The organism is Streptomyces sp. CB01635, assembly GCF_002803065.1.
Lineage (GTDB): Bacteria > Actinomycetota > Actinomycetes > Streptomycetales > Streptomycetaceae > Streptomyces.
The window spans coordinates 1-57,445 of record NZ_NNBL01000034.1; the positions used below are offsets into that span (position 1 = coordinate 1).

Genomic DNA, 57,445 nt, shown 5'->3' on the forward strand with positions numbered 1-57,445 from the left:
GCACATCTGAAGAAGCAGTCATACACAAACTAACGACGGATCTCCGGCGCAGGACACTAGCACTTCAGCTGTAGACCGCGATCTTACTGGCGGAGGGCTGCCGGCCAGAGCGTAGGGGCCCGCCCTGCAGCGGGTTCCTCGGGCTGGGAGGTCAATCCAGGTCGGGCCAGTTCACGAGGTTCTCCAGGGTGGCGCGGTCACCCTCGCTTCGCAGGTTGTCCAAGGGGAGGCGACCGTGCAGGGCGAGCAACAGGTTGCTCGCGGATCCGTGGAGGTCGGCGTCTGTTTCATGTGGGCCGTCGATGAGGTGTGACCCCGACTCCGTCACGTCGACCAGCCATGACTCGCCCTCGGCGGCGTGCAGGCCGATCCGGGCCGGCTCGTGCAGCCAAGGGCCGGCGGTGCCATGGCTGATACCGATGAACTCGGCGATGCCGTCGACTGCTACAACCGCCGGGACCGGCTGGGGAGTTCCGGTGGCCAGCTGGGCGTCGAAGGCGTGGACAGCGGCCTCCTGGACCTGATGACGCGCCACGTGTCGGCGTACACCGGATTGTGCATAGGTCAGTACAGCAAAAAGTGCACAGTCTTGAGGAGATGCCGCTCGTCATGTGATGCCGGCACGGTGTCCGGTTCTACGCGGCCGGTGCCGCCAGGCGGAAGCCCACGCCGATCGCTTCAAGATCCGGCTCGTAGGCGCCGTGCCGGCGGGCGCACCGGGCCAGGTCCCGGTCGTGGCGGAACGCGCCGCCTCGGGTGATGTGCCGGTCGAAGGCCCAGTCCTCGGTGCTCGGCACCTCGGCGGGCGCGCCAGGGTAGGGGGCGTAGAGGGTGGAGGTCCACTCGTCGGCGTTACCCGCCATGTCCAGCACCCCGAAAGGGCTGGCGCCCTTGGGGAACGAACCGACTGGTGTCGTGGTGCCGATACGGAGGTCCACCAGATTGGCCAGGCCGGTGCGGTACTCCTCACCCCATGGGAACTCGCGGCCGTCGTCGCCCCGCGCGGCGCGCTCCCACTCGTCCTCCGTGGGCAGCCGCACCTCGTGGCCGCCTAGCTGTTCCCCGAGCCACCGGCAGTAGGCCGTCGCCGTCTCCCAGGCGACCCCGATGACCGGGTGGTCCGCCGGCGCCTGTGGGACCGGTCGGCCGGTGGCCGCCGCGAAGCTTGTCCACTGGCCGACCGTGACCGGTGTACGGGCGATCCGGAACGCCTGGACGTGGATCTCCGCGCGCGGGGCTTCCTTCATGTACCACTCCACCGGCACCCCGGTGTCCGCATAGTGACGGGCCACTGCCGCCACCTCGTGGACCGGCGTACCCCGACGCAGCAACCCGGCCGGGACCTCGACCCAGTTCACCTGCTCCACCCCCATGGCTCCTCCTCGGCTCGCAGCGGACAACCCTCATGATCACCTCGGTGGTCGGGGCGCGCATCGGCCGATGGACTCATCTCGACAGCGACCTTGGAACCAGGGCATCGGGCCACGGACAGGCTGTGTTCCAGCATGGCGAGCGGTGCATGTTCGCGTGTACCAAGCTGACGGTGCGCGAGGCGTTGGAGCTGTACGCCGCCTTCTACCCGCGCCCCACCGACTGGCGCACCCTGGCCGAACGCCTCGGTCTCACCGCGAAGCTCACCACCCGGTTCGCCAAGCTCTCCGGCGGTCAGAAGCAGCGCCTGTTCATCGCCCTTGCGCTGATCGGCTCGGGCTGCGGTGGCGAGGGTGCGGGCTGCCGTTCATCGGGAGCTCCGCCACACATCCGCGCGTGGTGGTCCTCGACGAGCTGACCACGGGCCTCGACCCGCGCGCCCGCCGCGATACCTGGACGCTCATCGAGGAGGTCCGGGCGAGTGGCGTCACGGTCCTCCTCGTCTCGCACTTCATGGAGGAGGCGCAGCGGTTGTGTGACCGGATCGCCGTGATCGACAAGGGCCGGGTGGCCGCCCTGGATAGCCCGTCAGGGCTGATCCGGCGTTCAGCAGGCTCGACCGTCATCAGCTTCACGCCCTCCGCGCCGCTGGACGAGGGTGACCTGAACGCGCTGCCGGTGCTCGTGTCGGCCGAGCACAAGGACGGCCGGATCACGCTGTCCGGCACCGACGAGACCGTGAACGCGGTCATCACGCTCCTCGGCTGGGGCCACATCACCGCCCACCAACTCCGGGCCACGGCCGCGCAGGGCTGTACGGTCCTGTCCCCGGCCGTCGCCTCCCGCCTGGTGTCCACGGTTCGCAGCCCCGGGGCCCCCGGCAACGAGCCGCTCTCCACGCGCGAACGCGAAGTGCTGGCTTTGGTCGCCAAGGGCACGTCGAACCGCGAGATCGCCCGCGTGCTGTTCATCAGCGAGGCGACCGTGAAGACCCATCTCACCCACCCGTACACCAAGTTGGGCGTCAAGGACCGCGCGGCCGCGGTGGCGGTGGCGTACGACCGGGGGATTCTCGGCTGATCAGGCGGCGGGGTACGGCAGCAGCCCGCTCGCGGTCTTCTCCCAGGCCGCCTTCAGCTCGGCGAGCAACTCCGGCTTGTCGGGCGCCAGATCGGCCTGCTCGCGCAGATCGGCGCCGAGGTCGTAGAGGTGGTCCTTGCCCGCGGAGTCCTGGTAGTACTTCCAGTCACCGCGCCTGAGCGCCCGATTGGCCCGCACCCGCCAGAACAGGTCCCGCTCGGGCAGCTTCTCGCCCTTCAGCAGATAGCCCGCGAGGCTTCTGCCGTCCAGCGGATACGCCGGGTCGGGCCGGGCGCCGGCCAGCTCCAGCAGGGTCGCGGTCCAGTCGGGGGAGAAGTTCGGTTCGTGGCTGACCTGGTTGTCGTCGATGCGGTGTGGCCAACGGACGATCGTCGGCACCCGGATGCCGCCCTCCTGGAGCACGAACTTCTCACCGCTCAGCGGCCAGAGGTACGACCAGCGTTCACCACCGTTGTCGCTGGCGAAGTACACCACCGTGTTCTCCTCCTGCCCGGACCGGCGCAGCGCCGCCAGCACCTCGCCGACCGCCGCGTCGAGGCTCTCGACCATCTGCGTGTACTTCGCGACCGAGCCGCCGTCGTTGTGCAGCAGTGCGGCGGTGATCTCGGCCTGGCTCTTGGCGGCCCGGATCTTCGCGGCGATCTCCGCACCGGTCTCGGCGTCCTCCTCGCTCAGCCAGGGCCAGTGCGGGGTGGTGAAGTTGAGGTTCAGCAGCCACGGCTTGTCGTGCTTGCGGCCGACGTACTCCACCGCCCGCTCGGTCAGCACCTCCGTGTAGTAGCGCAGGTCCTTGTACTCGGCGTCCCCCTCGTAGAGGTCGTAGTCGCCGAGCTGGCCGAGCTTGGAGAAGTACTCCAGGACGCCGCCATGGTTGCCGAAGAACTCGTCCCAACCCGACTTCGTGGGGCTGTAGTCGGGCAGCCAGCCGCAGTGCCACTTGCCGATCAGGGCAGTGGAGTATCCCGCCTTCTTCAGCAGGGAGGCCAGGGTGGGATGGTTCGGGTCCAGACCCTGGGTCCTGTTGGCGATGGGCTCGGCGAGCCCGCCCTTCGTACGGCCCGGATAGCGCCCGGTGTACAGGCTGAACCGGGTCGGCGAGCAGGTCGCCGACCCCGAGTACGCGTCCGTGAAGCGCACGCCCTGCCGGGCGAGCTGGTCCAGGTTCGGGGTCTTGATGTGCGGCGCTCCGTACGAGGAGAGGTCGGCCCAGCCCAGGTCGTCCCCCAGGATGACCAGGAGGTTGGGGCGCCGGCCGGAACCGGCGGAGGCGGTACGGGCCTGGAACGGGCGCTCGGTGGGGGCGGCCTGGTCGGGGGCTGCCTCGGCGGCGGTGGCCGTACCGGCGACGGCGGTGACCGCGCCACCACCGACGAGACCGCCGAAGGTGCGACGGGACATTTCGGGCATGCGGGTTCCTCGGAACGGACGGGTGCCACGACGGGACACGAAGAGGGAAGAGAAGAAGGGCGGGCGAGGAGACTGCGGGCTCAGCGACAGATGGCGCTGGATTGCCGGCACAGGTCGACGTGGCGCCGCTCCACGAGCGCGACGAGCACGCGCGGGTGATCAGCGGAGGGCCTCATGCTGAGCGACGGTGCCAGCGGGCAGCCCGACACGTCAAGCCAACGTCCATGCAGTGGACGCACCTGAAAGGGGCGCGGGGAACTGCGCAGTCTTTTAGGGGCGTTTGGGGGCGCAGCCCAGGACGGGATGGGACAGGTAGGGGCGGCGGTGACGAAACAACCCCAGCGACAGCCGGACCCGGATCGAAAAAGTAGCGGCGGCTCATCCGGGCGCGATACACATCGACCGGATCAGAAGCATGTTGAAGTTCAAGGCCACCGACCTCCGCGGCGGCAACGGCGTCACATCCGACGGCTATCGCTGCACTGCCGGGTTCAACACCAAGAACTCCTCGGGAACGATCTACACACTCACCGCTGGCCACTGTCCAATCAGCGACTACTACATGGACTTGGAACAACCAAAGAATTGGCGACGTGGCCTATTCCCACTTCGGCGGTTCCGCCGGTGACCAAGCCACGATCAGGGCGAACGACCCCGGCATCAACCCCCTAGGAACCGTCAGGTACTGGGGCGGCACCTACAAACAGATCGACAGCTCCCGCTTCCCGATAATCGGGGAGCACATCGACCGGATCGGAGTCTCCAGTCAAGATACGACGGTCAGCGTCACCAACCCGCGTATCACGGTCAACATCGAGGGCACCCAGGTGGAGGGCCTGTTCGAGTCGAACGTCTGCGCTCTAGGCGGCGACAGCGGAGGGCCGGCGCTCAACGGTTCAACGGCCCTGGGCCTGCAAGTACTCCACGAGCACCCGGCTGTCGCTATGGCCGCAGTGCTAGGTTCCCGCATGCCGACCTGGGCGAGGAAGTCGCGGCCGTGGTTGTGCTCCACCCTGCAACGCAGGCCACGCCCGACGAACTGAGGGAGTACGTCAAGGACCGGGTGGCGGCCTACAAGTACCCGCGCCGGGTATGGCTCGTGGACCTGCTGCCGATGGGGCCGAGCGGCAAGATTCTCAAGAGGGAGATCACCGTGCCAGTGGGATGATGACCGCATCTGATGAGCCGCAGGACCGCGTCCAGCAGGCCCCGCGGGTCGTGGTCCGGCGGCCGGACGATGTCCGTTCTGGCTGGCCGTGTCCTGTGTGATGATCCGGCCGTTCGTGCGCACCGGCCTCTGTCACACCCAGCACGCTCTCCAGCACTGCCGCTGCGCGGGTCCGACTTCCGCGCGTTCCTGCTGGCTATTGCCTGACCGGCGACAGCCGCGCCTCCGCCGAGCAGGGCGCCTATGACCGCTGCTGTAGGTCCATCCATGCCCTGGATTCTGCGGTGCCGAGATATCAACTCTCATGCCTCTGAACGCACTTGAGCCTGATCGTGACCACGCGTGCAGGGCGGCCGCGTATCCGGCCTCACCTGGCCCGGTCGCCGCGGCTGCCTCGGCGCCGCGAGCTGAGGAGGACGGTGCGGGCGGTCAGCCCGTGGCGGATGCTGTTCGAGGGGACCATCGTCCGTACCGCGCCTAGCAGTTGGCAGATTCGGTCCAGCTCGCGCTGAACATAGCGCGGGGTAACGCCACGCACGTACGACACGTCGTTCATGGGTGATTGTGGCGGACGTCCGCTGAATCACGGCAAGGATTTCCGCTTCGTCAAGTTCGACGTTATCTGGGGTCGCTCCAGGACGTGGACGATCCGGAAGTGTGGACTCGGGGCCGGAAGGTTCCGTCGGTGTGGCGGTCCCCGGTTCGGATGGGGCGGTGCGGGGTGGGTGGTGGGCGGGTTCCTGCGTGCCTGCGGGTCGGGTTCGGACCGTACCTACGCGTATGTGCTGGTGGATCATCTGCGGTGGCTGCGGTTCGCAGGCCTGACGGTGGAGGCGGTGTCGCTTGAGGATCTGCGGCACTACATGGCAGCTCTCGGAGCGGATTATCCGGGGCCGTTTGGTCTGCCGTGGCGGGAGGGTAAACGCCCGTACGGGCAAAGCGCGTTGAAGACTGTGGCGGCCTGTCTGAAGGGCTTCTACCTCCACCTGGGCACAAGGTGAAGCACCACGAGGCCGCGCAGCACGTCGACGAGGCCCAATCCGGACTCTCGTGGCACGGCGACGAGCGGCGTGAACAACAGCAGCCTGCGGATCTGACGATCGACCGCGGCGGTGCCGACGCCACCTTCCCGGCGGCTAGTTCGGATCACCGGGCGGGCCAGAGGAAGGGGTGCCCGCGACGGGCAGAGCGTGGCCGTCTTCTCGTAACGGGTTGCGATGCCGCGCCACTGCTTCAGGCGGTTGACGCACCGCCCGACGGTGCTGCGCTGCTTGTATGCCTCGCGGTCGAAAGCAGCAGCCTGTCCCTGCCGCGCCGCATTCGACGGCGATGGCGGAGCTGGCCGGCCGGGACCGGAATGACGGTGCGTGGCTCCGTTCACTTCAAACCCCAGCGGGTGCCTGCCCATGCGAGGGTTAATCTAATCGGTGCACTGCGGCAGCGGAGACCATCACACGGCGGCGCGAGGCCGCGTGGTCAGGGGCGTGGCTCGCCGAGGTACTGGTCGGCCCAGGCGCTGATGATGTGCGCGGCCCGCTGCGCCTGCCCGCGTGCGGTCAGCAGGTGGTCCGCGCCTTCGAGGGAGATGAAGCTGCGGGGGTGGCGGGCCTCTTGGAAGATTTCCGCGGCGTTGTCGATGCCGACGGTGGAATCGGTGGGGGAGTGCGCGACGAGGAGCGGGAGGTTCAGCTCGCCGATCCGGTCGCGCAGGTGGGCCTTGCGGACGTCTTCGACGAATGCGCGCTTGAGGACGAGGGTGCGCCCGCCGACGAACCACTGGTGAGAGCCATCGCTGAGCACGCGCTCCAGGACCGAGTCATACTGCCGCTCGACGTGGCTCGGGTCGACGGGCGCGGCGATGGTGGCCAGCGCGCGTAGGCCGGGGATCTCGCCAGCGGCGGCGATGGCGGCGGCGCCGCCCCAGGAGTGCCCCACCAGCAGGCCCACAGGGGTACCGCGCTCGGCCATGAAAGCCGCGGCGCGGATCGTGTCCTGTGTTTTGACGGTGAAGGACCCGTCTCCCCAGTCGCCGTCGGAGTCGCCGATGCCGAGGTTGTCGAAGCGCAGCATGCCGATGCCCTCGCGGGCCAGCTGCTTGCTGACGCGGGAGGCGGCCGGCGAGTCCTTGCCGAGGGTGAAGCCGTGCGCGAAGAGTCCCCAGCCGCGGACTTCGCCCTCCGGCAGGTCGATCGTTCCGGCCAGTTCGGGGCCGACGACGCTCGGGAATCTCACTTCTTCATTCATCTGTTGTGCTCACCTAGGCAGGAACTGATCGGGGGACAGAGGCGAGAGTGGCACCGGCCGGTGCCACCGCGAGCCGGTGAGCAGCATGCCACGCGCTGCTCACCACTTTCGACAGGCCAGACGCCAACTGGGCAGGGGAGGACCCGGAGCGTCTGCGACTGGGTCTCTCGGGCTCGGTGGATGCCGCCGGGCGATCGCGCGACAGGGGACACAGACATGCCGGGTTCGGAGGCGTTGCGTCGAACTCGCCTCCCTGGCCCTCACCCGCACCTTCGACATCAGAATCCCTGATAAATCAGGGCACGGGTGCGGCAGAGGCGCTCGCCGGAGGCGCCATTGCAAAGGCCGCGAAGGCGCGGCAACCAGATGGATCAGCAGACTCATGAAGGGCTGCGACAGCTTCCTCCCTGAGCAAGCCGTCCGCTGGCAGATGGCACAGCCAAACCCATCGCGGCGGTCAAGGCCAGCGACAAGGTCCTATCCACAGATCCTCATGTAGTCAAGGTCGGGCGGTGGGGTACGGCAGGCTTCCACCTGCACGAACCCACCGTCCGCGCCCTTCAGGAAGACGTAGCCACTGCCCTTCCAGGCCATCCCGGCCGCTTCGCGTTCCTGGCGCTGCCGGGCGCAGTGCTGTTCGAGGGAGCGCATGCACTCGGTGGGAAGGGCGATCCGCCGATCCGAACTCTGGGTCTTGGCCGGGAAGGCGGTCAGGCCGCCGGAGTTGGTGCGCTGGAGGGTGCGGCGGATGCTCGCGACTCCGATGGCCAGGTCGAGGTCTTCCCAGCGCAGGCCGAGGAGTTCGCCTTTGCGGAGCCCGGTGTGCAGAGCGAGTTCGAACAGTGCATGCAGCCGGTGGCCGTTGGCGCCTGCCAGGAATTCGCGCGCTTCCTCAGCTGTGAGGGATTCACCACGAAGGCCGGGCACTGGCTCGCGCTCGGCATCAATCCCGGCGAGGTCGTCGACTGGAACCACCAGGTCAGGGACGGATTGGTTGATAAGTGCCTGGACCAGGTCCATCGAGTAGGGGGCCTGTGCGTGGCCGCGCACCCGCATGCGCCCTACCCGTCGGGCGACTTCATGTTCCCCTTCCGGGGCTTCGACGTGGTGGAGGTGTGGAACGGACTGTGGACTTCGGACCGGCCCTGGAATGCTGACAACGAGGCGGCTCTGGCGGAGTGGGGGCGGAGCCTCGCGGCGGACATCCGTACGGGCTCGTGGCGGCCGGCGATGGGGAACAGCGACACCCACTTGGAAGGGCAGATCGGCATCCCTCACAGCGTGGTCTTCGCCGAGGAGCTGAGCACCGAGGCGGTCCTGGCCGGAATCCGTGCCGGCCGCAGCTGGATCGCCGAGTCGGCGGACGTGGACGTGTCGTTCACCGCCAATGCCGATGGTCGCGTTGTCGGGGTGGGAGAACGGCTCGCGACTCATGGTGGGCAGGTGGAAGTGCAGGCAGCAGTACGAGGTGTGCCGGTGGGGACCGTCAGCTTCCACACCGATCGAGGGAAGGGGCGTCTCTCCCTGCAGACGGGGCGGGCGTGGTGCAATGGCACACGACGGCGGAGCACTCGGCGTTCGTTCGCATTGAGGTCCGCCATTCCAACGGGCACGTCGCCGCACTCACCAATCCGATCATCCTCAACTGACCGCTCGCTTCATCGTGAGGTGCGCAGGCGACGGAGGCAGATGAGGCTGCAGGCCAGTTCGAGCAGGCCCTGAGGGAGGTCTGCGCGTCTTTCGTAGCGGATCCGGAGCCGTTTGAACCGGTGCAGCCAAGCAAAGGCCCGCTCCACCACCCAACGCACCTTGCCAAGCCCCGAGCCGTGAGCCACGCCGCGTCGGGCGATCATGGGCTTGGTTCACGTCCTTCCATCTTGACTTCGGTTGCCTGTGGTCACGGCCGTGGAGGCACTCGACTCCCTAATGGAAGGGCTCTGATGGCCCATCATCCGATCAGCCGTTCGTGACCCCAACTGCCCGCGGGTTCCTCGGTCTTCGCAAGGGGCTCGGAAGCTCCCGGTGAGCTGAGAGGTGTTTCCCGCGAGGGGCTCGGACCACGAACATCATCGACTGAATCACTGATCAATAGCGTCACACCACCACAATGATGGGGCCGATGAACCCGTCTGATCACAGGGTTCCAGACCCGGTGGTGCTTCAGGTTTCACCGGCCCCATGAGTCACCATTAGGTGGTGCTTGCTTCCGGGCCGGGCCCGGTCGACCGGCGACGGCGCATGCCAGCCGGTGAACGATGTCGGAAAGCCGTGTGCGGGAGAACTGCATGCACGGTTGAAGCGGCGGGGACTGGAAACGGAGCATCAGCCACCGCGCCAGTCCCCGACCCTACTCAGACAGCACACGAGTTGCGCCGTCGCCTGTCAGGCAGCGTGGTCTGCGACGCGGAACCGGTCGGCCTCGGTCTGCACCGGATGATGCCGCGTGATCTGGACTTCGCCGCCTGGCGGCTCGGTATGTATGAAGTGCTGGACGCTGCTTCGCTGTGACGGAGGCGCGGTACTGGCGACCCGAATCGCGGCGTGGCCAGCTATGAGCTGGCCCGCCTTGTGCGGGTGGACTTCTCGTATTTGGCCGGGCAGGGACGCATCGAAAAGGATGTGGTAAATCACGTACCTTTGTCGCCCTTTTGCCCGGCGCCAGCCGCGAGTACGCTGTGCCGGTCCGGGCAGGTGCCTCCCTCTGTTGATCTCGATCCGAACCGCCAGCAACCCTGATGGATCATGACTGCCGTTGAGAACAACCCCTCGCGCCGGACCGTGCAGTGGTGGGAGCGCCTCGGCGCCGCACTCGGTGGTCCATGGGCTCCGCGGGCACGGCCCGGCGGTGGGCACGTCCACTGCGAGCCTGACTGGTCCTGGCATCTTGTCCTTTCCGACCACGATCTGTGGTGCGTTCTGGACGGAATAGGACGTGCCCGGCTCAACGGCCGCGATATCACTCTCACCGCCGGTTGCGCGCTGATGCTGCGGCCGGGGGACGAGATCGACGCCCATCACGACCCCCGCAATCCCCTGACCGTCGCATACCAGCACTACGCCCACGACGATGCCGGCCAGGGCGCGGGCGGTCGACGACTGCGCACCCGACCTGTTGCTCCCGCGCCTGGTGCACCTGGACGACCTGCCTGAGCTCCGACGCCACCTCGACGGCCTCGCGCGTATCAGGCGCCGCCCCGGCCCGGACGCCTCCGCGCGGAGCACTGCTGCACTGGTGGCGTTGCTGCTGGAGATCCACGCCCAGGCCGCCCGAGCCGCCGGCGACCTGCCTGCGCTGATGGACCGGCGCGTACACGACGTCGTGGAGTGGTTGGCCCGCCACCCGACCCGCCGCCTGGACCTGCATGCAGCTGCCGCGTCGGCCGAACTGTCAGCGGATCAGTTCTCCCGCCTCTTCCGCCGCGAGACCGGGCAATCCTTCCGTGCCTACCAGGTCACGGTCCGGATCGATCGCGCCCGCGAACTCCTGGCCGAAAGCGGGATGACGGTGAGCCAGGTGGCGAAGGCCCTGGGTTACGCAGATCACCGCCTGTTCGTCCGCCAGTTCAAGGCCCGCACCGGCACCGCCCCAGGCATCTGGAAACGCTCCGCCTGAACGGACGCCTTCCAGACCGGTCCAGTGCCCGCAATCCACGACTCACGCCCTCCCCGACGGCCTTCGCCCGGGCCTACCGTCGGCCCATGACCTACACCGTTCCCGCCGACCTTTATCGCGCCGACCGCCTCGCTCCGCTGCTGGACTCGATCAACGACATCGGAGCCGCGGAGACCGACGTCTACCGCGGTCTCGGCTTCCTGGCAGTGCGGGGTCTCCTCACCGACCGCGAAGTGCGGGGAGTCCTGGACGGCCTCGCTGTCGTTGCCCGCCCGTCGTCCCCCGCAAGAGTGGAATTCGAGGAGTGGGCGCACCCAGAACAACGGAACCGCGACGAGCTGCTGGACGGCGTCCGCAAGCTCCAGCATTTCTGCGCGCACGAGCCGCGCCTGGCCGAACTCGCCCGCCATCCCGCGATCCTGGCCACCGTCGCTCGGTTCTTGGAGGCCGAGCCCGTCCTTATCCAGGACATGGCCCTTCTCAAACCGCCGGGCGGGGGACGGGAGAAACCCTGGCACCAGGACAAAGCCTTCTTCGACATCCCGCTGGGAACCCCCGTCGTGGGTGTGTGGATCGCCCTCGACGAGGCCACGATCGACAACGGGTGCATGCATGTCCTGCCCTGCACCCACACCGAAGGCCCGGTGGTCCACTTCGCTCGCCGTGACTTCCAGATCTGCGACACCGAAGTCCAGACTCACCGCGACACCGCTGTCCCGCTGCCGCCCGGCGGCGCCCTGTTCTTCGACGGGCTGCTGCACCACGGCACCCCGCCCAATCTGACGGACACTCGCCGCCGCGCCGTGCAGCTGCATTACGTGCCGGCCGGAACTGTGCGGACTCCGCAGAAGGACCGCCTAGAGGCCTTCGGTGCAGACGGCAAGGATGCCACCTGCTGAGTGGAGCAGACCTTCGCCCTCCTCCACCAGTTGAAACGCCTCGCCGTCCGATGGGAACGGCGCCTCGAACTCCACGACGCCTTCCTCTCATTGGCCTGCGGCCTGATCTGCTGGAGACGACTCAAGAAGACCCACTCGTGATCCTGTTACGAGCTCATAACCATCGTCGCAGGTGGGGGATGCCGTACGCCTTGTCCGCGTGAAGGCGTTGGGGGCTGGAATCGGCTGCGCGGGATTCGTGTCCCATGTGGAAATGGGACAGCATCGGCTTCAGAGCGAGGCTGTCGTGGGTGTTGGCCCCGGAGAGTCCGACGCGTAGGGGCAGTCCGTCCGGGTCGGACGGGACGTGCATCTTGGAACCGGGCTTACCCCGGTCCACGGGGCTCGGAGACCTGCAAGTTCGCCCCTTTTTAGCGCGTACGTGTGCCGAGTCGAGCACGGCCCTTGAGAGGTCGACCAGGCCCTGCTCGTCCAGGAGTTGCAGCCCCCAAAGTGGCTAATGGTATTCGAACCAGGTCAGAATGGCCTTCACGCGCCGGTTGTCCTCGTCGGGGGGCATGCCGAGCTTTACAAACACGTTCGCCACATGCTTACTCACGGAAGCCCCCGAAAGAAACAGCTCCGTCGCGATTTCTGCGTTGGAGCGTCCTTCGGCCATGAGGGCGAGCACCTCTTGTTCGCGAGCGGTAAGCCGTGCCAGCGGTCCCTGCGGCGAGTCTGCGCGCGTGACGTGGCGAACAACCTCGGGGTCGATCACGACCCCGCCACCGGAGACCGTCTCAATAGCTCGCAGGAAGTCGGCGACTCTGCCCACCTTCTCCTTGAGTAGGTACCCGACGGCTCCGTCAGCACCCGGACCGTTCAGAAGCTCCCGTACATATGGGCCTGTGACGTAAGCGGAGAGAACCAACATCGGCAAATTCCGGTGACGCGACCGCAAGTCGATAGCAGCGCGGAGCCCGTCATCGGTGTTCTTGGGGGGCATGCGAACATCCGTGATCACCACGTCCGGGGTGACGCCGGCACGCGCGAGCTCATCGACAGCGGCGATCAGTTCGTCGGCGTCTTCACATTCGCGGATCACATCATGAGCGTTGGAGGTCAAAATTTCCCGGATGCCGGCGCGTATCAGTACACTGTCGTCTGCCAGGACAATTCTCATGGCCCCCTCCATGCCGGCTCGTCCTACGCGATTTTATCACCATGTGGGTTGGCTGGGGGCGGATGCTACAACCTCTGTTCCGCCACCCGCTGGGCTGAGAATTTCGAGATTCCCGCCGACACTTCGCATCCGCTCGCGCAGTCCGGCAAGCCCAGAACCCGCGTCGATTCTCGCACCGCCGAGACCATCGTCATGCACGCGCACGCGGACGTCGGTTGCGGCGCATTGCATGTCGATCCGAGCGCTTCCAACGCCTGCGTGCTTCGCGATGTTCGTCAGAGCCTCGGATACTGTGAAGTACACGGCCGTTGCAGTCGGTGACGAGAGCTGGGTGTCATCGCCAGTGCTGGTCAGCTCGACCCGCAAAGGTGATCGCACAGCTAGCTCTCGGACAGCAGCGATGAGACCGAGGTCGCTCAGTTCACGGGGGTGGATGTCGCGCACCGTGTCCCTCAGCCGTTCAAGTGCGCGCTCCGCGTGGGCCTGGGCCTGACGTGCCAGCTGCACGATTCGTTCCTGGTCGGTGGCTGCGGCTGTGGCCGTGGCCGTCGCTTCCAGCATCCCAAGACGCATGACGACGGCGACGAGCTCCTGTTGGGCACCGTCGTGCAGATCGCGTTCGATGCGCTGTCGCTCGAATTCGAAAGCTGCTGTCAGCGAAGCCCGACTGGTACGGAGCTCCTCCAGTTTCGCGAGCAGATCCTGATCACGGCTTCTGGAAAAGGTACGCAGAACAAGGTCGCGAAGAAGAGATATACCGGTCAGTACGCTCGCGGTGACCGCGCCGAGAGTAACGCCTGCGGGCATCGCCAGGAGTGTTTCCTGCACAGATTTCGGGGTGAATGGCCCAACCTGCGCGGCGATACCGAAGAGCCAGAAGACGGGAGAGAATACCAGCGCGACAGCGCCGATGAATCCGAAGAAGGTTACTACCAGTGACAGCACGGACAGGAGCACGGCGGCGACGAAAATCGGGAAGTCAGTGCGCCATATCGACCGTGAGCGCAGCTGGAGTACCACCCACTGCGCCCAGCTGTGAGTAGAGGGTCTCAGGGGCATTGTCTTGACGCCGCACCACCGGGCTCTCGAACGGTCTATCTCTGCCACCACTGGGGCTGAGACCGGCGCGATGAGAATGGAAAGCAGCAGAATCGGGAAAGTCATTGCTGCGAGGGATTCCGTCAGCACCCGCCGGACAACACGAATCTGCGCCATGGCCAGCATTGTCGCATATTTCGGATCGTGCGAAAGGTAGACCCAGGTCTACCTTCAAGTAGTGCAGGTACCCGTGCGGCCCCTCGGTGTGCCCTGTTTAGATTGCGACATGCCTATCTCAGCCACCGCTTCCGTACCGCGTATTCGTCTGCGCGGCCTTCGGATGGACTTCCGCATCCCTGGCCGTCGACGCGAGACGACACGCGTCCTGCACGATATCGACCTGGACGTTCCTGAAGCTCGGCTGACCGCCATTGTCGGCCCCTCCGGGTCGGGCAAGTCGACGCTCCTGCTCTGCACGGCTGGTCTGGAGCGAGCGACCGCAGGTTCCATCGAGATCCTCGGAACGGACGTCTTGTCGCTCACCCCTCGCAAGCAGGCCGCATTTCGCAGCGAGAACATCGGCTTCATCTTCCAGGAGTACAACCTCGTCAGCTCGCTGACGGTCGAGGACAACATCGCCCTGCCTGCGCGACTCGCTGGCCACCGGGTGCCCAAGTCGCGAGTCAGTGACGCCATGTCGAGACTCGGTATCGCCCAGCACGCGCGGCGGCGCCCCGATCGGCTCTCCGGAGGTGAACGTCAGCGCGTCGCGGTGGCCCGGGTCGTCGCGAATCAGCCGCGGGTTGTCTTCGCCGACGAGCCGACTGGTGCGCTCGACCTCAAGTCGGGTCACGTCGTGCTCGATTGGCTGCAGGCACTTCCCGCGCAGGGAACCACGGTTCTCATGGTCACACACGACCCTCATGCGGCCGCACGTGCTGACCAGGTCGTGGTGATGGGGTCTGGGCGGGTACACGCCATCATTCCCGGTGGCGACTCTCACGCGGTGAGCGATGCCGTCCTCTCAGCGCAGTCGGAGGACGAAGCGGCTGAGGAGGCATCGTGATGCGACTTGTGCTGTCAGACGTTCGCATGCAGGCGTCCATGTGGTTGTGGACGCTCCTGTGCGCAGCAGTCGGCGCAGCATGCTCAGCGGGCTCAGTCATCGCCATGTTCACCGCTGTCTCGGCAGCGCAGGCGGCAGGTGATGCGCGGATGGTCTCCGCGTCGATTGCGCTCGGCGGCAACATCGTCTTCTTCACCGTGCTTGCCGCCGTGGGCATCGTCGCCTCCACCGTCGGTCTGACATTGACGACCCAGCGGCGCGAACACGCCCTCTGGGTGATCCTCGGGATCCCGCGCCATCGAGTCAGATTCATTCTGCGAACAGAACTGGTTGTGCTCGGCATGATGGCCGGCGCGCTGGCAGTGCCGCTAGCCCCCCTCGTCGCGAGCGTCGCCCTCACGCAGTGGACGACAACGGGACTCGACCTGCACGGAGCCATGGTCGGATTCCAGTTCTGGCACATCGGCGCGAGCGTGCTGTCCGGAGTGGTTCCGTGCCTGCTCGGCGGCTGGGGAGTCACACGCCGTGCCGCCAAGACATCAGAGATGCGTGCCTTCCGGGATCTCTCCGATCCACCGGCGCGGCCCGGCGTCGCTCGCAGCATTCTCGCCTTCTGCCTCCTGGCCGGTGTGGTCGGGATGTGGATTCCCGGACTGGGAATCGAACTCGAAGGCGGGATCGAACAGCGGACAGCCTTCGCTTTCGCCGGCAATCTCTTTCTCATCTGCCTGTTGCTGCTGATGGGGCCATGGGTGCTCACACCTCTGATGAAATTCTGGACCGCACTCGTGCCATCGCGCGGCGTCGCCTGGCATCTTGCCGTGCAATCGTGCCGGACCCGCGCAGCAAGAAGCGTCACGACAGTCCTGCCCTTCGCTCTCTCCCTGTCGCTTGTCGGACTCTTCACGGTGATGGGGAACGTCATGCCCGGAAGCACCGCCGGACTGAACGACGTCCTGGTCGTGCTGGGCTGGGTCTTCGTCGCGTCCTGGGTCGGCGGCCTCGCTGTGATCGCACTAGTCGGGCGGGAACGCACACGTGATTCCGCCATCGTGACGGTCGCCGGCGCGCGGCCCGGCGTGCTCACACGATCAACGATCTATGAGGGAGTGATCTACGCAGGGACGGCGATCATCTTCGGCGCGATCTCGATCGCGGTGACGAGTGTCAGCATCGCCGTAGGGGCCAAGATCAGCGTCGTCCAGGTTCTGGACGGTCTCCCCTGGGCAACACTCGGTGGGCTCGCCGCCGTGACACTCGTAACCACCTGCCTTGCTCTGGCCCTCCAAGCTGTCCGCGTATCGCGCACGGTCGCAACAAGGGCTCTGCGCTCGTGAATCGGGGCGGTGATCATACGTATCGCTGGAGCACTGCCTCCCCTGCCACCCACCCTTGCTGGGAGTCGACCAGCGCGTACGGGCTCCGACGAGCTTGCCCGCACCGGTAGACGTCGGGAAGGCCCTTCGTGGGGCAAGCGATACCAGGATCCCCACCCGCCGGTATTCGAGTGCTCTTCCGACGTCCCGGAACGAATTAGCCATCGGGGTGATCGCACCCCTCAAACTGACCACTACGACCATGAACGGCATGCATCACCTGCATGTACCGAATCACTAGGGAATAATGCAATGGGAATTAGGCCACACACTCTGCTCGCCCTCGGCGGGGTCGCACTCCTCGCTGTCGCAGCAACGGCATGCACCACGGACGGTGACTCGGCCAACACAACTGTGGAATCAAAATCGTTCGACTTCAGCGGCAACAGTCTGACCGTGAAGTCCAACTCCGCCGACCTCGAATTTGTAGCCGCCGACGTCGAGGGTGTTCAGGTGGAACGGCAGGTCAGCGGCACGAAAGTGGGCGGGGAAAACGACCCCGGATGGCAGCTCGAAGGGAGCACTCTCAAACTTTCGCTGGACTGCACCGGGATCTCCATCAACTGCAAGGCGAAGTACATCGTGAAGGTACCGCGCGACGTCGCGATCACGGCCGAGAACGACAAGGGCCTCATTAAAGCCACAGGCTTCACTGCCGATTTTTCGGCCAAGGCCGGAAACAGCGACGTGCAGTTGTCGGACCTCAGCGGAGCCCACCTGGATCTGGAAGGTAGCGACGGAAACATAAAAGGCGACAGGATCTCCGCAAAATCAGTCACCGCCACCTCAAGGAACGGTGACAACAACCTGAGCCTGGCCTCCGTACCTACCCTCGTCGATATGCAAAGCCAGGACGGCAACATTAAGCTCAACCTGCCGGAGGCGACATACGCAGTCGACACGGCCGCGAAAAAGGGCGACATCACCGTGGATGTCACCAAAGGCGACATGAGCGGCCATGTTGTGAGGGCTCACACGCGCAACGGCGATATTGTCATTGGTAAGGCATCTTAGCTCTGGCGCCATAGGCGGTCTTCATCAGAATCAGGTCGGACTGACTCCCGCGTGGCTCCGGCGGGACGTGTAGCCATCTGTGCAGCAATATCGCTCGATCGTGAGAACTATCCGAATTGGGCGACTTAGTATTTCTGACACCGAAGCTGCCAGAAGCTCCGCTGCAGCATCAAGCGCATCACCAACATCGTGAAGACGGCCCTTGCTCTTCGCCTCAGCCTGAGAGCGAAAAATTCGAGATGGAGTCGTAGAAAGGGTGAGCATTCACCCTTTCATTGACCATGGCGACCTGTAAGTCCACGCCAGTCCATAGCGCCATCCGTCGGCGCAGTCGATCAATCACTGCCCCCACCCTCTGGAGTCCCGCAGCCTTCGCGACGGGAAAGGCGGATTGACTCGCAGGTCCTGGACGCCGGGGGGTTTCCCCACTATATGGTGGCCTGCATACCCGGATGGGTCCGAGTGAGTCTTTTCAGTCAGGCTGAAAGTGTTCGGTCGATTCCCCAGGCCGTGCAGAACGAAAATAGATCAGGAAACAAATAGTGTCTAGTAGATTCTCGCGCATCGTTAGGTTCAGGGCCCGTCGGGTACGGCCGCGTGCAACTCTAATACTTGCTACTTCATTGGCGGCCGCTGTCACAATGTCGGCATGCTCTAACGACTCCACGGACCATTCAGTTCTTCCATCGCAAAATGCTACGCGAGTAAGTGCCGACCTGCAGAAATTCATGAACACGCCACCGTGGTCGTCAGGTAAGTGGGGTGTGCAAGTAGCCGACCTGAAGACCGGAGAAGTCATCCAATCGAAGGGTGCCAATTCTCAGTTCCTGACCGGCTCGACGGCCAAGACCTTTGCGGTAAGTGCCGCGCTCGATGTCCTGGGCGACGACCATCGCTTCCGCACTCCGGTGTTCCATTCAGGTACTGTATCGCCTGACGGGCGGCTTTCAGGAAATCTGATTATGGTGGGCAGCGGCGATCTGGCACTCGGTGGGCGGACCACTGTGTCAGGAACACTCGACGTACCTGACTTCGACCACTATGACGCCAATGCTGTACCTGGGATGGCGACCCTTACCCAAGAGGATCCGCTGGCAGGCATCAACGAACTGGCTCGGCAGGTTGCTGCGAGCGGTGTCCGTCAGATTGACGGCGACGTGGTGATTGACAATCGACTCTGGGACCCGGTGTCGATCGGCGGGGTGCCGGTCACCCCAACCGTCATCAATGACAACCTGATTGACGTGCTTATCACGCCGGGCGCCCCCGGCGAGCAGGCGAAGGTTGACTGGCGCCCGAAGACAGCGGCCTTCAGCGTCGACGCACAGGTGGCAACCACGCCTGCTGGAAGCAAGCCGACGGTGACGACCGAAAGTGTCACCCCTGGGCATATCCGGGTGCGAGGTTCAGTACCCGCGGATGCGAAGGCTCCCTTCGTGACGACGTACCAAGTCCCTGACCCGGCGGTCTTTGCTCGAACCGTCCTTATCGAGGCACTGGCTCGAAATGGCGTCAGCGTGACTGCCCCCCGGATAGGAGCAAACCCCAGCAGTAAGCTCCCGCCGTCGAAGGATGTGATGGCCATGCCTGTATCGGCAACCTATACATCGCCGCCTTTCAAGGAATACGCAAAGCTGATCAACAAGGTCAGTCACAACCTCGGGGCGAATCTTCTGCCACCTCTGATGGCAGTGCAGCGTGGCCAACGGACCTACGCGGACGGGATGAAGATCGAGCGAGAATTTCTTGCTCGCGCCGGTGTCGACCCGAAGTCGTTCACTCTGGTCGACGCCCAGGGCCTCCCCGGCGACAAGGCGACGCCGACTGCGCAGATTTCATTGCTGCGGTACCTTGCCCGGCAGGACGACTTTGACGTCTTCTATGACTCCATGCCGAGTATGGGGGTCGATGGTTCGCTTGCCGATGTCATCGAGCGAACCAATCCTGCCGCAGGGCGCATCCGGGCGAAGACTGGCACCTTGGTCAGCGCTTACAAGGGAAAACTAGCTCTCGGTACGAAGGCGCTCGCAGGATATATTGATGCGAAAGACGGCCACCGCTATGTCTTTGCGATATATGCGAATAACATCCCGGTGCCCAGTAATTCCGTGAGTGATGCCATCGACCTCGCACTCAGGGCCAACAAGCAACTGGGAGCGATGGCTGCCGAAATCTACAAGTCACCCAAGGCGTAATGGATACGTGATGCGGCCGCCCGGATTTCCGGCGCCCATGATGGCCGCACCAAGCCGGCGGCCCAGGCATTGTTTCTCGGATCATGTGCCGAGCCATATCAGGAGTGCTGCGAGTGTGACGGTGCTGAGGTAGATGTAGGCCCGCTTTTCGTAGCGGGTGGCGACGGCTCGGAAGCCCTTCAACCGGTTGATGGCGCGTTCGACGGTGTTGCGCTTCTTGTAGCGCTCGCCGTCGAACCCGGTAGGTCGACCGCCTCGGGAGCCACGGTTTCGACGTTGTTGCTGCTGGTCGAGACATTCGGGGTCGTCGTAGGTACCGGCGGTTTTCCCCGGCGTTGGGACGGGTGCGGGGGCGACCAAAGTGCCGGGACGATGGGTACGGCATCTTGCGCTGCTCTGCGGTCCCGGGCACGTTCAGCCCGGAGGAGGAGCAGCACTCCCGGGCCAGGTTCGTCGGCGTGCATGAACAGGCCGCCACGAGTTCGTCGGCATGGACCAACAGCGGTGCCTGATCCCCCTCCTAGGGTCGCACTTGGAGACCAGCAGGTGCTCCAGTGCGTCCTCGACGAGGAGACGAAAGCATGCAGACACTTTTGCGTGGCGGCCGTGTCATTGATCCGGGAACAGGATTCGACGGCATCGCCGACGTCCTCGTGTCCGACGGCGTGGTCAGGGCTGTCGCCGCGGGGCTCGACGTGCCACCAGGATGCGAGGTCGTCGACGTCTCGGGGTTGGTCGTCGGCCCGGGGTTCGTCGACCTGCACAGCCACGTGCACTCCATCGCGGGGCAGCGGCTGCAGGCCATGGACGGTGTGACGACGGCCCTCGACCTGGAGTCGGGACTCATGCCCATCGGGCGTGCGTATGCCGAGGCCGCTGCGGACGGACGCCCGCTGCACTACGGCTTCTCCGCCTCGTGGGGTGGTGCCCGGGCCCAGGTGCTCGCCGGCATCCAGCCGGACGCACAGATCGGGAGCGGCCTTGCGGTCCTTGGAAACCCGGCATGGCAGCGCTCCTCCACCGATCGCGAACTCGCGGAGTGGCTGGCCCTGATCGAAGGTGAGCTGGCCGCCGGAGCGCTCGGCATTGGGGTCCTTCTCGGGTACGCGCCACACAGTGAGCCTGCTGAGTTCCTTGCTGTCGCCCGGCTTGCCGCGAAGGCGGGTGTGCCGACGTATACCCACGTTCGTGAGCTGGTCGAGGTGGATCCCAGCACTCCGGCCGACGGCTCCGAGGAGATCGTCATTGCCGCGGCGGAGACCGGCGCCGCGATGCACCACTGTCACGTCAATAGCACTTCGGGCCATCACATTGACCGAGTACTCGGCGTGTTGGACGGTTCACGGCGGTCGGGGTCTCGGGTGACGGTCGAGGCCTACCCGTACGGGGCGGGCAGCACGGCGATCGGTGCGGTCTTCCTCGACGTCGAACGGCTGCGGATGAAGGGTCTGTCCCCGTCGAGCGTCGTGATGCTCGAATCGGGGGAACGCATCGCCGACGCGGGGCGCCTGCGGCAGTTGCGCAACAGTGACCCCGGGGCGCCCTGCCTTCTGGAGTTCCTCGACGAGGGCAACCCGCGCGAACTCGCGATGCTGCACCAGGCGTTGGCCTTCCCGGACGCGATCGTGGCCAGTGACGCGATGCCGGTCTACTGGCCCGACGGCAGCAACGACAGCACCGAGTGGCCACTGCCGCCCGGGGGAACGACGCACCCGCGCACCGCGGGAACGTTCACCAAGACGCTGCGCGTGATGGTGCGGGAGAGCGGCGCCTGGGACTGGCCGGAAGCGTTCCGGCGCTGTGCCCACCTGCCGGCGCGAGTCCTCGACGACGTGGCGCCGGGCGCGCGGGCGAAGGGACACCTCGGCGTCGGTGCGGACGCCGACATCGTCGTACTCGACCCCGTGGCGATCACCGATTGCGCCACCTACTTCGACTCCACGCGGCCGTCCGTGGGCGTGCGGCACTTGTTCGTCGGTGGTGTCCCGGTGGTCAGTGCGGGGGAGCTTCAGGTCGACGCGCTTGCCGGACAGCCGCTGCGAGGTGAGCCGCGATGACGGCGACGCGCGCCGAAACGACGGTGGAGGCGCTCCTCGCCGACATCGAGACCCTGGTGCGGTGCGAGTCGCCGTCGTCCGACCACGAAGCCGTCGCCCGCAGCGCAGACGTCGTGGCGGCGCTGGGGCGCAGGCTGCTGGAGGCGGAACCGGATCGCGTGGTGATCGACGGGTGTACGCATCTGAGGTGGCGGTTCGGCGAGGCGCCGCGTGTGCTGCTGCTCGGACACCACGACACGGTGTGGCCCACCGGATCGCTGGAGACGCACCCGTATTCCGTCCTGGACGGAGTGCTGCGCGGGCCGGGTTGCTTCGACATGAAGGCGGGCGTCGTGATGGCACTGCACGCCGCTGCGGCTGCCGGGAACCGGTCGGGTCTTTCGATCCTCGTCACCGGTGACGAGGAGATCGGCTCCCCGTCGTCGCGGCGCCTGATCGAGGAAGAGGCTCGCGGCTGCAAAGCGGTCTTCGTGCTGGAGGCGTCGGCCGACGGCGGAGCGCTCAAGTGCCGCCGCAAGGGCGTCTCCCTGTACCGGATCGACGTGGACGGCCGGGCCGCGCACGCCGGGCTCGAACCGGAAAAGGGAGTGAACGCCGGGGTGGAGGTGGCGCACCAGATCCTCGCCGTCGCCGCACTTGCCGATGCCGAACGGGGTACGACCGTCGTGCCGACGGCATTGTCCGCCGGCACCACCACGAACACCGTTCCCGCCCATGCCGGCGTGGCGGTCGACGTGCGTGTGTGGGACGAGGCGGAACAGCGGCGGGTCGATCAGGCCGTGCGGGACCTCCGGCCCGTACTCGACGGCTCGCGGATCCGGATCTCGGGTGGTATCAACCGCCCTCCGCTGCAGGAGAACACGTCCTCGGGGCTGTTCGACCTCGCCGCAACGCTCGCCGGCGAACTCGGCCTCGGAATTCTCACCGCCGCCGCCGTCGGCGGCGCCTCGGACGGGAACTTCACCGCAGGCCTCGGGGTCCCCACCCTGGACGGCCTCGGCGCAGTGGGCGGCGGTGCGCACGCGGACGACGAACACGTCGTCGTCGCCGAACTGCCGCGGCGCACCGCCCTGCTGACCGCCCTGATCGACGCCGTGTTGGCGAAATGAGCTCCGTGCGCCACGACGAACGCGGCGGACAACCCTGGTGCGGCACCACGGTGGCCCGCCCGGTAAGCCCGGAAAGGACAGTCCCGTGACCGATCTTGCGACACCTGAGTCAGGTCTGGTTTCCCCGGCCGTGAGCGCGGCCGCGCTGGCCGCCGCGACCGCTGCGGCCGCCGCCTCACATGTGGAAATCCGGGCCCTGACCGAGGTGTCGGACCTGACCGAGGTCTGCCGGCTCTTCGCCTCGATCTGGCAGCCGGGCGCCGGTGCCCAACCGGTGACGACCGAGCTGCTGCGGGCGATGGCAGCGGCGGGGAACTACGTCGCAGGGGTGTATGAAGGGGACGAGCTTCTGGGAGCCTGCCTCGGCTTCTTCGGCAGCCCGGCCAAGGCGAGCCTGCACAGCCACATCGCGGGGGTCGCGCCGCGAGGTCTCGGCCGGGGGATCGGGTTCGCCCTCAAACTTCACCAGCGCGCCTGGGCGTTGCGCCAGCACGTCTCGCTGATCACCTGGACGTTCGATCCCCTGGTGCGCCGGAACGCGCACTTCAACCTGGTCAAGCTCGGCGCCGATCCGGCGCGCTACCTGCCCGACTTCTACGGGCCGATGCGCGACGGCATCAACGGCGCGGGTGACACCGACCGGCTGATGGTCCGTTGGAACCTTTCGGGCCCGGCGGCCTCCGCCGCTTCGCTCGGCGAGCCCGCCCGGCTCGACGCCGCTGCGCTGCGAGAGCGCGGTGCGGCAGCTGCCCTGTCGGTCGCACCTGACGGGGGACCGCTGACCGCAGTGGCGGACGGGCCGGTCGTGCTGGTCGGCGTGCCGCCGGACATCGAGGCACTCCGGCGCATGGACCCGGGTCAGGGCCAGGCATGGCGCGTGGCGCTGCGGGAGGTGTTGGGAGGCCTGATGGCGGAGGAAGCCAGGGTCATCGGATTCGATCGTGCCGGCTGGTACGTGGTCTCAAGGGAGAAGTCGTCATGAAGCCCAGTGGTGTAGAACTTCTGCGTGTCCAGATGCCGTTGGTGGCACCGTTCCGGACGTCGTTCGGTACGCAGAACGTACGGGAACTGCTCCTCGTACGCGTCGTGACGCCGAACGGCGAGGGCTGGGGCGAGTGCGTCACCATGGGAGGGCCGCTCTACTCCTCGGAATACGTGGACGGCGCCGAACACGTGCTGCGGAATTTCCTGGTCCCGGCCCTGATGGAGGCGGGTGAGGTCACCGCGAGCCAAGTCGCGCCCCTTTTGGCCAGGTTCAAGGGGCACCGGATGGCTAAGGCGGCGCTCGAAATGGCCGTGCTCGACGCCGAACTGCGTGCACACGACCTGTCCTTCGCCGCCGTGCTCGGGTCCACCCGGGACTCCGTTCCGTGCGGGGTCTCGGTCGGAATTATGGACTCCGTCCCCCAACTCCTCGACGTCGTGGGCGGCTATCTCGACGCAGGCTACGTGCGGATCAAGCTGAAGATCGAACCCGGCTGGGACGTCGAGCCGGTGCGAGCGGTGAGGGAGCGCTTCGGCGACGACGTGCTGCTGCAGGTCGACGCCAACACGGCGTACACGCTGTCCGACGTGTCCCAGCTCGCCCGTCTGGACCCTTTCGAGCTCCTCCTCATCGAGCAGCCCCTGGACGAGGAGGATCTCCTGGGCCACGCCGAGCTGGCCCGTCGGATCCGCACGCCGATCTGCCTTGACGAGTCGATCGTGTCCGCCCGATCCGCTGCCGACGCGATCACGCTCGGCGCCTGTCGCATCGTGAACATCAAGCCCGGCCGGGTCGGCGGATACCTCGAGGCGCGGCGGGTGCACGATGTCTGCGCCGCCCACGGGATACCCGTGTGGTGCGGTGGCATGATCGAGACCGGGCTCGGGCGGGCGGCCAACGTCGCGCTCGCCTCGTTGCCCGGGTTCACCCTGCCCGGAGATACCTCGGCGTCGGACCGGTTCTACCGGACCGACATCACCGAACCGTTCGTCCTGAAGGATGGACATCTGCCGGTGCCCCAGGGGCCAGGCCTCGGTGTCACGCCGATTCCCGACCTGCTGGCGGAGGTCACCACCTCGACGGTGTGGCTCGGTTCGTAGCACCCGACGAATTCGTCGTGAAATCCGGTCGGATCGGACCAACAGGTTCCGGTGCGGCCGGAGTTACCTTTGGGCGGTGCTGACACCGACGTCTGGCAAGCCACACACAAGCCTGGCGCGCGTTCTCGACGATCTCGGGGACGTGTTGCTGGAGTCGATCGCCGGCGGCGGGAGCACGCGCCGGGAACTGAGCGGCGTGGTCATCCACGATCCGCTCGACGAGGCGCAGTTCCCCGCGCAGGCCGTCGTCCTGGGTGTGGGCGTCCACGAACCGGACGACGTGGTCCGCCTCCTGCGCGACCTCGGCCGCAACGGTGCGGCGGTGCTCGTGGTCCGGTCACCGTTCACCGCGACCGGCGAAGTCCGACGGGCCGCCGACGAGTCCGGCGTCGCCCTGCTCGGACTCGCCCCTGGAGCCTCCTGGGCGCAGGTCGCCGCCATGCTCCGCACCCTGCTCGTCGAGGGAGACATCGGCGACGTCTCACCACAGACGCTGGGCGGCATGCCGTCGGGCGACCTGTTCGCGCTGGCCAACGCCGTGGCCGCGCTGCTGGACGCGCCGGTCACCATCGAGGACCGCAGCTCACGGGTGCTCGCCTTCTCCGGCCGCCAGGACGAGGCCGACCAGTCCCGCGTGGAGACGATCCTGGGCCGCCAGGTCCCGGAACGGTTCACCCTCGGCCTGGCGCGCAACGGCGTCTTCGACCGACTTCATCGCGGCCATGCGCCCGTGTACGTCGATCCGCTCCACGACGAGTCGATGACCGTGCCCCGGGTGGCGCTCGCGGTACGGGCCGGCGACGAGATCCTCGGCTCGATCTGGGCGGCCGTGCCCGGGCCCTTGTCCAAGGAGCGGACGCAGGCCCTGATCGACGCCGGCAAGCTGGTGGCACTCCACATGCTGCGTCTGCGCGCGGGCGCCGACGTCGAACGCCGACTGCGGGCCGACCTGGTGAGCACCGCACTCGAAGGCGGCAAGGGAGCACCGGAGGCGATTGCGCGGCTCGGGCTCGTGGGACAGCCCGCGATCGTTCTGGCCCTGGGGCTGTTCGGCGGTTCGGACGCCGATCCGTCGACGGAGGACGGTCTACGCCGGGTCGCGGACCGCCAGCGGGTCGCGGACGCGCTGGCCATGCACCTGAGTGCGGTCCAGGCGCGCTCGGCCGTGGCACTGGTGGGCGACGTGGCCTACGGCATCGTGCCGATGCCGGGGAGCCATGCGGACTGCCAGGAACGGTCGGTCCGCGTCGCGTCGACCTTCCTCGAACGCACCGGGCAGCGCGTGGACGCGGCGATCGGCATCGGCCCGCCCGCTCTCGACGGCTCCGTGCTCAGCCGCTCGCGTGACGGCGCGGACCGGGCGCTGCGGGTGCTGCTCGCCCACGGGGGCGCCCGGCGCGTGGCCACGGCGGAGGAGGTTCACGTCGACGCACTCATGCTGGACCTCGCCGATCTGGCCGCCGCGCGCGGGGACGTGGCGACCGGGCCCGTCGCCCGCCTGCTCGACTACGACGCCCGGCACCAGTCGCAGCTCGTCCGCACGCTCTCGTGCTGGCTGGACGCCTTCGGTGACGTGGCCGCCGCGTCCGCCGCGGCGTACGTGCACCCCAACACTTTCCGGTACCGGCTGCGACGGGTCGCGGAGGTCGGTGAGATCAACCTCGACGACCCCGGCGAGCGGTTCGCGGCGATGCTGCAACTCCGGCTCCACCCGGCCCACCACTGCGCGTAGAAGCCGGACATCGCAACGACACGACGTTCGTCCCCACCGCCCGAACACCACCTGAAGCTTTGTGGAACTGCACGAACCCGCTGCGTCACCTGATGTCCAGGATGGGCCATCAACCCCGACGCAGCGGTACGGAGGCAGCCATGACGGCGGTGGTCACCGAGGACACCTGGACACCGAAGCGGGTCAACCGGACGGCAACGATCACCATGGTGGTCATGCTGTGCGCCTGGTCGATCGACTACATCGACCGCTTCTCCATCAGCATGGCTCTGCCGTCGATCGGAGAGGAGTTCCATCTCGGCAAGACGGCACAGGGCTCGCTCGTCACCGTCTTCGCGCTCGTCTACATGATCTGCCAGATACCGGCGGGCTTTCTGGCCGATCGGTACGGCTCCCGCAGGCCGATGCTGATCACGCTCGTGCTGTGGTCGCTGTTCACCGCGCTGACCGGGATGGCCGGCACCTTCGGTCTTCTCCTGTTGTTCCGTGGCCTGTTCGGTGCCTGTCAGGGCGCCTTCCCGGCGGCGTCGTTCAAAGCCATCGCGGAACGGACGACACCGGAGAGACGGGGGACCGCCACGAGTGTGATGCTGTCCGCCAGTGGGATCGCCGGCCTTGCGCCCCTGCTCGTCGCCCCGCTGCTGACCGGCATCGGCTGGCGGCACACCTTCCTGTGGATGGCGGGTTGCGGCGCGGCCATCGGCATCGGTCTGTGGGCGCTCCTGCCCAAGGCGTTGCCGGACCGGCTCAGCCGGCTCCCGCGAACGACGGTGACGACGCCCGAAGTCTCGCGTGGACAAGTACTCAAATCCCCGGCGGTGTGGAAGTTCGCGGTCCTGTTCTGCGCGATGAACATGCTCAGCTACGGCCTCGTCACCTGGGTGCCCAGCTATCTGCTCGAGGCCAGACACCTGTCGCTGAACGAGACCGGGGTGCTGTCGGCGATCCCGAGTCTGGTGGGCTTCGCGACGACCATCTTCGGCGGCTGGCTGTTCGACCGGTACTTCCATGACAAGGCCAGGTGGTACCTGGTGTCCATCGCGACGGTGACCGCGGTCCTGCTCGTCCTGATGGTGTCGGCGGACAGCGCGGCGACGTTCACTCTCTACGAGACCTTGGCCGTCGGAGTGTTCGGGATGGCGACGATGTGCGTCTTCGGCCTTCCGCTGCGCGTGCTTCCCACGGCGGTGGCCGGCCTGGGCTCCGGGATGACGAACTTCGGCGGCCAGGTCGCCGGCGTGATCGCGCCGCTGGCGATGGGCTGGCTGGCGGACGCGTTCTCCTACACCGCCGCGTTCGGCTTCCTGATCTGCACCACGCTGCTCACCGCGGTGATCGCGTTCTGGGTCCCGCAGCGAGCCGAACAGTTCAGCTTCCCGCCGACCGCCACGAAGTAGCCGGCCGGCGCACCCAACGGACAGATCCAGTCCGGACAGAAACTCCACCCCCGACAGACAGAAGGTATCGCCCCATGGTCACCGAATCGGAACTGGTCGAGACAATCACCGGCCGGGCGGCGGAAGTCGGCGTCCAGGTACGGCTGCACGCGGCCGATCTGGACAGCCCACGACAGGTGGGCATCGACGCCGACGAGCCGGTGGTCACCGCGTCCGTGTTCAAGGTCCCCGTAGCGGTGGAACTTGCCCGGCAGGCGGCCGACGGTGAACTCGACCTCGCCGAGCGGATCACGGTGCCGCCGGGACATCCGACCGCCAGTCCGTACGGCCTCGCGACGTTCCTCCACGACGTCACGATGTCCTGGTACGACCTGGCCGTCCTGATGATCGGCATCAGCGACAACGTCGCCACGGACCTGATCCTCGGGAAGGTGGGAAAGGCCGCGGTGGCCGAGACGCTGCGTCGACTCGGCCTCCCGCAGACGGCCGTCCCCCATGACTGCGGGGACCTGTTGCGCACGATCGGGGAGGACCTCGGGATCGACTACCAGGACGACGAACGGATCCTGGCCGTGATGCCTGCCGAACAACTCGCCAAGCTGCGCGCGTTGACACCCGAAGAGACTTGCCGGACCACCGCCGCGGAGAGTACCCGCCTGCTGGGCCTGATCTGGCGTGACGAAGCGGCGCCCGCGGCGGCATGCGCAGACGTCCGGCGCTGGCTTGAACTGCAGGTGTGGCCGCACCGGCTGCGCTCCGGCTTCGCGGACGACGACGTCACGATCAGCGGCAAGACCGGCACGCTGCCCTCACTGCGCAACGAAATCGGCGTGGTGGAGTACCCGGACGGTGGCCGGTACGCGGTCGGCGTCTTCACCAGGGCCGTCGACGCCCGTTCGAGGGTTCCCGAGCGTGACGCCTTCATCGGGTTCGCGGCCGCCCAGGCGGTGGACTGGCTTAGGCGGTAACCGATACCGGCGGCCCGGTGTTTCGTCGGCCACGATGAAGGTTTCGCCAGTTCTCGTCGTTTCTCACGAATCGGCCATGAGCGCGCAGGTCATACCCTCCCGGAATCACCCGTTCTCCCTCGCCGAGACAAGAGGTGCACATGTCCGAACTCAATGAACTCTGTGGCTGGTTGGAAGGTCGCCTTCCCGAGTTGCTGGCCGAACACAAGGTGCCGGCCGCGTCGATCGCTGTATACGCGCACGGCGAGACGATCGACCGTGCGGCCGGGGTGCTGAACAAGAACACGGGCGTCGAGGCCACTGCGGACTCCGTCTTCCAGATCGGTTCGATCACCAAGGTCTGGACGGCCACGCTGGCGATGCAGCTCGTTGACGAGGGCACGCTCGACATCGACGTGCCGGTCCGGGCGTACCTGCCCGCATTCACCGTCGGTGACGAGACGGCCTCCGCGGAGATCACCGTCCGCCAACTGATGTGCCACACCTCGGGGTTCGAGGGCGACATCTTCCTCGACACCGGACGCGGGGACGACGCGGTGCACAAGCTCGTCACCCTCCTGGCCGATGTGCCCCAACTGTTCGCGCCGGGCGAGATGTTCTCGTACAACAACGCCGCTTTCTGTGTGCTCGGACGCATCGTCGAGGTGCTGCGCGACAAGTCGTACGACGACTGCCTGCGCGACCATCTGTTCACGCCGTTGGGGCTGACCCACGTCGCCCCCAGCCCGTACGAGGCCGTCAGGTTCCGTGCCGCGTTGGGGCACCTCACGCCGGAGCAGGGCGTCGAGCCGCAGCCCGCGCACGTCTGGGCACTGCCCCGGTCGAACGCGCCCGCCGGATCGATGCTGGCGATGCGGCCGCGGGACCTGGTGACGTTCGCGCGGATGCATCTCGACGGGGGCAGGGGGCCCGACGGGACGGCGGTGCTCGCGCCGGAGAGCGCGCTCGCCATGAGGCACCGCGAGGTGGAACTGCCGGATCTCGGTCTGATGGGCGACGCCTGGGGACTGGGCTGGTCGCTCTTCGACTGGCCCGGCGGCGCGGTGGTCGGCCACGACGGAGGCACGCTCGGCCAGTCGGCCTTCCTACGGGTGGCTCCCGAACACGACATCGCGGTGGCGTTGCTGACCAACGGCGGCAACCCGCTCCCGCTGTACGTCGAACTCGTCGGACGCGTGCTGCGCGAGCTGGCCGGAACAGAGATGCCGGCGCTCCCGGTGCCGGACGCCGACGCCCCCCGTGTCGAGACAGCGAGGTTCGTGGGCACGTACGCGTCGTCCGTCGGCGACACCGTCGTCAGCGAGGACGCCGACGGCAGGCTGTGGGCCGAGCGGACCCCGAAGGGAGTGTTCGCCGAACTCGACGGCGGTCCGCCGGAAAGGATCGAACTGGTCGCGTACGACGGCGACAGGCTGATCCCCGTGAAGCCGCAGCGCGGCATGCACATGGTGCACGCGTTCGTCGGGGACGACGGGACCGGGCGGGCGCGGTTCCTGCACACCGGCCGGGCCGATCGGCGGGTGAGCCGGTGAACGCCATCGCCGACGAGATCGCCGCGGTCTTCGCCGAGGCGGGAGCGCAAGGATTCCTGCACGCCCGTGAGATCGGGGTGACCGACGGCCCCGAGGTCGCCGTCGGCGCGGACGCCCCGGTGGTCCTGGCGTCGGTCTTCAAGATCCCGGTCGCGGTCGCCTACGTCCGCGAGGTGGCCGCCGGACGGCTGGACGAGACCGAACGGACCCGGGTCACCGCGCGCTACCGCGTCGGCGGGATCGGCACGGCCGGGTGCGTCGACGACGTGGAGATGAGCTGGCGCGACCTGGCGCTGTTCATGCTGACCATGAGCGACAACGCGGCCACCGACGTCGTGTTCCACCGGGTCGGACAGGACGCCGTGGACCGCGTGCTCACCGACCTCGGGCTGTCCCGAACGCGCATCCGCGGCTGCTGCGAGGACCACTTCGCGTCGTTGCTGTCCGACCTCGGTGCCGGCGAAGGCGACGACGCGGAGGCCGTGCTCGCCGCGGCCACCCCGGAACAGCTGTGGAAGCTGGCGGTGCTGGACCCGGCCAGGACGACGTCGTCCACCCCGCGGGAGATCACCCGGCTGCTCGACGCGATCTGGACCGACCGCGCGGCCGATCCCGGGGCCTGCGAGAAGGTCCGCGCGATCATGGGACGGCAGATCTGGCCGCACAGGATCTCGTCCGGCCTCGACACCGGGGTCCAGGTGGCGGCCAAGACGGGCACGCTTCCCGCGATCCGCAACGAAGCAGGTGTGCTGACCTACCCGGACGGCAGGCAGTACGCCGTCGCGGTGTTCACCCGCGCGGACTCCCTGGAGGACCGCCGGCCCGCTGTCGATACCTCGATCGGCAGGGCCGCCCGGCTCGCTGTGGACCATCTCCGCCACGGAATGACGTCATGAGGCGCCGGGTCATGCTGCTCGGCGCGCTGGCGCTGACGGTGAGCGCGTGCGGGGGAGTCTCGCAGTCCCCACAGGGGCGGACCGCACACCAAAAGCTGGCGGAAGGCAGGACCTTCACGCAGGCGATCGCGTCCGACCCCGGAAGCCTCGACCCGCAGATGACGGTCCTCTCGGTCGCCATCCAGACCGATCGCTACCTCTACGACTCGCTGCTCAACGTCGACGCCGCCGGAAAGCCCGTGACGGGACTGGCGGACAAGTGGCGCGCCACGACGACGAAAGCCACCTTCAGCCTGCGGCGCGGCATCACCTGCGCCGACGGCTCGCCGCTGACCGCCGCGGACGTCGCGGCGAACATCAACTTCGTGGGCGACCCGGCGAACAAGTCCCCGTTCGCGGGGGTGACCATCGCGCCCGGAACGAAGGCGACCGCCGACAACGCGAGCCGCACCGTCACGCTCACCAGCGGAGCGCCGGACGCGTTCCTGCTGCGCAACGCGGGCCGACTGCCGATGGTGTGCGCCGCGGGCCTGCGGGACCGTTCGCTGCTGGCCAAGGGCGGCGCGGGCACCGGCATGTTCACCGTCACCGAGGCCGTACCCAACGACCACTACACGCTCACCCGGCGCAAGGACTACACGTGGGGGCCGGGCGCGTGGAAGACCAACCAGCCGGGGCTGCCCGACAAGGTGGTCGTGCGGGTGGTTCCGAACGCCACCACCTCGGCGAACCTGCTGCTGTCCGGCGGCCTCAACGCCGCCGCCACGGTCGGGCCCGACAAGAAGCGGCTCGCCGCCCAGAAGCTGTTCCACGCCGACTACCTGGCCCCGATGGGAGAGTTGTTCTTCAACGAGGCTCCCGGCCGGGCCGTCCAGGACGAAGGCGTCCGCCGCGCCCTGGTCCAGGCACTCGACCTGACGCAGCTCGGCAAGGTGCTCACCAGCGGCACCGGCACACCGGCCACGGGGATGGTCACGGCCGAACCCCGGGCCTGTACGGGCGACACCGTGAAGGGCAACCTTCCCGCGCACGACCTCGCCGCGGCCAGAACTGCGCTCGACGCGGCGGGATGGCGCACGGGCCCGGGTGGCGTGCGCGTCAAGGACGGCAAGCGGCTCGCCCTCACCATGATCTACGCGACGCAACTCGGGCCGACCATGGCGCCCACCGCCGAGCTGGCGCAGCAGACCTGGAAGAGCATCGGAGTCGACGTCAAGCTGAAGGGCGTCGACAGCTCCGGGCTCAACCAGGCGCTGTTCACCACCGGAGCGTGGGATGTCTCGATGGCGCCGTTCGGCTTCGAACTGCCGAGCCAGGCAGTGCGGTTCGTGTCGGGCAAGGCGCCGCCGCAGGGCACCAACTTCGCGCACGTCGAGAACGCCGGGTACGACTCTCAGGTGCGCCGGGCGGCGGGGCTGGTCGGCGACGACAGCTGCCGCGCTTGGGTCGCGGCCGAGACGTCCCTGATCAAGCGCGTCGACGTCGTCCCCTACGTCCACTCGGTCGTCCCGTTCTTCGGCACTGGAGCGCGGTTCGAGGTCAGCGCTGGTTCCATCACGCCGTCTTCGATACGGATGTACGGCTGATGGCCACCGCTGCAGTGGCGGCCGCCCTGCGTGCCGGAATCCGGGGCGGCCCGTGGCTGCCGTTCGCACGGCGCAGGCTGCGGCGATTCCTCGTCGCGCTGTGGGTGCTGCTGACCACGGCATTCCTGATGATCCACCTGGTCCCGGGCGACCCGGTCCGGGCGGCGCTGGGAATGACCGCACCCACCGAGCTGGTCGAGGCCCGGCGCCAAGCACTCGGCCTGAACGACCCATTGTGGCTGCAGTACGGCCACTACCTCGGCAACCTGTTCACCGGCGACTTCGGTACGTCGATGACGAGCAACCTGCCGGTGGCGCAGGTGATCGGCGACCGTCTGCCCGCGACGCTCGCGCTGGCCGTGCCGGCGTTCGTGGTGGTGGTCGCCCTGGCGATTCCGCTCGGCGTGCTGTTCGCGGTGTTGACCAGGGGCGGCAGACGGCGGGGCGTCGAGCTGGGATTCACCTCGGTGAGCGTGTTCCTGGCCGCCGTCCCTGAGTTCCTCGTCGCCGTCGGTCTCGTCGCGTTCTTCGCCGTGCGCCTTGGCTGGTTCCCGGTCGCCGGGAGCGGCGGCGCGAGCACGTTCGTGCTGCCGGTGACGGCACTGGCGACCGGGGCGACGGCGGTGCTGGCGCGGATCGTACGGGTGGAGATGCTGTCTGTGCTCGGCGACGACTTCGTCCGCACCGCCCGGGCGAAGCGGCTGCCCGCCCGGCTCGTGTACGTCCGGCACGCCCTGCCGAGCGCGCTGACCGCCACGCTGACGTTGGGCGGGCTGATGCTCACCGCGATGGTCGCCGGGACGGTGCTGGTGGAGAACGTCTTCGCCTGGCCCGGGCTCGGCTCGACGATCGTGCAGTCGATTCTGGCGAAGGACTATCCGACGGTGCAGGGCATCGTGCTCGTCTACGGCATCGGGGTGCTGCTGGTGAACCTGGCGGTCGACGTGCTGCTGGCGCTGCTCGACCCGCGCTCGACCATCCGGGAGAGCTGATGACGTCGACATCGCAGTGGAGAAGGCGCGGCTCGGCCTGGTCGGCGGCCGCGCGCACCCCGATGGGGGCGTGCTCACTGGCGCTGTTGGTCGCGTTGGCCGCACTCGCCATCCTGGGACCGGTGCTGTGGGGCGAGCAGGCGGCCGCGGTCGACACGAACGCGATCGGTCAAGGCCCCTCCGGGGCACACCTGTTGGGCACCGACTCGCTCGGCCGCGACATCTTCTACCGCACGCTCGTGGCCACCCGGTTCTCGGTCGAACTCGCGGTGATCGCCACGGCGGTCGGCGTCACGGTCGGTCTCCTGCTGGGTACCTTGCCGTCGGTGCTGCCGCGCCGGGCCGGCAGGCTGATCACCTCCGCCGTGGACATCGCGGTGGCGTTCCCGGGGCTGCTTCTTGCGTTGTTCTTCGCGGTCATCTTCGGCGTGGGCACCCGAGGCGCGGTCCTTGCGATCGCGTTCGCGACGGCGCCGGGCTTCGCCAGGCTGGCGCAGACCCTCGCCGCGTCGGTGGCAGGGCGGGACTACGTATCGGCGGCGCGCATCGCGGGCGTCGGCCGGCTCCGGTTGCTCGTCCGGCACGTCCTGCCCAACATCGGCGAACCGCTGATGGTGAACGCCACCATCAGCGCGGGCGGCGCACTGCTCGCGTTCGCCTCGCTCTCCTTCCTCGGCATCGGCGTCCAGGCACCCCGATACGACTGGGGGCGGCTCCTGGGCGAGGGACTGGACGGGATCTACGTGACTCCGGCGGCCGCGCTCGCTCCCGGTGCGGCAGTGGTGCTCGCCGGTCTCGCGTTCAACCTGGTGGGGGAGACCGTCGCCGCGGTGGTCGGCGTGCGCACCCCGACCGCGCGCATCCCCGCCCGGCCGGCGCCGCCCGCCCGTCCCGCCGCGGCCGAGGAACCCACGGCGAAGCCGGTGCTGTTGGTGGAGAACCTGCACGTGGCGTTCCCGCGTGCGGACGGGTGGACGGTCCCGGTGCGCGGCGTGAGTTTCACCGTGCGCGACGGTGAGGCGATCGGTGTGGTCGGGGAATCCGGATCGGGCAAGAGCCTGACCGGACTGGCGGTTTCGCGGCTGATCGAGACGCCGGGTGTCGTGACCGCGGACCGGCTTGAGTTCGCGGGGACTCCGCTCCTGACGACCCCGGAGCGGGAGTTGCGCGAGTTGCTCGGCACGTCGCTGGCGATGGTCTTCCAGGATCCGACGAGCTCGTTCAACCCGACCCGGCGGATCGGCCGCCAGCTGGCTGAGGCATCGGAGCAGCACCACGGCCTCAACAGGCGCGAAGCCTTCGCCAGAGCCGTGGACCGGTTGCGCGAGGTGCGCATTCCCGCCGCGGAACGACGTGCCCGGCAGTACCCGCACCAGTTCTCCGGCGGGATGCGGCAGCGCGCGATGATCGGCATGGGGCTGATGGGCGAGCCGAAACTGATCATCGCCGACGAGCCGACGACGGCGCTGGACGTCACCGTGCAGCGCCAGGTGCTGCGCCTCCTCGCGCGGACGAGGGAGACCGAGAACGCGGCCATCCTCCTGATCAGCCACGACATCGCGGTCGTCGCGCAGACCTGTGACCGGATGCTCGTCATGTACGCGGGCCGCGTCGTCGAGGACCTCCCCACCGCCGACCTCATGTCTGTACCGAGACATCCCTACACCCGGGCGTTGCTGGCCGCGACGCTGGAACTGGACACCGACCGCGACGAGCCGCTGGCCGTGGTCCCCGGCCGCCCGCCCGAGCCGGACCAGGTGCCCGAGGGGTGCGCGTTCGCCGCCCGCTGCCCGGTGGCGACGGACCGGTGCCGGAGCGAGGACCCGGTCCTGGAGCGGGCCGACCGGGCACACCGGGTCGCCTGCTGGCATCCCAAAGGCGCCGTCGCGCGGGAGTCCGGCCGGGAAGCCGCCTACGGAGGTGCCGAATGAGCGCGCTGGTGTTTGACGAGGTGAGCGTGCGCTACGGCGCCCGGCGCGGAGGCCTGACCGCAGTGGACCAGGTCAGCCTGACCGTGCCCAAGGGACAGGTGGTCGGGCTGGTCGGGGAGTCGGGATCAGGCAAGTCGACGCTGGCACGGGCCGCGGTGGGCCTTGTACCGGTCGCCGCGGGCCGCGTCATGCTCGGCGGCGTGGATGTGAAGAGCCTGCCGCGAAGGCGTCCGCTGCAGATGGTGTTCCAGGACCCGTACTCCTCGCTGGACCCGCGGATGAGCATAGGTGAGTCGATCAGCGAGGCCCTGCCGCGCAGTGCGCACGCCGGGGCGGCAGACCGACGGGCCGAGGTGGCGAGACTGCTCGAACTGGTCAACCTTGACCCGGACCGGGCGGGGATGATGCCGAAGCACCTGTCCGGCGGGCAGCGGCAACGTGTCGCGCTCGCCCGCGCGTTGGCCGGGCAGCCGCAGGTACTGATCGCCGACGAGATCACGTCCGCGCTCGACGTGTCGGTGCAGGGAGCCGTGCTCAACCTGGTCCGCACACTGCAGCGGCGACTGGATCTGTCGATGCTCTTCATCTCGCACAACCTGGCCGTGGTGCGCTATCTCAGCGACGTGATCGCCGTGATGTATCTCGGCCGCATTGTGGAGATGGGCCCCGCCCAGCAAGTCCTCAACGACCCGCAACACCCCTACACGCGCGACCTGCTCGCCGCGGCCCCGTCCGTCCATACCGGCCTGTTCGACGTCTCCGGTGACGGCATCGGCGACACGGAACCGCCCGACCCGCACCACCCACCCACCGGTTGCCGCTACCACCCCCGCTGCCCGATCGGCCCGCTCACGCACACCGAGCGCACCCTCTGCCTCAGCTCCGACCCGGCCGACGACGCGGTGACCCGCCGGCATCGAGCGGCCTGCCACTTCTCCCCGAGCGCCAGCGAACAGCCCGCAATCCCACGAGGAGGCCTCTTGCGATGACCCGACGCCTTGGCATTGATGATCTGTACGAGTTGACAGTCCCCGAGCAGCCGAGTGTTTCGCCGGACGGAAGCCGGATCGTGTACGTGCTGCGCGCCGCCGACCGTGACGGCGACCGGGACGTGCGGGCGCTCTGGCAGGTCGCCGCCGCGGGCGGCGAGGCGCGGCAGCTCACCCGGGGCACGACCGACACAGCACCGACATGGTCGCCCGACGGCACGCGTATCGCGTTCCTGCGTGCCCGGGACTCGGCCCCGCAACTGTGGTTCCTGCCCACCGCCGGGGGCGAGGCCGAGCAGGTGACAGAACTCCCGCTGGGCGCCGGCGCACCGGTCTGGAGCCCGGACGGCAACAAGGTCGCCTTCGCGGCGCCGGTCGACCTCGCCGCGGCGGACGGCGAGGAGGCAACCGCACGCGCACGCCGGGCGCATGCCCCGGTCGTGGCGGACAGGCTGGACTTCAAAGCCGATGGCACGGGCCTGCTGCGGACCGTGCGCAAGCACGTGCACGTCCTCGACGTGGGCACGCGGGAGATCCGGCAGGTCACGTCGGGGGACTGGAACGCGGGCGACCCCACCTGGTCGCCCGATGGCACCCGGCTGGCGTTCCCCGGCGCATCGGAGCCCGACGCTGACCTCACGCTGCGGTCCGCCGCCTACGTCCTCGACCTGACCGAGCGCGCCGCCGAGCCGCAGCTGACGGGCTCCGGCGACGGCATAGCAGCCACGGTCACATGGACTCTTGACGGTCAGGCACTGCTGGTCGTCGGGCGGGGGGACACCGAGATCGGGCACACTAAATTGCTGCTGGTGCCGCTGGACGACGGTGACACGGTCGACCTGACGGCTGCCCTTGACCGGAACGTGATGCCGGGCGGCCCCGGCTATCCCGGCGCGGCGCCGTGCCCGACAGCGGACGGCCGGGTGCTGTTCTGCGTGCGCGAGCGCGGCTGCACCCACCTCTACTCGGTCGGTCTCGACGGCAACGCGCCCCGGCCGGTCGTGGGAGGCGCGGGGAATACCGTCGGCGACCTGGCCGTCGCGGGGGACACCGTGGCGATCCTCCTCGCCACGCCGTCCTCGTTCGGCGAGATCGCGACGGTTGACCCCGCCGACGGGACGGTCGAGGCGCGCACACACCATGGCGAGAGCGTCGCCGACGTGGAGCTGTTCGCCCGTGAGGAGCGGGAGTTCACGATCTCCGACGGCACCGTGGTCCATGGCTGGCTGGTCCGTGACCTGGCCCGTACCGGCCCTTCGCCTCTGCTACTGGACATCCACGGCGGCCCGCACAACGCATGGAACGGCACAGCCGACGCCACCCACATCTACCACCAGGTGCTCGCCGCGCGCGGCTGGGCGGTGCTGCTGCTCAACCCACGCGGGAGCGACGGCTACGGCGAGAAGTTCCTCACCGCGGCGCTCGGCGCGTGGGGACAGGCGGACGCGCCTGACTTCCTCGAACCACTGGATCACCTCGTCGCCGAGGGGGTCGCCGACGCCGACCGGCTGGCCGTGTCCGGCTACAGCTACGGCGGCTTCATGACCTGCTACCTGACGAGCCGCGACAACAGGTTCGCGGCTGCGGTCGCGGGCGGGGTGGTCAGCGATCTGACCAGCATGGCGGGCACCTCGGACGCAGGCCACTACATGAGCGTGCGCGAACTGGGCGGCACCCCGTGGGCCGAGGAACAGCCGTACCCGCAGCAGTCGCCGCTCACCCACGTCGACCAGGTCCAGGTACCGACGCTCATCGTGCAAGGTGCCGATGACGTGCGCTGTCCGGTGGGGCAGGCGGAACAGTGGTTCACCGCGCTGCGCGAGCGGGGCGTTCCGGCCCGGCTGGTGCTGTACCCCGGCAGCTCGCACCTGTTCATCCTCGACGGCAGGCCGTCGCACCGGGCCGACTTCAACCGACGCGTCGTCGACTGGGTGGAGCGGCACGCAAGGCCCAAGGGAAGCGCGGCGCGGGTGCCGATCGACGCCGCGCACTGGCAGCGGCGGCTGAGCGAACTGGCTTGCGCACATCGGGTACCCGGAGCGGCGCTCGGCATCCTGCGCATCGGCGGCGACGGCGCCGACGATCTGGTGCAGGCGAGCCACGGCGTCCTGAGCAAGAACACCCGCGTCGAGGTCACCGACGACTCGCTGTTCCAGATCGGCTCGATCACCAAGGTGTGGACGACGACCGTCGTGATGCAACTGGTCGACGAGGGGTTGCTCGACCTCGACGCGCCGATCGCGGACGTTCTGCCCGAGCTGCGACTGGCCGATCCGGACGTGGCGAGGCAGGTGACGATGCGTCATTTGCTCACCCACACAAGCGGCATCGACGGCGATGTGTTCACGGACACCGGCCGTGGCGAGGACTGCCTGGAGCGCTACGTTGACCAGCTCGCGGGCGTCGGACAGAACCACCCGCTCGCGGCGACCTTCTCCTACTGCAACTCGGGATTCGTCCTCGCCGGCCGGGTCATCGAGAAACTTACCGGCAAGAACTGGGACATCGCGATGCGCGAGCGGTTGTTCACCCCGCTCGGCCTGAGCCACACGATCACGCTCCCCGAGGAAGCGCTGCTGTTCCGCGCGGCGGTCGGCCATCTCTCGCGCAGGGACGGCGAGCCGACGTCCGCGCCGGTCTGGGGGCTGCCGCGCTCGGTCGGTCCAGCCGGTCTGGTCGGCGCGGCGACCGCGGACGTCCTGGCGTTCGCCCGGCTGCATCTGACCGGAGGGCTGGCACCGAACGGCGAGCGAGCGCTCACGAGGGCATCGGTGGACGCGATGGCCGACAAGCAGACCGACCTGCCCGATCCGCACAGCATCGGCGACTCGTGGGGCCTGGGCTGGATACGTTTCGACTGGGACGGGCACCAAGTCGTCGGCCACGACGGCGGCACGATCGGCCAGGCGGCGTTCCTGCGGCTGCTCCCCGAGCAAGGACTTGCGGTGGTGCTGCTCACCAACGGCGGCAGTCCACGGGACCTGTACGAGGGGCTGTATCGGGAGATCTTCGCGGAACTGGCCGGGGTGGCCATGTCGCGTCCGCTCGAACCGGCCGCTGTGCCTCCCGCCGTGGACGCGCGGCGTCACGCCGGTGTCTACGAGCGGGCCGGGGTGCGTGCCGAGGTTCTACTGACTGGGGAAAGGCTGCGTCTGCGCCAGACCCTCACCGGTCCACTGGCCGAACTCACGCCGGATCCGACGCAGGAGTACGACTTGGTACCGGTCTCCGACAGCCTGTTCGTCTTCCGCGCGCCGGAATCCCGGACCTGGACCCCGGTCACGTTCTACACGCTGCCCACCGGCGAGCCGTACGTGCACTACGGGGTGCGGGCAGCCCCGAAGGTTTCCTGACCGGTTCGCGGCCGGCATCTCCGGCTGCGATGGGGACGGACCCGCTCGACCAGCCGTCCGATCAACTGGTCGAACGGGCCCGCGCGTTCGGCCCGTTTCTTATGGCGTGATCATTCGTTGAACCGTGCATGACGGATCTGGTTGAGCGGTTGGTGCCGGACGAGTTGTGGGTGTTGTTCCGGCGGGTGGTGCCTCGGACGGAGGTGAAGCGTCCTCAGGGCGGTGGCCGACGGCGGGCCGGTGATCGCGAGACGCTGGCGGCCATCATCTTCGTGGCCACCTCGGGCTGCACCTGGCGGCAATTGCCGCCGGTGTTCGGGCCGGCCTGGCCCACGGTCTACCGACGCTTCGCCCAGTGGAGCCGGGAGAGGCTCTGGGCCCGGCTCCATCGGGTCATCCTCGACGAACTCGGCGCCAGAGGAGAGCTGGACTGGTCGCGGTGCGCGCTCGACTCCGTCAGCGTCCGGGCGGCAAAAGGGGGCTACTGACCGGACCGAATCCGACCGACCGCGGCAAACCAGGATCGAAAATCCACCTGCTCACCGACCGGAACGGACTGCCCCTGTCACTGGGCATCCCCGGCGCCAACATGCACGACAGTCTCGGGCTGAAGCCACTGGTGCGCGGGATTCCGCCCGTCCGCTCCCGGCGCGGGCCCCCGGCCAAGCTCCATGCCGACAAGGGCTACGACTACGACCACCTGCGCAGATGGCTCCGCAAGAGGGGCATCCGCCACCGCATCGCCCGCGAGGGCATCGAGTCGTCTACCCGGCTGGGCCGCCATCGCTGGGTCGTCGAAAGGACAGTGTCCTGGCTGGCCGGGTGCCGTCGCTTGCACCGCCGCTACTAACGCGAGGCCGAGCACTTCCTTGCCTTCGTCGGTATAGCTGCAGCCCTCATCAACTACCGTCGACTTACTACGTAGACAGGACTATGATCTACGGCGACATCGCGTGTCGGTCACCGGCTGGGTGAGACATGGAGGTGTCGGGACTGCCTTCGGAGGCATTCCTTGTCAGTCGAGTTGAACCACACGATCGTCCACGCCCGGGACAACCGGGAGTCCGCAGAATTCTTCGCGAACCTGCTCAGCCTTGAGATCACCGCCGAGTGGGGTCCGTTCATCGCGGTCGGCCTGGGCAACGGCGTCACGCTGGACTTCGCCACTATCCCCGCAGACGAGATCACTCCCCAGCACTACGCCTTCTTGATCTCCGAGGAGGAGTTCGACACGGCGTACGCGCAGATCAGACAGCGCGGCATCGAGCACTATGCCGACCCCCACCGGAAGCAGCCCGGCACGATCAACTACAACGACGGTGGCCGCGGCGTGTACTTCATGGACCCGGCGGGCCACGCCATGGAGCTCATCACCGTGCCGTACGGCGGCTGGACCTCGTAACCACATGCACCGAGGGCCGCACCCCTAGCGCGGAGTGCGGCCCTCAACCGCTGCTTGTGCCCCATGTGATCGCAGCCGGCGCCCTGCGATACCAGCTCCGCCGCCTGGCGGGCGCCATTAGCACCAAAGGAAACGGCGTCTTACGAGTCGGTGCGTGATAGCGGGTGGGGCGTGTTTTGCCTGCTCGCGGTGTTTATCTCGGGGTGATGCTGCGGTCGGAGACGAGGGTGGCGATGGCTTGGTAGGTGTCGGGGAGGCGGTCGCGGCGGTGGGTCCAGCGTTGCAGTTGTTTCCAGCGTTTGTGGTCAGCGAGGGCGTGTTCGACGGTGATGCGTTGTGAGGAGTGCTCGTGCCGTTGGCGTTCGTTGTGCTCGAGGAAGGGGAGCGTCGCGCCTGGTCGTAGCTCGCGGGGCTGGGTCAGGGCTTTGCCTCGGTGGTCTCTGCTCAGGCCGAGGTATCCGTCGTCGAGGAGGACCTGTACCCGGTCGAAGGCATCGAAGCATCTGCCGATGCCAGCCAGACGAGCGGCAGTGGCGTCGTGCATGCGCCCGGGCCGCAGGGCGTCGGTCCATAGAGTGCGGCCCTGGTGGTCGGCGATGACGGTGGCCTTCATGGTGTTCTGCTTCTTCTTGCCCGACACGAACGCTCGCCGTCCTCCCCGGCCCGCGGTGGGCCGGCGGACCTGGATCTCGGTGGCGTCCATCCGCAGCCGGACACCTTCGGTCTGGGCGTAGGCAAACACATCGTCCATCGTGCGCAGCCGCACACCGGGACGGTCCGCTACGGCGAACCCTCGCCCAGCCAGCAGCTGGCGCACCTCACCCACCGCCCTGGTCACGGTGGAGCGGTCCACCCCGTACAGCAGGGCCAGCACGGCATGCGGCAGGTCATGCCGCAGATGGATGAGCGTGGCCACCAACCGGTCCACGAACACCAGCTGATGCCGGGCACCGGCTCCCGGAGCACGCTTCCTCGCCCCGCCCCGCGTCTGGTATCGACGCCCCTCGACCCCGACTACCCATGGCCTGGCCAACTCCACAACCAGCTGCGACAGATGAGTGCTGGAGATCCCCGTGAATAACGGATTGCCAGTACCGAACGATCCACCATGCCTTTCACCAGCAGAGCATGCCCACCCGCTATCATGCACCAACTCGTTAGATGGAGCTGCTGACCGGACGATTGATGGCCGCACCGGATGCGCCCGTGCGTGCTGAGTACGACCTTGTTGGCCTGGCGGGCAGGGATGTGGTGTGGGCCCCGCCTTCCCGCGAGGCTCGGGTGGGGGCTGGCTTGTGGAATGTGGGCCGGGAAAGCCGTTCCGCAAGACAGTCTGCGGCCACAGGCGGAGGCAACTGGGAACGCAGGCCGCAGCGATGGTCGCGACGGCGGCCACCGCCAGTATCAGGTCCGCACGGGCCATCGCCCGTGCGCCTCGGCGGAAGTTCCCGTGCTTCGCCGACCTGGAGCGGGACGTCGGGGCGAGGGTGTGCCCCCCTCAGGACCAGGGCAGGACGAGCGCGCCCCAGGCGACCACGGGGCCCGCGGCGACGATGCCGCAGGTGTAGCCGAGGATCTGGCGGTAGAAGCCGCGGCGCTCCACGCCCCGGGCGTTGCTCAGGACCAGCGCCCCGTTGGTGGAGAACGGTGAGACGTCGACGATCGTGGTGGAGACGGCGAGAGCGGCTATCAGACCGGTCGAGCTGAGGTGGCTGGACAGCAGCAGCGGAACGGCGATCGGGATGATCGCGGTGAGGATCGCGGTCGAGGAGGCGAAAGCGGAGGTGACGGCGACCGTGAAACAGAGGAGGAGGGCCACGACGAGCGGGGTGCCGAAACCGGCCGCGTGCTCGGAGATCTTCTCGATGATCCCGGCGTGCTCCAGCATCGCGATGTAGGTCATCATGCCGCCGACCAGCAGCAGGGTGTGCCAGCTGATGCCGTCCACTGCCTTCTCCTGGCGCTTCATGTCCAGGAGGGCCAGCAGCGCACCGGCGGCCAGAGCGAGAACGCCGATCTGCATCTGGAATCCGAGGGCACACACCACCAGTGCGGCGAGGGCGGCCAGCGTGGCCCACTGGTGCCAGGTGGCCCGCTCCGTGTCCGCGTCGCCGTCTGGTGCCTCCTGCTCGGGCTGCGCGGAGGAGTCCGCCGCCATCGTGCGGCGCCGCAGGGCGGCGAAGGTGAGCAGGGACAGTAGGAGATTGACGGCGAAGCTGGCGAAGAAGAGTGTCGCCGGCGCGACGGACAGATCGGTGTCGTCGACCATGCCGAGCACCAGCGCGCCCGAGACGGCCATGGGGGAGAACGCTCCGGCATGGGCGCCGCTGATCACCATCATCCCGGTCATGAGCGGGTTGATGTTGTGACGGAAGGCGAAGTTCATCCCGATGGGCACCAGGATCGCCACGGCAGCGGGGGTGAAGGTGCCCAGAGAGGTCAGCACCCCGGCCAGGAGGAAGAGCACCCAGGGGATCAGGGCGGTCTGCCCCCTCACCAGACGGACTCCGGCGGCGACCAGCAGATCGACCGTACCGTTGCGGCGGGCCACGGCGAACAGATAGGTGACGCCGACGATGGTGAGGAAGAGCTCCACGGGGAAACCCTCGAATATCTGCTCCTCGGTCATGTTCAGCGCGGTCGTACCGACCGCGAAGCACGCGACGAAGGCCAGGATGCCGATGTTGATCGGCAGGACGGTGCCGACGACGAACATGACGAGCAGCGCGCCGACGGAGATCAGCTCAGGAGACATCATTGTCCTCTTTGTCCTGCGGGAGGGGGAGTTGGGCAGGGGGCCGGATCGGCCGAGGCGTGCCAGAGAGGGAAGCACGACAAACACGGTGAGGAACAGTCCCGAAGGGACACTGCGGGGGCCCGCTGTATGCGGCTCACCGGGGGCGGCAGGGGTCAGGCGGCTGCCGGGAGGGCCAGGTCACGTACGAGGATGCGGGCCTGGCACAGGATGCGTGCGGCCCGGGCGACGGTGACCCGGTCGGGCCCGGCTCCCGAGGACTCGACGGCCAGGACACCCGCCGGGGTGCCAATGCGCAGGACGCGGCCGCCGGGTGCGGTGGAGGCGTTGGCCACCACGGTGCCCTCGACGAGGTTGGCGGCGGCCACGGCGACCGCGGAGGTGAGGCCGATGGCCGGGTGGGGGGAGTTCATGGACAGCATTCGTACGGACACGTCGTACTCGTGCGCGGCCACATGCTCGCCCAGGGTCGTCGTGTAGGCGACGGGAGGGCCGATGAGGCCCGTCTTGGGAACGGCGTCGCCCGGCTCGGCTCGGGGCTGTACCAGCCCCATGCGGACGGCGGCGGCGTGGCGGGTCGCGCGCAGCCAGGACGCCTCGGCACGCATCTGGTCCAGCGTCTCGGCCCCGGTCCGGCCGGCTCGCACAGCGTCCACCAGGACGACCGGCGCACCGGCGTCCAGCATGCTCACGATGAGCGGTGCCCCGGATTTCGGGATCCTGGCACCGCCCGCAAGTTCACCGACCGGTAGTTCCTGGGCAGGCAGGCCAGTGGGCAGCAAGTGGCCGGTCGTCGCCCCCGCCGGGTCGCGGAAGGCGAGTCCCACCGGTACGCCGCCGGCCAGCGTGCCCGGGACCGTGCGGTCACCGAACTCCTGGACCCGGCCGCCCGGCGTGTCCACCTCGGCCTCCAGCACGGCGCCTGTGTTGATGTGGCGCATGACCACCGGAGTGCGGTCGCCCTTGAGCGGCACCAAGCCCTCGGCTACGGCGTAAAGGGCGATGGCCGTTGCGCAGTTGCCGCAGTTGCTGCCCCACTCGACCGTGCCGGTGCCGATGCCGACCTGGGCGAAGAGGTAGTCGATATCGACGCCCTCGCGGGAGCTGACACCCACCACGGCCGCCTTGGATGTGGTGGGGGTGGCGCCGCCGATTCCGTCGAGCTGAACGGGGTCTGCCGCGCCGTACGCGTCGACCAGAATGCGCTCGATCCGGTCGCGGTCGGTAGGCATGTGCACCTGGGGGAAGAGCCAGCATTTGCTGGTCCCACCTCGTACCAGGGTTGCGGGAACGTGCATGTCAGAGCGTCTTTCTCTCAGCACAACGGGTGCGGGGCCGCTGCGTCGCGCCGACTCTCGCAGAGACGTTGGCTTGAGCACAATGTCTCTTTCCTTGAGCAGGGTTTAGCTGAACTAAACTCATTGCATGCTCAATGTTCGCCGACTGTTGCTGCTCGCCGAGGTCGCCGAGCGCGGCTCGCTGACCGCCGCCGCCGAGGCGCTGTCCATGACGACCTCAGCTGCCTCCCAACAGATGTCCCTGCTCGAGCGCGAGGCAGGACAACCGCTGATCGAGCGGCTGCCCCGGGGCGCGCGCACCACCGCCGCGGGCGCCGCGCTGGCCGAGCGCGGCCGCGTCATCCGCCGTGAACTCCAGGCGGCGGAAGCTGACTTGGAGGCCTTCGGGCATCTGGACCGCGGGGTGGTGACCCTCGGCTCCTTCCCGACGGCCAGTGCCTCATTGCTGCCCCTGGCCCTGACCCGCTTCCGCCGGGCACACCCGCAGGTGCGCACGGTCGTACGCGCCGGGGTCCTCGCCCAGCTGCGGGAGATGCTGCACACGGGCGAGGTGGAGCTTTCGCTGATGTGGGACTACGACTGGAACCGTGTCGACGACGATCAGTTGATCCTCACGCCGCTCCTCGAGGACCCGACGGTGCTGGTCGTGCCCACCAGTTCCCCGCTGGTCAGCTCCGATCAGGTAAGACTGTCCGACCTGGCGGACCAGGAGTGGATCATCCGCGCGGAGAACCATCCCGTCGCGGACGTGTTGCGCCGCGCCTGTCGCCAGGCGGGCTTCGAACCGCGTATTGCCTACGCCTCGCATGATTACCAGGAGGCCCAGGCCATGGTCGCCGCCGGCCTCGGCCTGGCCCTCGCCCCCCGCCTAGCCTTGACCAACCGCCGCAGCGATGTACGCCTTCTCCCCCTGTCCCACGAGCAGTCGGCCAGCGAGCTTTCCCCGGTTCGCCGCATCCTCCTGGCCAGGCCCGCCCAGCGCGCCAGCACGCCCGCGGCCCAGGCGATGGCCCGTGTGCTGCACGCCGTCGCGCGGGGCTTCACGGACCCCGGCCTCGACCGCTCTCAACTGGGTGCGGTGCGAACACGGTGATATGCCGCGAGTGCCCTGGCCGGGTTTCGAACTGTATGCAAAAGACCCTCGGGGGCATCTCGGCGTCCAATGAGATGCCCCCGAGAGGGATGGTGCGGCTCCTTGTCACGCCTTCCTCCGCGGGAGCGGCCGTCCCGGCGGCGTCCGGCTGCTGGGTGATGGCGCCGCCGGACCGGCGACCCGGGAGGAACGAGGCCAGGGCGAGCGAGACCAGGGCCGCGCCACGCCCTGTGAGCATGATCACCTTGAAGGCGTTCTCCGAAGGCATTGCGGGCCGCCGAAGTCGGTGGTCATCTGGGCGATGATCACGCCTGGCCAGTGCGCTGGCGACGGAGGTGCCCACGGCCCGCTTAAGGGTGTCGACGCTGTTGGTCACCGCGGTCTCGGAGGTGCCGCAGGCCCATGATGAGCGGCGGCAGGGTGCCGTAGGCGAGGCCGACGGCGGCACCGATGAAAGTAGGAGGCCAGGATGCGGGCGATGACGCAGCGCATGTGGCCTTACAAGGAGAAGGGGATAACGGTCCGACGAGGGGTGAGGCGGGTCAGCGGGAGAGGGCGAGGACGCCCAGGGCGCTGCCTTGCCCGTCGATGACCGGCAGTGCGCCGAGCCGGCGGGAGCGCAGCACGTGCTCGGATTCGGAGCCAGTGGCCTCGGGCGAGGTGAACGACCCGTGATCGCCGGTGATGTCGCGCAGGCGGACGCGGTCCGTGTAAGCGGAGCTGTCGCGAACGGCGGTGAGTTCGGTCTGGGTGACCAGGCCGGTGCGCTGGCCGTCCTGGTCGCAGACGGCCAGCCTACCCGTGTGGGCTGCGGCCATGACGGACAGCGCCACCTCGACACTCATGTCGTCACAGACCTGCGGTCCGGCCGCGTCCCTGGCCTCAACCGTCTTCCTTTGCACGGGGTTGGTGCTCGCCGGGCGGGGCTGCATCTGAACCAGCGTCAAAAGGTGCCTCCTGCAGAGATGGGTCAGCTTCCTGATCACGAAGGTTCTAGGCCGCCGCGTCGAAGACGGACTGGCGTACGGGCGCGCGCCGGGTCGCCGACGAGGGGCGGCGTCGGCCTCGGGAGGAGGCGCTGCGCTTGGGGCGTTCGGCCACCGGTGCGGTGACGGTGACCGGGATGCCGGACGGGGCCTGGGCACCGGTGATCCGGCTCAAGGCCTCGTCGCCCGAGCGGATCTGGGTGGTCTGCGCCCGGATTCCGGCGTCCGACATGAGGCGGACCATGCCGCGGCGCTGGTGCGGTGTGACGAGGGTGACGACACTGCCTGACTCGCCGGCGCGGGCGGTACGGCCGCCGCGGTGGAGGTAGTCCTTATGGTCGGTCGGCGGGTCGACGTTGACGACAAGGTCGAGGTTGTCGACGTGGATGCCGCGCGCCGCGACGTTCGTCGCTACCAGGACGGTGACGTGCCCGGTCTTGAACTGCGCCAGCGTGCGGGTGCGCTGCGGCTGCGACTTGCCGCCGTGCAGCGCGGCGGCCCGCACCCCACTGTTGAGCAGGTCCTGCGTCAGCCGGTCGACGGCGTGCTTGGTGTCCAGGAACATGATCACCCGGCCTTCGCGGGCCGCGATCTCGGTCGTCGTGCGGTGCTTGTCGGCGCCGTGGACGTGCAGGACGTGGTGCTCCATCGTGGTGACCGCGCCTGCGGACGGGTCGACGGAGTGGACCACCGGATCGGTGAGGTAGCGGCGGACCAGGAGATCGACGTTGCGGTCGAGGGTGGCGGAGAACAGCATGCGCTGGCCCTCGGGGCGTACCTGGTCCAGGAGCGCGGTGACCTGGGGCATGAAGCCCATGTCGGCCATCTGGTCGGCCTCGTCGAGGACGGTGATCGCGACTTGGTTCAACCGGCAGTCGCCCCGGTCGATGAGGTCCTTGAGGCGGCCCGGCGTCGCGACGACGACTTCGGCACCACCGCGCAGTGCGCTGACCTGCCTGCCGATCGGCATTCCGCCGACGACGGTGGCCAGACGCAGCCTCACCGAGCGGGCGTAGGGGGTGAGAGCGTCGGTCACCTGCTGTGCCAGCTCACGTGTCGGCACGAGGATCAGGGCCAGCGGCTGGCCGGGCTCGGCGCGCTGGCCGGTGGTGCGGGCCAGCAGGGCCAGGCCGAAGGCGAGGGTCTTGCCTGAGCCGGTGCGCCCGCGACCGAGGACGTCGCGGCCCGCGAGGGTGTTGGGCAGGGTAGCGCCCTGGATCGGGAACGGGACGCGCATGCCTTGCGCGGTGAGCGAGGCGAGCAGCCGCTCGGGCATGTCGAGGTCGGCGAACGCCTCGACGGCGGGCAGCGCGGGAGTGATCGTCTTCGGCAGGGCGAACTCGCCCGAGGCCGCTGCGGGCCGCCGACCGTGGCCGCCCGTGCGGCTCGGCCCTCCGGAACGGCTCGGGGCGGGCGAGCCGAAGCGGCTGCCGCGTTGCGAACCGGCGCCGGAGCCGAAAGCGGGACCGTCGGTACGGCTGCGGGTGCGGGCGGAGCGGTTGTTCGTGCGTGTGGGGTTCATTCAGAACCTTCCTTGATACGGCACGTATCAAGGAATTCTCGCAGCGGAAGAACAGCGCGGGGAATTACAAGAACGGGCCGAACGAAATGCGAAAGCGATCTGACCTGCGGTGAATCCAGCGCAAGTGCAGGCGATGAAATGGGTGACGTCGTGCGGACGTGGAATCCTGGACGTCTACGGGTGCATCTCGGAAGAGGCCCGTATTGCTGAAGAGGCATCCACGGGCGTCGTTGCCCCACAGGGGAAGACCCGAGGATGACCGCAGCTGGGGCCCGCACCCCGAGGGATGCGGGCCCCAGCTAAGTGCGCGTCAGCGTCAGACGGGAACGATGTTCTCGGCCGTCGGGCCCTTCTGGCCCGCCGCGATGTCGAAGGTGACCTTCTGACCTTCGAGCAACTCCCGGAAGCCATCGGCGGCGATGTTCGAGAAGTGGGCGAACACGTCAGCGCCGCCACCGTCCTGCTCGATGAAGCCGAAACCCTTGGCCGAGTTGAACCACTTCACAGTGCCAGACGCCATGTCATATCTCCTTGTGGGGCAGTACGCCGGGACCCGCAATCCACGGATACCGGGTCGCCGCGATGATGCCCCGCCCGAATAATGACCGGAAATACAAAACGCTTCCCGCAGCTGAAAATACTGACGAAAGCGTTGAAGTTTTGGGAACCACGACTGCAACTGAGAGCGACAGTAGCATGCGGTAGCGGCCCGCGTACGGTAAATAATTCCACTCTGTTCGTTACAGCAAACACACTGTCCGCGCGGCACATTAAACTCTCGTCTCGCGGTCATAGATATTGGGCCACCCGAAATTCAGCGTGCCAAGAAGAGCGGTCGCCGTTTGCGGCTCGGCGTGCACATCTATTGCGGGGGCACCTCCTCCTGCCCGACGACGGCCCATCAGCCCGTATGCCGGGACCGCCGCAGATCAGGGCCGCGCAGCGCTGCTGCTGAGCGGCCCTGCCGCGGGCGTCCCAGATCCCACCACCCTCACCTGAAGGCCACCACACCGTTCGTGCGAACCAGTCGGACGGCAGAGCCTGCCCGGGGGCAGCTGTATGTTCCGGGCACAGGCGGGAAGGTCGGCGGGCATGCGCCACCTCAGTCCGCGGTCGTCGGGTTCTCGGATTCGGCGGCGTGGCGGTATTCGGCGTTGATGCGTTGGGCTTCTTCGAGCTGGTCCTCGAGGACGATGATGCGACAGGCGGCCTCGACGGGGGTGCCCTGGTCGACGAGTTCCCGGGCACGTGCGGCGATGCGCAGCTGGTAGCGGGAGTAGCGGCGGTGGCCGCCCTCGGAGCGCAGCGGGGTGATGAGGCGGGCTTCGCCGATGGCCCGCAGGAAACCCTGGGTGGTGCCGAGCATCTCGGCGGCCCGGCCCATCGTGTAGGCGGGGTAGTCCTCGTCCTCGAGACGGCCGTACGAGTCGTCTGCTGTCATTTGCACCTCTCTGTGGAACACGCTTGAGGGGCCCTGGTGCCATTTGGCACCAGGGCCCCGAAGGAACATCTACACCATCTGCCGGCCCTGGAACTGCGCCGGCCTTCTGTGTCCGCCGCCCCGACCTGGGAGTTGTCGGGGGTGCGGGGATCGCGGTTGCTTGACCGGAGACCACCTCACTATCGATGTCCTGCGGTACCCGGGCTCAACACTCCGCCCGGGCGATCCTGATGGCGCTCGTTCCTCCGTTCTTCCCTCTGGGATCAATCACTTGCCTACTGCTGGTGATGCGAACTACTCGGTGACCTGAGTAAGCGCCACTCTTCGACAGCCAGCCCCGTCGCCCGTCGTGCGTCTGCTCTGGCTTAGAACCCCACTGCCGAACCTCCCGGTGCGCGCGTCCGCAGCCGACGCCTTCACCGAGGTGCTGCTCACTTAACTTCACTGCTGGTACTGCGAACTGCACTTACGCGTACTGCGGTACTGCTACAGGCGGCCCCTGATCACTGCGGGCCACCCGGTCCGGTCGTCAGTCCCGTCGCCGTCCTGCACCAACCCTGGCTTCGGAACTCCACCACCGCACCGTCCTGCGAACTGCGGTACTGCTGCCCGGCAGTTCGTCTCTGCCAGGCCCTGTTGATCTCGGCTACGAGAGAAACCATAACCACACCACCACCTAATGTCTACTCCAGCCAACATAGATTTCCGCGTGTTCGACGGTGAGGTAATCGACCTCGAACAGCAGTGGAGGGCGGGAGCAAGCCGGGTTAACGGGCCGCAGCCGGGGCACAAGCCCCGGACACACAGGACCGGGCATTGACGATCCAGAGACCAGGGGGACCTGATGGACACGATGAGCGTCAACGTCGCAACCCTCCGCTCCTCGACGTCCGTCGCCGGCGCACGCGAGAGCACCCGGGACTTCCTCGACGGGCTCATACCGGCGATCGCGGCCGAGGCCGCCGACACGGTGGTCCTGGTCGTCTCGGAGCTCGTCACCAACGCCCTGCGTCACGGCGGCGGGACCTGCACCCTGGACCTGACCGCGCACCCGGACAGCATCGAGGCGGCCGTGCACGACCGCAGCCCGAAAGCGCCGCGCATGCGCACCCCCGACCTGAACGGCGGCACCGGAGGCTTCGGCTGGCCCATGGTCAACCACCTCGCCCGTGCCACCGCCGTGACCCGCCAGGCGGCCGGCGGTAAAACCGTAAGCGCCCTCCTCGCCCGATAGCGCCCGGGCGCCGACGCCGACCGGTTCTCCCACTTGCTGTGCCGCAACATCGAGCGGTCCGGTGCCTGTACCTGCAGACTTTCACGGACGTACGCAGAGCAACCCGCACCCGGTACGCCGGCCCGCTTCGCGGCCCGGTACGCCGGCCCGCTTCGCGGCCCGGTACGCCGGCCCGCTTCGCGGCCCGGTACGCCGGCCCGCTTCGCGGCCCGGTACGCCGGCCCGCTTCGCGGCCCGGTAAGGGGCAGTTGCTCACCCGTACGAGTGACCTTGAGGTCGTGGTATCCGGGTAGCCGCGGGAGGTGACCGTGTTACCTGGGCCAGGGGAATCCGCCGGGCCGTTGATCGAGCAGATCGTGTCGGCCGTCCGTGAGGGAGACGACAGTGGCTTGCCTGCCCTGCTCGGCCGTTTCGCAGGCGAGGCCGACGTGTGTGCAGCGTTCGCACTGCGGCAACGGCTGTTACGGGACCTGCTTGACGAACCGTAACCGGGCTGTCGAAGCTCTCGGCGGAGCACTCGATGACCTCGGCTCCGCCGACCAGTGTCCCAATCCTGACTACGCCGTGCGAGCGGCGTTCCGGGACGCGCTCGACGCGTCCGCCGACTACGTGGCCGCCTACCGCGCAGGGGTCACAAAGCGTCATCGGCGCCTTCGCCATCACCAACGACATCGTGCTGATGGAGCTCGGCCTCGGCATCGGTGCCATGTACGTCCGTTCGCTCACGGTCTACCTGGTCCGCCAGGGCACCCTGGACGACTACGTGTACCTGGAGCACGGCGCGCACTACGCGATCGGCGCCCTCGCCGTGATCCTCCTGGTCACGATCCAGTACGAGATCAACGAGGTCATCACGGGCCTGGTCGGCGTCATCCTGATCGCCTGGTCCTTCATATCCTCGGCACGGCGCAACAAGCGCCTCGCGGCCCGAGCCACGGCGACAGGGAGCGAGCCTCGGAAGGACTCTTCACCTGTCGCCTCATAGGGAGACGCTTTCCCGCCTTCAGCGTGCTCTTGCGAGGAACCCCGGGGGGACCCCCGAGAGGAATCGCATCCGGTGATGGCGATGCGGAGCATCGCCGTCGCAACGGGCGCGGAGCGCCCGCAAGAGACCGGGCCGGGCCATCTCCGTGCGGTTGGTACTGGTGTTCACCGGGATTCTGTCGAGGAAGCCCAGGCGTTCACGCCTGGAGGAGTCGACTCCCGGCCCTGCAACGCGGAGCGTCGCGGCACCAGGTTTCGTGCAAGGCCCGCCGGGCCGAGGTGCCGTTCCTGGAGGTGGATCCGGCCTATACCTCGCAGCGCTGTCCACGCTGTGCGGGCACACAGAGAAGGCCAACGGCCGGTCTCGGGACCATTTCTGTTGTCGTCGGTGCGGCCTCGCTGGGCCCGCCGACCACGTCGCCGGGGTGGGTTGCTGGTCCTGACGCAGAGCGGTGGATCGCCTGGCTGACTTCCTGTTCCTGTTCGCGGGCGGCCTGCTGCAGAGCGCTTTGACATGCTCCTCGCCCTTCAGCCCGAGGAGCATGTCAAGATCACGGCGATTGAACAGCTCACCAGCCATCTGCGACGCCGAGCTGCCTTGTCGCTGGGCGCGTCTACGAAGGCGTTCCTGCGCTCGGATATGCCGTCACCACGCATTTGAGAACCCTAGACGAAAGTTCCGATGTGGCTCAGTGGTCGTAGGCGATCAATGACCTTGTTGGGCGCGCCGATGGTGAACAGAGCCACGCCCTGGTTCTGTTCGCACACGAAGAGGTGACTCCGGCATGGCGTGGTGCAGCGGATCCTGTGTGCCTATGCGCGATGTCGCGGCTGGTGTGGCAGCTGGCTGCTAGTCTCCTGGCCCCGCAGATCTCAATTCGCACCCGGCCTGACCCGCCGGGCCGAGGGGGAATGATGTTGTTGAGAAGGATGGCCACGCTGGGGGCCGCCATCGGGCTCGCGGTGGGCTTGGGCAGCACGCCGGCGAGCGCAGCGCCGGGGATCAGTACCTTCGAGAACAAGGCTGCCCCGGCCCGGAACTGCCTGGACTTTAGGGCCGACTACGGCCCCTATGTCTTCGGGTGTAACTTCACCAGCTATCAAAAGTGGTACTGGAACGACGAGTTCGAGTACACGGCGCTTCGGCAGAAGGCGACGGGGCTGTGCCTCGTGTCGCGCAACGGTCAGGCGACCATGAAGCCCTGTTCCGCGGCAGACGATGCGGCCTTGTGGACGATCACCCCGAATGAGGTGGATGGCGCCACGATCAAGAACGCTGTGAGCCACAAGTGTCTCGCTCGGATGGCGAACGACCGCGTCAACACCACCACGTGCACCGGGGGTAAGTCCCAGCGCTGGCAGATCGGGTGGATCGCCTAGCGGGCAGCAGTGACCAGGACTTGCCGGGGTGGCCCTTGGGGCGCCGGTGGCAAAGCCGGACCCGTCGAACCTGGCCCAGCCGGACCCTGGCTCAGCCGACCCCTGGCCGTCGTCCACGCCTCATCAGGCCACGGCGTTCCCCACTGTGGTGCCACGGCGCCAGGCGCAGACTCCACTCTGGCCACAGCGCGGTCGGCAGCATCCGGGCTCTGGCGACCTGGTTGCTCGGTGAGCGGGCGGAAGCGACGGCGGTTCGGTGGCGCAGCCGTGCCACGGGCATCACCTTCGCCTCCCGGCTGCAGCGCAGCGCTGCTTGGAGGCCGAGTGAGATGGTGCCGTCCAGCAAGGCGACACCACCGGGGTGCAGCGGGGTGCCGGCCACCCGCTCGGTCAGCCACTGCGCCGCCTGCCCGGCGGACCAGCGGGGCCACCGGTTGCGACGAGGCAGCCGCGGTGGCAGAGCACCAACCTTTGACTGGGGCTGGATGCCCCACCGGTCCCGGAGCCGCTGTTGCTGTCCCACGGCTGATCCTGGATACACGATGCGCCTCCACCTCAACCGGGTTGGAGGCGCATCGTTGTGCGGACTATGAACGAGGACGTGATGGTGGATCCGCCGGCTGCCCTGGTGTGGAGTTCCCATCGGGTACGGGCGGGGGCGGCCCCACGGCTTCAAGCGAGCGTTGGAGCGCTTCGCAGTGGGCGATGCGAGCCTGCACCTTGGGGTCCTGTGCGAGGTGCGTGGGCAGCTTTGTCGACTGATAGATGCGTGCCCTACAAAGCACGTCCGCCGTCAGTCCAGATACTTCATCCAGCACCGCGCCTTTCAGGTAGGCGTCTGCCAGGTCCACTCCCTCCAGAGCCACTTGCCTCATGCGCGCGCCCGATAGGAGCGCTCCCCGCAGGTTCGCGCCAGTCAGGTCTACATGGTGCATACGGGCATGACTGAGACGGGCCCACTTCAGGTGTGCCGCGGCTAGGTTCGTGTGCGACAACTTCGTGGCATCCAGGTTTGCCCGGCTTAGTTGTGCCCTCGACAGGTTCGCGTCGCTCAGATTGGCCATCGCCAGGTACGCCCTTTGCAGTTGAGCGCCTCTGAGATCGAGCTCAGCCATGTTCAGGGATGCACCGTTGATCGTGCGTAGGTCGGCGCGGGCTCGCCCTCCCTCCCAGTTCCGGCCGAGTACGTTGATAGCGGAGCGAACGTCGGCATCAAGCGGGCTCGTGTGATCCTCCTTCAGCCCACGCACCTCTGGGTCCAGGCCGCGCTGAGTCCCCTCACCATCCGCGCCGGACGGAGGCAGCTTGTCACGAACGAACGCAGCAAGGACTTCGGTGACCGTTCCTCGGTCTTTCTCCGAATCCTGCATGATCCGTTCAAGGCTGTAGATGCCGCCGAGTCGTTCGTGGAGTTTGTCGGAGGCGAGTAGTTTGATTGCGTCGACGTATCGATCGGTGACTTGACCTTCGCGGGTCAGTTCGGCCTGCTCACGGTCCTTGGCTCGGGTGTGCTCGAAGAGCTTCTCGGTCTGCTGGTGGCTCTTGTGGGTGTACCAGAGACCTGCTGCCGCGACGGCGCCGGCGACGATGGCGATGAGCATGGTGCGGAAGCCCGTCACGATGATCCCGGCACTCGAGACGAGCTGGCCCTTGTCGTCGCGGAGGTGGTGACCTTCGATCCACCAGGGTCCCCAGATGAGGAGCACGACGAAGGCCGCGGTCCCGACGATGCCTGCGGTCCAAGCCCAGCGGGGGTGGTGCTTGTACCACCGGTCGCGCTGCTGGTCAGACCGCCCTGGCGTCTCCATCGTCATGGCGGCATGATCCCCTACCGGCGGGAGGCGCATGCGGTGAACGACTGTCTTCAAAGCGAGAGTTGAGGTTGGGCATGGAGCCGACGATCGCGGGCGCCGTGGTCGGGCACGAGGGCGAGGTACTGCTGGTTCGCCGCGCCGTCCCCGAGGGCGATCTGGTGTGGCAGTTTCCGGCGGGCAAGGTCGACCCCGGCGAGACGCAGGAGGAGGCGGCTGTGCGGGAGGCCTTGGAGGAGGCGGGGGTCGTCGTCGAGCCGCTCACCATCATCGGTGAGCGGCTACATCCGGTGACGGGACGGCGGGTCGTGTATGTCGCCTGCCGGTGGCTGTCGGGTGCGGCTCGGGCGGCTTCTCCGCGGGAGGTGGCTGAGGCGGCGTGGGTGTCGATGGACGGGCTGGCGGAGCGGATCCCGGGCGGAGTGTACGGGCCAGTGTGGGAGTACCTTGCTGGGCCTGCTCTGCCCTGAACCGCACACGTTTCCGCCCCTGCGGCCCGGTCTGGACTGCGGCGACGTCGCTACCTCGCGGTGCGTCGAGAGTCTCTCGCGCGAGGTGGCTGGGGTGGGCGTCTGCGCAACGGCGGGTCCCCGACCACCCACCATTCGTCTTCGCCTTCGGCATGTCGATGATCAATTGATCGACCAAGCGTCCGAGACGGGCCTCGGTTGACGTCTGCTCCAGAGTGGCTCGCAGTCCTCGCGACAGCTCCCAGTATTCGCGCATGATCGGGGAGTGGAATAGATCCCGCAGACGCCCACGCAACCCCTCAGGGTCGAGAATCCCTGCCAGGTAGAGGTGAATCGCGTTGATGTACCAGGCATTGGCGAAGAAAAACTGCCGCAATTTCTCCACCGGGATCGACACGTCGTAGGTGTCGATTGCCGACGGGAGTGACGGATCATCAACCGCCTGCTTGCGTAACTCCCAGTACATGCGCTGTCGATGCGCCCGAGCTGCAAGCTGCTGCTCGCCCTGGAAACGAGATGGCGGTCTGCACCCTAAGGGGTGTCCCGTAAATGATCTTCGGTGTGGTCAGAGTGCGGCCGACCGTTGCGGGGGCCTGCCGTTTATCCGGCGAGGTTGAGGTTGTGCAGGCGGGCGATGCCGAGCATCGCGTGTTGGACGCCGTCGCCCCTGAGGCGGCAATCGCGCAGGATCTTCCAGCACTTCATGCGGGCGAAGACGTGCTCGACGCGGGCGCGGACCTGTTTGTGGGAGGTGTTGTGCGTCTTCTGTCAGTCGGTCAGTTCTTCGC

Annotated in this window: 46 protein-coding genes and 11 pseudogenes (1 of these 57 cut by a window edge); 34 read left to right on the forward strand and 23 right to left on the reverse strand. The window is 67.8% G+C overall.

What is annotated here, in order from left to right; translation table 11 throughout:
* Window positions 1-151: 151 nt before the first annotated feature.
* Both CG723_RS40585 and CG723_RS40590 read right to left on the reverse strand, forming a co-directional pair.
* The gene (locus CG723_RS40585; RefSeq protein WP_159032644.1) at window positions 152-535 is read right to left on the reverse strand and encodes a hypothetical protein; all 384 of its coding nucleotides are present in this window, start codon (window positions 533-535) and stop codon (window positions 152-154) included.
* A gap of 100 nt (window positions 536-635) precedes the next feature.
* The gene (locus CG723_RS40590; protein ID WP_100598583.1) at window positions 636-1,373 is read right to left on the reverse strand and encodes a formylglycine-generating enzyme family protein; all 738 of its coding nucleotides are present in this window, start codon (window positions 1,371-1,373) and stop codon (window positions 636-638) included.
* A gap of 146 nt (window positions 1,374-1,519) precedes the next feature.
* Here CG723_RS40590 and CG723_RS48275 point away from each other — a divergent pair, with 146 nt between their 5' ends.
* The gene (locus CG723_RS48275; protein WP_234374780.1) at window positions 1,520-1,789 is read left to right on the forward strand and encodes a hypothetical protein; all 270 of its coding nucleotides are present in this window, start codon (window positions 1,520-1,522) and stop codon (window positions 1,787-1,789) included.
* On the forward strand, window positions 1,768-2,451 hold the full coding sequence (locus CG723_RS48280; RefSeq protein WP_234374781.1) for a LuxR C-terminal-related transcriptional regulator: 684 nt from the start codon (window positions 1,768-1,770) through the stop codon (window positions 2,449-2,451). The genes CG723_RS48275 and CG723_RS48280 overlap by 22 nt, the downstream gene beginning before the upstream one ends.
* Here CG723_RS48280 and CG723_RS40600 read toward each other — a convergent pair whose 3' ends face one another.
* Both CG723_RS40600 and CG723_RS49415 read right to left on the reverse strand, forming a co-directional pair.
* A complete protein-coding gene (locus CG723_RS40600) occupies window positions 2,452-3,879 on the reverse strand; it encodes a sulfatase family protein (RefSeq protein ID WP_100598584.1) in 1,428 nt (475 codons plus the stop codon).
* A gap of 80 nt (window positions 3,880-3,959) precedes the next feature.
* Window positions 3,960-4,055, reverse strand: coding sequence for a putative leader peptide (locus CG723_RS49415; RefSeq protein ID WP_351255881.1), 96 nt, complete (start codon window positions 4,053-4,055; stop codon window positions 3,960-3,962).
* 738 nt (window positions 4,056-4,793) lie between these two features.
* Between CG723_RS49415 and CG723_RS40605 the strand changes: the two are divergent.
* Window positions 4,794-5,047, forward strand: a pseudogene (locus tag CG723_RS40605) (AMP-binding enzyme); the annotation flags it as partial.
* A gap of 367 nt (window positions 5,048-5,414) precedes the next feature.
* Here the strand turns inward: CG723_RS40605 and CG723_RS46595 are convergent.
* The 4 genes and pseudogenes from CG723_RS46595 to CG723_RS48290 form a co-directional block, all read right to left on the reverse strand.
* Entirely contained in the window at window positions 5,415-5,603 is a 189-nt protein-coding gene (locus CG723_RS46595; RefSeq protein WP_159032645.1) for a hypothetical protein, read from the reverse strand.
* Between the two features lie 636 nt (window positions 5,604-6,239).
* Window positions 6,240-6,353, reverse strand: a pseudogene (locus CG723_RS48285) (IS5/IS1182 family transposase); the annotation flags it as partial.
* Between the two features lie 170 nt (window positions 6,354-6,523).
* Window positions 6,524-7,291 (reverse strand): alpha/beta hydrolase family protein, encoded by a 768-nt coding sequence (locus CG723_RS40620; protein ID WP_100598586.1) that lies wholly within the window; start codon window positions 7,289-7,291, stop codon window positions 6,524-6,526.
* Window positions 7,292-7,837: 546 nt separating this feature from the next.
* Window positions 7,838-8,206: pseudogene (locus CG723_RS48290) on the reverse strand (tyrosine-type recombinase/integrase); the annotation flags it as partial.
* On the opposite strand from CG723_RS48290, the gene CG723_RS48295 reads away from it, so the two are divergent.
* Window positions 8,138-9,013 (forward strand): CehA/McbA family metallohydrolase, encoded by an 876-nt coding sequence (locus CG723_RS48295; RefSeq protein ID WP_234374782.1) that lies wholly within the window; start codon window positions 8,138-8,140, stop codon window positions 9,011-9,013. The pseudogene CG723_RS48290 and the gene CG723_RS48295 sit on opposite strands and share 69 nt — an antisense overlap.
* Here CG723_RS48295 and CG723_RS40630 read toward each other — a convergent pair.
* Window positions 8,950-9,147, reverse strand: a pseudogene (locus CG723_RS40630) (transposase); the annotation flags it as partial. The gene CG723_RS48295 and the pseudogene CG723_RS40630 sit on opposite strands and share 64 nt — an antisense overlap.
* An 886-nt stretch (window positions 9,148-10,033) precedes the next feature.
* Between CG723_RS40630 and CG723_RS49420 the strand changes: the two are divergent.
* From CG723_RS49420 to CG723_RS46605, 4 genes are all read left to right on the forward strand, one after another.
* A complete protein-coding gene (locus CG723_RS49420) occupies window positions 10,034-10,441 on the forward strand; it encodes an AraC family ligand binding domain-containing protein (protein WP_107489223.1) in 408 nt (135 codons plus the stop codon).
* Window positions 10,359-10,904: a helix-turn-helix domain-containing protein gene (locus CG723_RS40640; protein ID WP_100598587.1), complete on the forward strand. Its 546-nt coding sequence runs from the start codon at window positions 10,359-10,361 to the stop codon at window positions 10,902-10,904. Before CG723_RS49420 ends, CG723_RS40640 begins: the two co-directional genes overlap by 83 nt.
* Before the next feature lie 86 nt (window positions 10,905-10,990).
* Entirely contained in the window at window positions 10,991-11,803 is an 813-nt protein-coding gene (locus CG723_RS40645) for a phytanoyl-CoA dioxygenase family protein (protein WP_100598588.1), read from the forward strand.
* On the forward strand, window positions 11,804-11,944 hold the full coding sequence (locus CG723_RS46605; protein ID WP_159032647.1) for a hypothetical protein: 141 nt from the start codon (window positions 11,804-11,806) through the stop codon (window positions 11,942-11,944).
* Between the two features lie 16 nt (window positions 11,945-11,960).
* On the opposite strand, the pseudogene CG723_RS45960 reads toward CG723_RS46605, so the two are convergent.
* From CG723_RS45960 to CG723_RS40655, 3 genes and pseudogenes are all read right to left on the reverse strand, one after another.
* Window positions 11,961-12,296: pseudogene (locus tag CG723_RS45960) on the reverse strand (transposase); the annotation flags it as partial.
* A gap of 3 nt (window positions 12,297-12,299) precedes the next feature.
* Window positions 12,300-12,965 (reverse strand): response regulator transcription factor, encoded by a 666-nt coding sequence (locus CG723_RS40650; RefSeq protein ID WP_100598636.1) that lies wholly within the window; start codon window positions 12,963-12,965, stop codon window positions 12,300-12,302.
* A 36-nt stretch (window positions 12,966-13,001) separates the two neighbouring features.
* Window positions 13,002-14,180, reverse strand: coding sequence for a sensor histidine kinase (locus tag CG723_RS40655; protein WP_234374783.1), 1,179 nt, complete (start codon window positions 14,178-14,180; stop codon window positions 13,002-13,004).
* Window positions 14,181-14,289: 109 nt separating this feature from the next.
* Between CG723_RS40655 and CG723_RS40660 the strand changes: the two genes are divergently transcribed.
* The 4 genes from CG723_RS40660 to dacB all read left to right on the forward strand — a co-directional run bounded on the left by CG723_RS40660 (window position 14,290) and on the right by dacB (window position 19,654).
* A complete protein-coding gene (locus tag CG723_RS40660) occupies window positions 14,290-15,069 on the forward strand; it encodes an ABC transporter ATP-binding protein (protein ID WP_234374784.1) in 780 nt (259 codons plus the stop codon).
* Window positions 15,070-15,173: 104 nt separating this feature from the next.
* Window positions 15,174-16,406, forward strand: a complete 1,233-nt coding sequence (locus tag CG723_RS40665) for an ABC transporter permease (protein WP_234374785.1) — start codon at window positions 15,174-15,176, stop codon at window positions 16,404-16,406.
* Window positions 16,407-16,841: 435 nt separating this feature from the next.
* Window positions 16,842-17,459, forward strand: coding sequence for a DUF4097 family beta strand repeat-containing protein (locus CG723_RS40670; RefSeq protein WP_234374786.1), 618 nt, complete (start codon window positions 16,842-16,844; stop codon window positions 17,457-17,459).
* Between the two features lie 641 nt (window positions 17,460-18,100).
* Window positions 18,101-19,654, forward strand: coding sequence for a D-alanyl-D-alanine carboxypeptidase/D-alanyl-D-alanine endopeptidase (gene dacB, locus CG723_RS40675; protein WP_267893770.1), 1,554 nt, complete (start codon window positions 18,101-18,103; stop codon window positions 19,652-19,654).
* 81 nt (window positions 19,655-19,735) lie between these two features.
* Here the strand turns inward: dacB and CG723_RS40680 are convergent.
* A pseudogene (locus CG723_RS40680) lies at window positions 19,736-20,012 on the reverse strand (IS5/IS1182 family transposase); the annotation flags it as partial.
* Between the two features lie 223 nt (window positions 20,013-20,235).
* Here CG723_RS40680 and CG723_RS40685 point away from each other — a divergent pair.
* The 16 genes and pseudogenes from CG723_RS40685 to CG723_RS40760 all read left to right on the forward strand — a co-directional run bounded on the left by CG723_RS40685 (window position 20,236) and on the right by CG723_RS40760 (window position 41,683).
* Window positions 20,236-21,711, forward strand: coding sequence for an amidohydrolase family protein (locus CG723_RS40685; protein ID WP_100598595.1), 1,476 nt, complete (start codon window positions 20,236-20,238; stop codon window positions 21,709-21,711).
* Window positions 21,708-22,820, forward strand: a complete 1,113-nt coding sequence (locus tag CG723_RS40690) for a M20 family metallopeptidase (RefSeq protein WP_100598596.1) — start codon at window positions 21,708-21,710, stop codon at window positions 22,818-22,820. The genes CG723_RS40685 and CG723_RS40690 overlap by 4 nt, the downstream gene beginning before the upstream one ends.
* 85 nt (window positions 22,821-22,905) lie before the next feature.
* Window positions 22,906-23,802: a GNAT family N-acetyltransferase gene (locus tag CG723_RS40695; protein WP_100598597.1), complete on the forward strand. Its 897-nt coding sequence runs from the start codon at window positions 22,906-22,908 to the stop codon at window positions 23,800-23,802.
* Window positions 23,799-24,905: an o-succinylbenzoate synthase gene (gene menC / locus CG723_RS40700; protein WP_100598598.1), complete on the forward strand. Its 1,107-nt coding sequence runs from the start codon at window positions 23,799-23,801 to the stop codon at window positions 24,903-24,905. Before CG723_RS40695 ends, menC begins: the two co-directional genes overlap by 4 nt.
* A gap of 76 nt (window positions 24,906-24,981) precedes the next feature.
* Window positions 24,982-26,637, forward strand: coding sequence for a PucR family transcriptional regulator (locus CG723_RS40705; RefSeq protein WP_100598599.1), 1,656 nt, complete (start codon window positions 24,982-24,984; stop codon window positions 26,635-26,637).
* Between the two features lie 140 nt (window positions 26,638-26,777).
* The gene (locus tag CG723_RS40710; protein ID WP_100598600.1) at window positions 26,778-28,034 is read left to right on the forward strand and encodes an MFS transporter; all 1,257 of its coding nucleotides are present in this window, start codon (window positions 26,778-26,780) and stop codon (window positions 28,032-28,034) included.
* Window positions 28,035-28,108: 74 nt separating this feature from the next.
* Window positions 28,109-29,002, forward strand: a complete 894-nt coding sequence (locus tag CG723_RS40715) for a serine hydrolase (protein WP_100598601.1) — start codon at window positions 28,109-28,111, stop codon at window positions 29,000-29,002.
* A gap of 140 nt (window positions 29,003-29,142) precedes the next feature.
* Window positions 29,143-30,534: a serine hydrolase domain-containing protein gene (locus CG723_RS40720; RefSeq protein WP_100598602.1), complete on the forward strand. Its 1,392-nt coding sequence runs from the start codon at window positions 29,143-29,145 to the stop codon at window positions 30,532-30,534.
* A complete protein-coding gene (locus CG723_RS40725; protein WP_100598603.1) occupies window positions 30,531-31,430 on the forward strand; it encodes a serine hydrolase in 900 nt (299 codons plus the stop codon). The genes CG723_RS40720 and CG723_RS40725 overlap by 4 nt, the downstream gene beginning before the upstream one ends.
* On the forward strand, window positions 31,427-33,016 hold the full coding sequence (locus tag CG723_RS40730) for an ABC transporter substrate-binding protein (RefSeq protein ID WP_100598604.1): 1,590 nt from the start codon (window positions 31,427-31,429) through the stop codon (window positions 33,014-33,016). The genes CG723_RS40725 and CG723_RS40730 overlap by 4 nt, the downstream gene beginning before the upstream one ends.
* Window positions 33,016-34,008 carry an ABC transporter permease gene (locus CG723_RS40735; RefSeq protein WP_100598605.1) on the forward strand — a complete coding sequence of 331 codons (993 nt, stop codon included), beginning with the start codon at window positions 33,016-33,018 and terminating at the stop codon, window positions 34,006-34,008. Before CG723_RS40730 ends, CG723_RS40735 begins: the two co-directional genes overlap by 1 nt.
* A complete protein-coding gene (locus CG723_RS40740; protein ID WP_100598606.1) occupies window positions 34,008-35,939 on the forward strand; it encodes a dipeptide/oligopeptide/nickel ABC transporter permease/ATP-binding protein in 1,932 nt (643 codons plus the stop codon). The genes CG723_RS40735 and CG723_RS40740 overlap by 1 nt, the downstream gene beginning before the upstream one ends.
* On the forward strand, window positions 35,936-36,928 hold the full coding sequence (locus CG723_RS40745) for an ABC transporter ATP-binding protein (protein ID WP_100598607.1): 993 nt from the start codon (window positions 35,936-35,938) through the stop codon (window positions 36,926-36,928). Before CG723_RS40740 ends, CG723_RS40745 begins: the two co-directional genes overlap by 4 nt.
* Window positions 36,925-40,281 carry a serine hydrolase gene (locus CG723_RS40750; protein WP_100598608.1) on the forward strand — a complete coding sequence of 1,119 codons (3,357 nt, stop codon included), beginning with the start codon at window positions 36,925-36,927 and terminating at the stop codon, window positions 40,279-40,281. The genes CG723_RS40745 and CG723_RS40750 overlap by 4 nt, the downstream gene beginning before the upstream one ends.
* 128 nt (window positions 40,282-40,409) lie before the next feature.
* Window positions 40,410-41,206, forward strand: a pseudogene (locus tag CG723_RS40755) (IS5 family transposase).
* 87 nt (window positions 41,207-41,293) lie between these two features.
* A complete protein-coding gene (locus tag CG723_RS40760; RefSeq protein ID WP_100598609.1) occupies window positions 41,294-41,683 on the forward strand; it encodes a VOC family protein in 390 nt (129 codons plus the stop codon).
* Window positions 41,684-41,876: 193 nt separating this feature from the next.
* On the opposite strand, the pseudogene CG723_RS40765 reads toward CG723_RS40760, so the two are convergent.
* The 3 genes and pseudogenes from CG723_RS40765 to CG723_RS40775 all read right to left on the reverse strand — a co-directional run bounded on the left by CG723_RS40765 (window position 41,877) and on the right by CG723_RS40775 (window position 45,736).
* A pseudogene (locus CG723_RS40765) lies at window positions 41,877-42,793 on the reverse strand (transposase family protein).
* 388 nt (window positions 42,794-43,181) lie between these two features.
* Entirely contained in the window at window positions 43,182-44,438 is a 1,257-nt protein-coding gene (locus CG723_RS40770) for an SLC13 family permease (RefSeq protein ID WP_199842087.1), read from the reverse strand.
* Window positions 44,439-44,593: 155 nt separating this feature from the next.
* Entirely contained in the window at window positions 44,594-45,736 is a 1,143-nt protein-coding gene (locus CG723_RS40775) for a PrpF domain-containing protein (protein WP_100598610.1), read from the reverse strand.
* Window positions 45,737-45,863: 127 nt separating this feature from the next.
* Here CG723_RS40775 and CG723_RS40780 point away from each other — a divergent pair, with 127 nt between their 5' ends.
* The gene (locus CG723_RS40780; RefSeq protein ID WP_100598611.1) at window positions 45,864-46,829 is read left to right on the forward strand and encodes a LysR family transcriptional regulator; all 966 of its coding nucleotides are present in this window, start codon (window positions 45,864-45,866) and stop codon (window positions 46,827-46,829) included.
* Window positions 46,830-47,371: 542 nt separating this feature from the next.
* Here CG723_RS40780 and CG723_RS40785 read toward each other — a convergent pair.
* From CG723_RS40785 to CG723_RS40800, 4 genes are all read right to left on the reverse strand, one after another.
* Entirely contained in the window at window positions 47,372-47,776 is a 405-nt protein-coding gene (locus CG723_RS40785) for a CBS domain-containing protein (protein ID WP_100598612.1), read from the reverse strand.
* A gap of 46 nt (window positions 47,777-47,822) precedes the next feature.
* Window positions 47,823-49,337, reverse strand: coding sequence for a DEAD/DEAH box helicase (locus CG723_RS40790; RefSeq protein ID WP_100598613.1), 1,515 nt, complete (start codon window positions 49,335-49,337; stop codon window positions 47,823-47,825).
* A gap of 316 nt (window positions 49,338-49,653) precedes the next feature.
* Window positions 49,654-49,857 carry a cold-shock protein gene (locus CG723_RS40795; protein WP_100598614.1) on the reverse strand — a complete coding sequence of 68 codons (204 nt, stop codon included), beginning with the start codon at window positions 49,855-49,857 and terminating at the stop codon, window positions 49,654-49,656.
* 582 nt (window positions 49,858-50,439) lie between these two features.
* Window positions 50,440-50,778, reverse strand: coding sequence for a MerR family transcriptional regulator (locus CG723_RS40800; RefSeq protein WP_100598615.1), 339 nt, complete (start codon window positions 50,776-50,778; stop codon window positions 50,440-50,442).
* 844 nt (window positions 50,779-51,622) lie between these two features.
* On the opposite strand from CG723_RS40800, the gene CG723_RS40810 reads away from it, so the two are divergent.
* From CG723_RS40810 to CG723_RS40825, 4 genes and pseudogenes are all read left to right on the forward strand, one after another.
* Window positions 51,623-52,012: an ATP-binding protein gene (locus CG723_RS40810; RefSeq protein WP_100598616.1), complete on the forward strand. Its 390-nt coding sequence runs from the start codon at window positions 51,623-51,625 to the stop codon at window positions 52,010-52,012.
* Window positions 52,013-52,652: 640 nt separating this feature from the next.
* Window positions 52,653-52,997: pseudogene (locus CG723_RS40815) on the forward strand (DUF475 domain-containing protein); the annotation flags it as partial.
* A 278-nt stretch (window positions 52,998-53,275) separates the two neighbouring features.
* On the forward strand, window positions 53,276-53,509 hold the full coding sequence (locus CG723_RS40820) for a hypothetical protein (protein ID WP_442802633.1): 234 nt from the start codon (window positions 53,276-53,278) through the stop codon (window positions 53,507-53,509).
* Window positions 53,510-53,926: 417 nt separating this feature from the next.
* Window positions 53,927-54,376: an RICIN domain-containing protein gene (locus CG723_RS40825; RefSeq protein WP_159032650.1), complete on the forward strand. Its 450-nt coding sequence runs from the start codon at window positions 53,927-53,929 to the stop codon at window positions 54,374-54,376.
* A 587-nt stretch (window positions 54,377-54,963) separates the two neighbouring features.
* Here CG723_RS40825 and CG723_RS40830 read toward each other — a convergent pair.
* Complete coding sequence (locus CG723_RS40830; protein WP_159032651.1) at window positions 54,964-56,190, reverse strand: pentapeptide repeat-containing protein; 1,227 nt, start codon at window positions 56,188-56,190, stop codon at window positions 54,964-54,966.
* A gap of 74 nt (window positions 56,191-56,264) precedes the next feature.
* Here CG723_RS40830 and CG723_RS40835 point away from each other — a divergent pair, with 74 nt between their 5' ends.
* Window positions 56,265-56,657, forward strand: coding sequence for an NUDIX hydrolase (locus tag CG723_RS40835; protein ID WP_100598619.1), 393 nt, complete (start codon window positions 56,265-56,267; stop codon window positions 56,655-56,657).
* Window positions 56,658-56,853: 196 nt separating this feature from the next.
* Here CG723_RS40835 and CG723_RS48305 read toward each other — a convergent pair.
* Together CG723_RS48305 and CG723_RS40840 are read right to left on the reverse strand one after the other, a co-directional pair.
* Window positions 56,854-57,123: pseudogene (locus CG723_RS48305) on the reverse strand (DUF6082 family protein); the annotation flags it as partial.
* Between the two features lie 134 nt (window positions 57,124-57,257).
* Window positions 57,258-57,445, reverse strand: a pseudogene (locus tag CG723_RS40840) (transposase family protein) (it continues 581 nt past the right edge of the window).

Excerpts from the sequence above, each read along its gene's own strand:
- CG723_RS40590 (WP_100598583.1), bottom strand. The coding sequence starts at position 1,373 with ATGGGGGTGGAGCAGGTGAACTGGGTCGAGGTCCCGGCCGGGTTGCTG.
- CG723_RS48275 (WP_234374780.1), top strand. The coding sequence starts at position 1,520 with ATGTTCGCGTGTACCAAGCTGACGGTGCGCGAGGCGTTGGAGCTGTAC.
- CG723_RS40600 (WP_100598584.1), bottom strand. The coding sequence starts at position 3,879 with ATGCCCGAAATGTCCCGTCGCACCTTCGGCGGTCTCGTCGGTGGTGGC.
- CG723_RS49415 (WP_351255881.1), bottom strand. The coding sequence starts at position 4,055 with ATGAGGCCCTCCGCTGATCACCCGCGCGTGCTCGTCGCGCTCGTGGAG.
- CG723_RS46595 (WP_159032645.1), bottom strand. The coding sequence starts at position 5,603 with ATGAACGACGTGTCGTACGTGCGTGGCGTTACCCCGCGCTATGTTCAG.
- CG723_RS40620 (WP_100598586.1), bottom strand. The coding sequence starts at position 7,291 with ATGAATGAAGAAGTGAGATTCCCGAGCGTCGTCGGCCCCGAACTGGCC.
- CG723_RS48295 (WP_234374782.1), top strand. The coding sequence starts at position 8,138 with ATGCAGCCGGTGGCCGTTGGCGCCTGCCAGGAATTCGCGCGCTTCCTC.
- CG723_RS49420 (WP_107489223.1), top strand. The coding sequence starts at position 10,034 with ATGACTGCCGTTGAGAACAACCCCTCGCGCCGGACCGTGCAGTGGTGG.
- CG723_RS40640 (WP_100598587.1), top strand. The coding sequence starts at position 10,359 with ATGCCGGCCAGGGCGCGGGCGGTCGACGACTGCGCACCCGACCTGTTG.
- CG723_RS40645 (WP_100598588.1), top strand. The coding sequence starts at position 10,991 with ATGACCTACACCGTTCCCGCCGACCTTTATCGCGCCGACCGCCTCGCT.
- CG723_RS40650 (WP_100598636.1), bottom strand. The coding sequence starts at position 12,965 with ATGAGAATTGTCCTGGCAGACGACAGTGTACTGATACGCGCCGGCATC.
- CG723_RS40655 (WP_234374783.1), bottom strand. The coding sequence starts at position 14,180 with ATGGCGCAGATTCGTGTTGTCCGGCGGGTGCTGACGGAATCCCTCGCA.
- CG723_RS40660 (WP_234374784.1), top strand. The coding sequence starts at position 14,290 with ATGCCTATCTCAGCCACCGCTTCCGTACCGCGTATTCGTCTGCGCGGC.
- CG723_RS40665 (WP_234374785.1), top strand. The coding sequence starts at position 15,174 with ATGTTCACCGCTGTCTCGGCAGCGCAGGCGGCAGGTGATGCGCGGATG.
- dacB (WP_267893770.1), top strand. The coding sequence starts at position 18,101 with ATGTCGGCATGCTCTAACGACTCCACGGACCATTCAGTTCTTCCATCG.
- CG723_RS40685 (WP_100598595.1), top strand. The coding sequence starts at position 20,236 with ATGCAGACACTTTTGCGTGGCGGCCGTGTCATTGATCCGGGAACAGGA.
- CG723_RS40690 (WP_100598596.1), top strand. The coding sequence starts at position 21,708 with ATGACGGCGACGCGCGCCGAAACGACGGTGGAGGCGCTCCTCGCCGAC.
- menC (WP_100598598.1), top strand. The coding sequence starts at position 23,799 with ATGAAGCCCAGTGGTGTAGAACTTCTGCGTGTCCAGATGCCGTTGGTG.
- CG723_RS40710 (WP_100598600.1), top strand. The coding sequence starts at position 26,778 with ATGACGGCGGTGGTCACCGAGGACACCTGGACACCGAAGCGGGTCAAC.
- CG723_RS40715 (WP_100598601.1), top strand. The coding sequence starts at position 28,109 with ATGGTCACCGAATCGGAACTGGTCGAGACAATCACCGGCCGGGCGGCG.
- CG723_RS40720 (WP_100598602.1), top strand. The coding sequence starts at position 29,143 with ATGTCCGAACTCAATGAACTCTGTGGCTGGTTGGAAGGTCGCCTTCCC.
- CG723_RS40730 (WP_100598604.1), top strand. The coding sequence starts at position 31,427 with ATGAGGCGCCGGGTCATGCTGCTCGGCGCGCTGGCGCTGACGGTGAGC.
- CG723_RS40735 (WP_100598605.1), top strand. The coding sequence starts at position 33,016 with ATGGCCACCGCTGCAGTGGCGGCCGCCCTGCGTGCCGGAATCCGGGGC.
- CG723_RS40740 (WP_100598606.1), top strand. The coding sequence starts at position 34,008 with ATGACGTCGACATCGCAGTGGAGAAGGCGCGGCTCGGCCTGGTCGGCG.
- CG723_RS40745 (WP_100598607.1), top strand. The coding sequence starts at position 35,936 with ATGAGCGCGCTGGTGTTTGACGAGGTGAGCGTGCGCTACGGCGCCCGG.
- CG723_RS40750 (WP_100598608.1), top strand. The coding sequence starts at position 36,925 with ATGACCCGACGCCTTGGCATTGATGATCTGTACGAGTTGACAGTCCCC.
- CG723_RS40770 (WP_199842087.1), bottom strand. The coding sequence starts at position 44,438 with ATGTCTCCTGAGCTGATCTCCGTCGGCGCGCTGCTCGTCATGTTCGTC.
- CG723_RS40775 (WP_100598610.1), bottom strand. The coding sequence starts at position 45,736 with ATGCACGTTCCCGCAACCCTGGTACGAGGTGGGACCAGCAAATGCTGG.
- CG723_RS40780 (WP_100598611.1), top strand. The coding sequence starts at position 45,864 with ATGCTCAATGTTCGCCGACTGTTGCTGCTCGCCGAGGTCGCCGAGCGC.
- CG723_RS40790 (WP_100598613.1), bottom strand. The coding sequence starts at position 49,337 with ATGAACCCCACACGCACGAACAACCGCTCCGCCCGCACCCGCAGCCGT.
- CG723_RS40795 (WP_100598614.1), bottom strand. The coding sequence starts at position 49,857 with ATGGCGTCTGGCACTGTGAAGTGGTTCAACTCGGCCAAGGGTTTCGGC.
- CG723_RS40800 (WP_100598615.1), bottom strand. The coding sequence starts at position 50,778 with ATGACAGCAGACGACTCGTACGGCCGTCTCGAGGACGAGGACTACCCC.
- CG723_RS40810 (WP_100598616.1), top strand. The coding sequence starts at position 51,623 with ATGGACACGATGAGCGTCAACGTCGCAACCCTCCGCTCCTCGACGTCC.
- CG723_RS40825 (WP_159032650.1), top strand. The coding sequence starts at position 53,927 with ATGGCCACGCTGGGGGCCGCCATCGGGCTCGCGGTGGGCTTGGGCAGC.
- CG723_RS40830 (WP_159032651.1), bottom strand. The coding sequence starts at position 56,190 with ATGACGATGGAGACGCCAGGGCGGTCTGACCAGCAGCGCGACCGGTGG.
- CG723_RS40835 (WP_100598619.1), top strand. The coding sequence starts at position 56,265 with ATGGAGCCGACGATCGCGGGCGCCGTGGTCGGGCACGAGGGCGAGGTA.